51 protein-coding genes, 1 tRNA gene, 2 pseudogenes and 1 riboswitch (1 of these 55 running past the window's edge) are annotated in these 57,434 nt (G+C 63.8%); of the genes and pseudogenes, 26 read left to right on the top strand and 28 right to left on the bottom strand.

Annotated elements, in window-relative coordinates:
• The 3 genes and pseudogenes from metH to WJU21_RS14250 all read right to left on the bottom strand — a co-directional run.
• Positions 1-2,874: pseudogene (metH, locus tag WJU21_RS14260) on the bottom strand (methionine synthase); it reaches 824 nt to the left of the window's first position.
• Positions 2,871-3,782, bottom strand: a complete 912-nt coding sequence (gene metF, locus WJU21_RS14255; protein WP_346324452.1) for a methylenetetrahydrofolate reductase [NAD(P)H] — start codon at positions 3,780-3,782, stop codon at positions 2,871-2,873. The pseudogene metH and the gene metF overlap by 4 nt, the downstream one beginning before the upstream one ends.
• A 5-nt stretch (positions 3,783-3,787) precedes the next feature.
• Positions 3,788-4,756, bottom strand: coding sequence for a metalloregulator ArsR/SmtB family transcription factor (locus WJU21_RS14250; RefSeq protein WP_346324121.1), 969 nt, complete (start codon positions 4,754-4,756; stop codon positions 3,788-3,790).
• Positions 4,757-4,944: 188 nt separating this feature from the next.
• Between WJU21_RS14250 and WJU21_RS14245 the strand changes: the two genes are divergently transcribed.
• From WJU21_RS14245 to WJU21_RS14230, 4 genes are all read left to right on the top strand, one after another.
• The gene (locus WJU21_RS14245) at positions 4,945-5,808 is read left to right on the top strand and encodes a VacJ family lipoprotein (protein ID WP_346324120.1); all 864 of its coding nucleotides are present in this window, start codon (positions 4,945-4,947) and stop codon (positions 5,806-5,808) included.
• A gap of 77 nt (positions 5,809-5,885) precedes the next feature.
• Positions 5,886-6,770: a hypothetical protein gene (locus WJU21_RS14240; protein ID WP_346324119.1), complete on the top strand. Its 885-nt coding sequence runs from the start codon at positions 5,886-5,888 to the stop codon at positions 6,768-6,770.
• Complete coding sequence (locus WJU21_RS14235; RefSeq protein WP_346324118.1) at positions 6,767-7,669, top strand: hypothetical protein; 903 nt, start codon at positions 6,767-6,769, stop codon at positions 7,667-7,669. The genes WJU21_RS14240 and WJU21_RS14235 overlap by 4 nt, the downstream gene beginning before the upstream one ends.
• Positions 7,660-8,568 (top strand): hypothetical protein, encoded by a 909-nt coding sequence (locus WJU21_RS14230; RefSeq protein WP_346324117.1) that lies wholly within the window; start codon positions 7,660-7,662, stop codon positions 8,566-8,568. Before WJU21_RS14235 ends, WJU21_RS14230 begins: the two co-directional genes overlap by 10 nt.
• On the opposite strand, the gene WJU21_RS14225 is transcribed toward WJU21_RS14230, so the two are convergent.
• Together WJU21_RS14225 and ettA are read right to left on the bottom strand one after the other, a co-directional pair.
• Positions 8,565-9,014, bottom strand: coding sequence for an NUDIX domain-containing protein (locus tag WJU21_RS14225; protein WP_346324116.1), 450 nt, complete (start codon positions 9,012-9,014; stop codon positions 8,565-8,567). The two genes, WJU21_RS14230 and WJU21_RS14225, sit on opposite strands and share 4 nt — an antisense overlap.
• An 18-nt stretch (positions 9,015-9,032) precedes the next feature.
• Entirely contained in the window at positions 9,033-10,715 is a 1,683-nt protein-coding gene (ettA, locus tag WJU21_RS14220) for an energy-dependent translational throttle protein EttA (RefSeq protein WP_346324115.1), read from the bottom strand.
• 219 nt (positions 10,716-10,934) lie between these two features.
• Here ettA and WJU21_RS14215 point away from each other — a divergent pair, with 219 nt between their 5' ends.
• From WJU21_RS14215 to WJU21_RS14200, 4 genes are all read left to right on the top strand, one after another.
• Positions 10,935-12,713 (top strand): patatin-like phospholipase family protein, encoded by a 1,779-nt coding sequence (locus tag WJU21_RS14215; RefSeq protein ID WP_346324114.1) that lies wholly within the window; start codon positions 10,935-10,937, stop codon positions 12,711-12,713.
• Positions 12,714-12,840: 127 nt separating this feature from the next.
• Positions 12,841-13,401, top strand: a complete 561-nt coding sequence (locus tag WJU21_RS14210) for a TetR family transcriptional regulator (RefSeq protein ID WP_346324113.1) — start codon at positions 12,841-12,843, stop codon at positions 13,399-13,401.
• Positions 13,388-14,050: a hypothetical protein gene (locus WJU21_RS14205; protein WP_346324112.1), complete on the top strand. Its 663-nt coding sequence runs from the start codon at positions 13,388-13,390 to the stop codon at positions 14,048-14,050. The genes WJU21_RS14210 and WJU21_RS14205 overlap by 14 nt, the downstream gene beginning before the upstream one ends.
• Before the next feature lie 74 nt (positions 14,051-14,124).
• Positions 14,125-14,270: riboswitch (FMN riboswitch) on the top strand.
• Positions 14,271-14,350: 80 nt separating this feature from the next.
• Entirely contained in the window at positions 14,351-14,848 is a 498-nt protein-coding gene (locus WJU21_RS14200; protein ID WP_346324111.1) for a 6,7-dimethyl-8-ribityllumazine synthase, read from the top strand.
• 75 nt (positions 14,849-14,923) lie between these two features.
• Here WJU21_RS14200 and WJU21_RS14195 read toward each other — a convergent pair whose 3' ends face one another.
• Positions 14,924-15,835, bottom strand: coding sequence for an SDR family NAD(P)-dependent oxidoreductase (locus WJU21_RS14195; RefSeq protein WP_346324110.1), 912 nt, complete (start codon positions 15,833-15,835; stop codon positions 14,924-14,926).
• A gap of 246 nt (positions 15,836-16,081) precedes the next feature.
• Here WJU21_RS14195 and WJU21_RS14190 point away from each other — a divergent pair, with 246 nt between their 5' ends.
• From WJU21_RS14190 to WJU21_RS14175, 4 genes are all read left to right on the top strand, one after another.
• The gene (locus WJU21_RS14190; RefSeq protein ID WP_346324109.1) at positions 16,082-16,711 is read left to right on the top strand and encodes a glutathione S-transferase; all 630 of its coding nucleotides are present in this window, start codon (positions 16,082-16,084) and stop codon (positions 16,709-16,711) included.
• Positions 16,712-16,958: 247 nt separating this feature from the next.
• Positions 16,959-17,342 (top strand): hypothetical protein, encoded by a 384-nt coding sequence (locus tag WJU21_RS14185; protein ID WP_346324108.1) that lies wholly within the window; start codon positions 16,959-16,961, stop codon positions 17,340-17,342.
• Between the two features lie 14 nt (positions 17,343-17,356).
• The gene (locus tag WJU21_RS14180) at positions 17,357-18,256 is read left to right on the top strand and encodes a sulfotransferase domain-containing protein (protein ID WP_346324107.1); all 900 of its coding nucleotides are present in this window, start codon (positions 17,357-17,359) and stop codon (positions 18,254-18,256) included.
• Complete coding sequence (locus WJU21_RS14175; protein WP_346324106.1) at positions 18,253-18,762, top strand: glutathione S-transferase N-terminal domain-containing protein; 510 nt, start codon at positions 18,253-18,255, stop codon at positions 18,760-18,762. The genes WJU21_RS14180 and WJU21_RS14175 overlap by 4 nt, the downstream gene beginning before the upstream one ends.
• Before the next feature lie 508 nt (positions 18,763-19,270).
• On the opposite strand, the gene WJU21_RS14170 is transcribed toward WJU21_RS14175, so the two are convergent.
• Genes WJU21_RS14170 through WJU21_RS14160 form a run of 3 tightly spaced genes read right to left on the bottom strand, consistent with a single transcriptional unit; the run spans position 19,271 to position 20,632 of the window.
• Entirely contained in the window at positions 19,271-19,603 is a 333-nt protein-coding gene (locus WJU21_RS14170; RefSeq protein ID WP_346324105.1) for a type II toxin-antitoxin system HicB family antitoxin, read from the bottom strand.
• On the bottom strand, positions 19,600-19,854 hold the full coding sequence (locus WJU21_RS14165) for a type II toxin-antitoxin system HicA family toxin (protein ID WP_346324104.1): 255 nt from the start codon (positions 19,852-19,854) through the stop codon (positions 19,600-19,602). The genes WJU21_RS14170 and WJU21_RS14165 overlap by 4 nt, the downstream gene beginning before the upstream one ends.
• A 43-nt stretch (positions 19,855-19,897) precedes the next feature.
• Entirely contained in the window at positions 19,898-20,632 is a 735-nt protein-coding gene (locus WJU21_RS14160) for an SDR family oxidoreductase (RefSeq protein WP_346324103.1), read from the bottom strand.
• Positions 20,633-20,786: 154 nt separating this feature from the next.
• Here WJU21_RS14160 and WJU21_RS14155 point away from each other — a divergent pair, with 154 nt between their 5' ends.
• Complete coding sequence (locus tag WJU21_RS14155; RefSeq protein WP_346324102.1) at positions 20,787-21,299, top strand: hypothetical protein; 513 nt, start codon at positions 20,787-20,789, stop codon at positions 21,297-21,299.
• On the opposite strand, the gene WJU21_RS14150 is transcribed toward WJU21_RS14155, so the two are convergent.
• A complete protein-coding gene (locus tag WJU21_RS14150) occupies positions 21,296-21,505 on the bottom strand; it encodes a hypothetical protein (RefSeq protein WP_346324101.1) in 210 nt (69 codons plus the stop codon). The two genes, WJU21_RS14155 and WJU21_RS14150, sit on opposite strands and share 4 nt — an antisense overlap.
• 142 nt (positions 21,506-21,647) lie before the next feature.
• On the opposite strand from WJU21_RS14150, the gene WJU21_RS14145 reads away from it, so the two are divergent.
• Positions 21,648-22,916, top strand: coding sequence for a DUF445 domain-containing protein (locus tag WJU21_RS14145; protein ID WP_346324100.1), 1,269 nt, complete (start codon positions 21,648-21,650; stop codon positions 22,914-22,916).
• Between the two features lie 5 nt (positions 22,917-22,921).
• Here WJU21_RS14145 and WJU21_RS14140 read toward each other — a convergent pair whose 3' ends face one another.
• From WJU21_RS14140 to WJU21_RS14085, 12 genes are all read right to left on the bottom strand, one after another.
• On the bottom strand, positions 22,922-23,773 hold the full coding sequence (locus tag WJU21_RS14140; RefSeq protein ID WP_346324099.1) for a MipA/OmpV family protein: 852 nt from the start codon (positions 23,771-23,773) through the stop codon (positions 22,922-22,924).
• A gap of 5 nt (positions 23,774-23,778) precedes the next feature.
• Positions 23,779-23,934, bottom strand: a complete 156-nt coding sequence (locus WJU21_RS14135) for a DUF3309 family protein (protein ID WP_346324098.1) — start codon at positions 23,932-23,934, stop codon at positions 23,779-23,781.
• Between the two features lie 257 nt (positions 23,935-24,191).
• Positions 24,192-24,740, bottom strand: coding sequence for a nuclear transport factor 2 family protein (locus tag WJU21_RS14130; protein WP_346324097.1), 549 nt, complete (start codon positions 24,738-24,740; stop codon positions 24,192-24,194).
• A gap of 262 nt (positions 24,741-25,002) precedes the next feature.
• Positions 25,003-25,488: a VOC family protein gene (locus WJU21_RS14125; RefSeq protein WP_346324096.1), complete on the bottom strand. Its 486-nt coding sequence runs from the start codon at positions 25,486-25,488 to the stop codon at positions 25,003-25,005.
• On the bottom strand, positions 25,485-26,783 hold the full coding sequence (locus WJU21_RS14120; protein ID WP_346324095.1) for an aromatic ring-hydroxylating dioxygenase subunit alpha: 1,299 nt from the start codon (positions 26,781-26,783) through the stop codon (positions 25,485-25,487). The genes WJU21_RS14125 and WJU21_RS14120 overlap by 4 nt, the downstream gene beginning before the upstream one ends.
• Before the next feature lie 121 nt (positions 26,784-26,904).
• Complete coding sequence (locus WJU21_RS14115; RefSeq protein ID WP_346324094.1) at positions 26,905-28,077, bottom strand: enoyl-CoA hydratase/isomerase family protein; 1,173 nt, start codon at positions 28,075-28,077, stop codon at positions 26,905-26,907.
• Positions 28,078-28,420: 343 nt separating this feature from the next.
• Entirely contained in the window at positions 28,421-28,855 is a 435-nt protein-coding gene (locus WJU21_RS14110) for a hypothetical protein (protein WP_346324093.1), read from the bottom strand.
• Between the two features lie 175 nt (positions 28,856-29,030).
• Entirely contained in the window at positions 29,031-30,122 is a 1,092-nt protein-coding gene (locus WJU21_RS14105; protein WP_346324092.1) for a mechanosensitive ion channel domain-containing protein, read from the bottom strand.
• Between the two features lie 92 nt (positions 30,123-30,214).
• Positions 30,215-30,961, bottom strand: coding sequence for an SDR family oxidoreductase (locus WJU21_RS14100; protein ID WP_346324091.1), 747 nt, complete (start codon positions 30,959-30,961; stop codon positions 30,215-30,217).
• A gap of 67 nt (positions 30,962-31,028) precedes the next feature.
• Complete coding sequence (locus WJU21_RS14095) at positions 31,029-32,051, bottom strand: glycosyltransferase family 2 protein (protein ID WP_346324090.1); 1,023 nt, start codon at positions 32,049-32,051, stop codon at positions 31,029-31,031.
• A 132-nt stretch (positions 32,052-32,183) separates the two neighbouring features.
• Complete coding sequence (locus tag WJU21_RS14090; protein WP_346324089.1) at positions 32,184-33,128, bottom strand: hypothetical protein; 945 nt, start codon at positions 33,126-33,128, stop codon at positions 32,184-32,186.
• Positions 33,129-33,174: 46 nt separating this feature from the next.
• Positions 33,175-34,311, bottom strand: a complete 1,137-nt coding sequence (locus WJU21_RS14085; protein ID WP_346324088.1) for a glycosyltransferase family 2 protein — start codon at positions 34,309-34,311, stop codon at positions 33,175-33,177.
• 451 nt (positions 34,312-34,762) lie between these two features.
• Between WJU21_RS14085 and WJU21_RS14080 the strand changes: the two genes are divergently transcribed.
• Entirely contained in the window at positions 34,763-36,154 is a 1,392-nt protein-coding gene (locus WJU21_RS14080; RefSeq protein WP_346324087.1) for a nodulation protein NfeD, read from the top strand.
• 1 nt (position 36,155) lies between these two features.
• The gene (locus WJU21_RS14075) at positions 36,156-36,911 is read left to right on the top strand and encodes a slipin family protein (protein WP_346324086.1); all 756 of its coding nucleotides are present in this window, start codon (positions 36,156-36,158) and stop codon (positions 36,909-36,911) included.
• Between the two features lie 55 nt (positions 36,912-36,966).
• On the opposite strand, the gene WJU21_RS14070 is transcribed toward WJU21_RS14075, so the two are convergent.
• Together WJU21_RS14070 and WJU21_RS14065 are read right to left on the bottom strand one after the other, a co-directional pair.
• Positions 36,967-37,043 (bottom strand) — tRNA-Ile (locus WJU21_RS14070).
• Positions 37,044-37,152: 109 nt separating this feature from the next.
• Positions 37,153-39,570 (bottom strand): TonB-dependent receptor, encoded by a 2,418-nt coding sequence (locus WJU21_RS14065; RefSeq protein ID WP_346324085.1) that lies wholly within the window; start codon positions 39,568-39,570, stop codon positions 37,153-37,155.
• A gap of 476 nt (positions 39,571-40,046) precedes the next feature.
• On the opposite strand from WJU21_RS14065, the gene WJU21_RS14060 reads away from it, so the two are divergent.
• On the top strand, positions 40,047-41,117 hold the full coding sequence (locus WJU21_RS14060) for an LLM class F420-dependent oxidoreductase (protein WP_346324084.1): 1,071 nt from the start codon (positions 40,047-40,049) through the stop codon (positions 41,115-41,117).
• Between the two features lie 98 nt (positions 41,118-41,215).
• Positions 41,216-42,679 (top strand): TrkH family potassium uptake protein, encoded by a 1,464-nt coding sequence (locus WJU21_RS14055; RefSeq protein WP_346324083.1) that lies wholly within the window; start codon positions 41,216-41,218, stop codon positions 42,677-42,679.
• An 86-nt stretch (positions 42,680-42,765) separates the two neighbouring features.
• Here WJU21_RS14055 and rpoD read toward each other — a convergent pair whose 3' ends face one another.
• The 3 genes from rpoD to WJU21_RS14040 form a co-directional block, all read right to left on the bottom strand.
• Positions 42,766-44,781 (bottom strand): RNA polymerase sigma factor RpoD, encoded by a 2,016-nt coding sequence (rpoD, locus tag WJU21_RS14050; protein WP_346324082.1) that lies wholly within the window; start codon positions 44,779-44,781, stop codon positions 42,766-42,768.
• Positions 44,782-44,932: 151 nt separating this feature from the next.
• Complete coding sequence (gene dnaG / locus WJU21_RS14045) at positions 44,933-46,795, bottom strand: DNA primase (protein WP_346324081.1); 1,863 nt, start codon at positions 46,793-46,795, stop codon at positions 44,933-44,935.
• Between the two features lie 54 nt (positions 46,796-46,849).
• Positions 46,850-47,305: a GatB/YqeY domain-containing protein gene (locus WJU21_RS14040; protein ID WP_346324080.1), complete on the bottom strand. Its 456-nt coding sequence runs from the start codon at positions 47,303-47,305 to the stop codon at positions 46,850-46,852.
• A 250-nt stretch (positions 47,306-47,555) separates the two neighbouring features.
• On the opposite strand from WJU21_RS14040, the gene carA reads away from it, so the two are divergent.
• The 3 genes from carA (at position 47,556) to greA (ending at position 52,519) form a co-directional block, all read left to right on the top strand.
• Positions 47,556-48,731, top strand: coding sequence for a glutamine-hydrolyzing carbamoyl-phosphate synthase small subunit (gene carA, locus WJU21_RS14035; RefSeq protein WP_346324079.1), 1,176 nt, complete (start codon positions 47,556-47,558; stop codon positions 48,729-48,731).
• Positions 48,724-51,966 carry a carbamoyl-phosphate synthase large subunit gene (gene carB / locus WJU21_RS14030; RefSeq protein ID WP_346324078.1) on the top strand — a complete coding sequence of 1,081 codons (3,243 nt, stop codon included), beginning with the start codon at positions 48,724-48,726 and terminating at the stop codon, positions 51,964-51,966. The genes carA and carB overlap by 8 nt, the downstream gene beginning before the upstream one ends.
• 79 nt (positions 51,967-52,045) lie before the next feature.
• Positions 52,046-52,519 carry a transcription elongation factor GreA gene (gene greA, locus WJU21_RS14025; RefSeq protein WP_346324077.1) on the top strand — a complete coding sequence of 158 codons (474 nt, stop codon included), beginning with the start codon at positions 52,046-52,048 and terminating at the stop codon, positions 52,517-52,519.
• A 4-nt stretch (positions 52,520-52,523) separates the two neighbouring features.
• On the opposite strand, the gene WJU21_RS14020 is transcribed toward greA, so the two are convergent.
• Positions 52,524-53,006 carry an Lrp/AsnC family transcriptional regulator gene (locus WJU21_RS14020; protein WP_346324076.1) on the bottom strand — a complete coding sequence of 161 codons (483 nt, stop codon included), beginning with the start codon at positions 53,004-53,006 and terminating at the stop codon, positions 52,524-52,526.
• Between the two features lie 259 nt (positions 53,007-53,265).
• Between WJU21_RS14020 and WJU21_RS14015 the strand changes: the two genes are divergently transcribed.
• The 5 genes and pseudogenes from WJU21_RS14015 to WJU21_RS13995 form a co-directional block, all read left to right on the top strand.
• Positions 53,266-53,868, top strand: coding sequence for a peroxiredoxin (locus WJU21_RS14015; RefSeq protein ID WP_346324075.1), 603 nt, complete (start codon positions 53,266-53,268; stop codon positions 53,866-53,868).
• 179 nt (positions 53,869-54,047) lie between these two features.
• Complete coding sequence (gene trxB / locus WJU21_RS14010; protein WP_346324074.1) at positions 54,048-55,016, top strand: thioredoxin-disulfide reductase; 969 nt, start codon at positions 54,048-54,050, stop codon at positions 55,014-55,016.
• A gap of 60 nt (positions 55,017-55,076) precedes the next feature.
• Positions 55,077-55,964: a LysR family transcriptional regulator gene (locus WJU21_RS14005; RefSeq protein ID WP_346324073.1), complete on the top strand. Its 888-nt coding sequence runs from the start codon at positions 55,077-55,079 to the stop codon at positions 55,962-55,964.
• A 599-nt stretch (positions 55,965-56,563) separates the two neighbouring features.
• The gene (locus tag WJU21_RS14000) at positions 56,564-57,214 is read left to right on the top strand and encodes a helix-turn-helix domain-containing protein (protein WP_346324451.1); all 651 of its coding nucleotides are present in this window, start codon (positions 56,564-56,566) and stop codon (positions 57,212-57,214) included.
• A 122-nt stretch (positions 57,215-57,336) separates the two neighbouring features.
• Positions 57,337-57,434, top strand: a pseudogene (locus WJU21_RS13995) (3-ketoacyl-ACP reductase); the annotation flags it as partial.

Below are 57,434 nucleotides of genomic sequence, written 5' to 3'. Positions count from 1 at the left end.
CCCAGGTCCGGAAAAACGGCGTCCAGTCGATATACTGGGTGAGTTCGGCCAGGTCGTAATCGTCGAATGACTTCAGCCCGGTGAAGGTCGGCTTCTCCGGCCGGTGCGCCGTCCAGTCGGCCGGGTAGGCGTTGGCGCGCGCCTCGGCCAGCGAGAGAAGCCGGTCCGCCTTGGTGGAACTGGCGCGCTTGTCGCGGATGTCCTGATACTCGGTCGCGACGCCCGCCGCGAATTCGTCCTTCAGATGGTCGCTGATCAGGCTGCTCGCCACGCCGACGGCGCGCGAGGCATCGAGCACGTGGACGGTCGGGCCACTGTAATTGGGCGCGATCTTCACCGCGGTATGCACCCGCGATGTGGTGGCGCCGCCGATCAGCAGTGGCATATCGAAGCCCTGCCGGGTCATTTCCTTGGCGACATGGGCCATTTCCTCGAGCGACGGCGTGATCAGGCCGGATAGTCCGATCATGTCGACATTCTCGGCCCGCGCCGTCTCGAGAATCTTTGCGCTCGAAACCATGACGCCCAGGTCCAGCACCTCGAAATTGTTGCACTGGAGCACCACGCCGACGATGTTCTTGCCGATATCGTGCACGTCACCCTTTACGGTGGCCATCAGCACCTTGCCCTTGGCGCCGGCAACAGCGTCCTTCTCCGCCTCGATATAGGGCAGCAGATAGGCCACCGCCTGCTTCATCACACGGGCCGACTTCACCACCTGGGGCAGGAACATCTTGCCGGCGCCAAACAGGTCGCCGACCACGTTCATGCCGTCCATCAGCGGCCCTTCGATCACGTCGAGCGGCCGGGTTGTCATCCGCCGCGCTTCCTCGGTGTCTTCCTCGATCCAGGCGTTGATGCCGTTGACCAGCGAGTGGGTCAGCCGCTGGTTGACCGGCGCATCGCGCCACGACAGGTCGACCTCGGTCTTCTTGCCGCCCGCGCCCTTGAACTGCTCGGCGATCTCCAGCAACCGGTCGGTGGCGTCGTCCCGGCGGTTGAGGATCACATCCTCGACCCGCTCGCGCAGTTCAGCCGGAATGGCGTCGTAGACATCGAGCTGGCCGGCGTTGACGATGCCCATGTCCATGCCTGCCGGAATGGCGTGATAGAGGAACACCGAATGCATGGCCCGGCGCACCGCCTCGTTGCCGCGAAACGAGAATGACACGTTGGAGAGGCCGCCCGAAACATGGGCATAGGGCAGGTTGGCGCGGATCAGTCTTGCCGCCTCGAAGAACTCCAGGCAGAAGTTGTTGTGTTCTTCCATGCCGGTCGCCACGGCGAAGATGTTCGGGTCGAAGATGATATCCTCGGCCGGAAACCCAACCGTATCCACGAGGATGTCGTACGACCGCTTGCAGATATCGAATTTGCGGGCGGCGGTGTCGGCCTGGCCTTCCTCGTCGAACGCCATGACCACCACGGCGGCGCCGTAGCGGCGCACCTTGCGCGCGAAATCAATGAACGGCGCCTCGCCTTCCTTCAGGCTGATGGAATTGACGATGGGTTTGCCCTGGACGCATTTCAGGCCGGCCTCGATAACCGTCCATTTCGAGCTGTCGATCATCACCGGCACACGGCAGATGTCGGGTTCGGCGGCGATCAGGTTGAGGAACGTGACCATGGCCTGCTCGCTGTCGAGCATGCCTTCGTCCATGTTCACATCGATGATCTGGGCGCCGTTCTCGACCTGCTGGCGCGCCACGACGAGCGCCCCCTCGTAGTCTCCCGCGAGGATCAGCTTCTTGAAGGCGGCGGAGCCGGTGACGTTGGTCCGCTCGCCGATATTGATGAACCCGGCGATACTCATACGGCGGCAGTGAACGGCTCGAGGCCCGACAGTCGCAGCCGGTGATCCAGCTCCGGGATCGGCCGCGGCTTCACATCCGAAACCGCCTGGGCGATGGCGCGAATATGCGGCGGCGTGGTGCCGCAGCAGCCGCCGACAATGTTCAGAAGACCCGACTGGGCCCATTCCCGCAGGTGGTCACGCATCATTTCCGGTGTCTCGTCATATTCGCCCATCTCGTTGGGCAGGCCCGCATTGGGGTAGGCGCTGACCCGCGTGTCGGCGACCCGCGACAGGTCGGCGATATATTGCCGCATCTGGGCCGGGCCGAGCGCACAGTTCAGGCCGATGCTGAACGGCTTGGTGTGGCGCAGGGAATACCAGAACGCTTCCGTGGTCTGTCCGGACAGGGTGCGCCCCGAGGCGTCGGTGATGGTACCGGAGATCATGACCGGCAGGCTGATCCCCATCTCGCCGAACACCTCGTCGACGGCAAACAGCGCCGCCTTGGCGTTGAGCGTATCGAAGATGGTCTCGACCAGGATCATGTCGACGTCGCCCTCGATCAGCGCGCGCGCCTCTTCCTTGTAGGCAAGGCGCAGTTCGTCGAAATCCACATTGCGGAAGCCCGGGCGGTTCACGTCGGGCGACAGGCTGGCGGTGCGGTTGGTCGGCCCCATCGCCCCGGCGACAAAGCGCGGTTTGTCAGGCGTCCTGGCCGTCCAGGCGTCAGCCGCGCGGCGCGCGGCGCGGGCGCCCGCCAGATTCAGCTCGGCCGCAATCGCCTCCATGCCGTAATCGGCCTGGGCGATGGTGGTCGAGCTGAACGTGTTGGTTTCCACAATGTCGGCGCCCGCTTCCAGATAGGCGTCGTGGATCGCTTCGACGATCTGGGGCTGGGTGATGTTGATCAGGTCGTTATTGCCCTTCACATCGTGGGGCCAGTCCTTGAAGCGTTCGCCGCGATAGGCCGCCTCGTCCAGGCTGTAACCCTGGATCATGGTGCCGAAAGCGCCATCGATCACCAGGATGCGCTCGCGCGCGGCCTGCTCCAGCGCCTTCAGGCGTTGTTCGCGGTTCATTGTGCGGCCTCCTTCGGGCGCCGTCCGAGCAGATGGCAGATGCCTGCCGTCAGTTCCGCCCGGTTGAGCGTGTAGAAATGGAATTCGGTGACTCCGGCGGCGATGAGCTGGCGGCACTGCTCGGCCACGATGGCGCTCGCCACCATGCGCGTGGTCGCCGGGTCGTTGTCGAGTCCGTCGAAGTGACGGCCCAGCCAGTCCGGCACCACCGCGCCGCAACCGGCGCTGAACCGCCTGACCTGGGCAAAGTTGGTCACCGGCATGATCCCGGGCACGATCGGCGCCTTGACGCCCGCCGCCCGCGCCTTGTCGCGAAACCGCAGGAACGTGGCCGGATCGAAGAAATACTGGGTAATCACCCGGCTGGCGCCCGCATCGACCTTCCGGCGCAGATATTCCAGGTCGAACTGGGGGCTGGGCGCGGCCGGATGCACGTCCGGATAGCCGGCGACCGAGATATCGAAGTCGCCGACGCGCTTCAGGCCGGCCACAAGGTCGGCCGCATAGGCGTAGCCGTCTTCGCGGGGTATGTACCGAGACGTACCCTCGGCGGGATCGCCGCGCAGGGCGACGATGTGCCGTACGCCCTCGTCCCAGTACCGGCGGGCGATGTCGTCGATCTCGCCGCGCGAGGCGCCGATGCAGGTCAGGTGCGCGGCCGGCGTCAGGGCGGTTTCCTTGAGGATGCGCGCCACCGTGTTGTGGGTGCGCTCGCGGGTCGAGCCGCCGGCCCCATAGGTGACCGAAACAAAGTCCGGCGCCAGCGGCTCAAGCCGTTTGATGGCCGTCCACAGGGTCTCTTCCATCTTCTCGCTGTTCGGCGGGAAGAATTCGAACGACAGGCTCAGCGGACCCGGATCCCAGTCCAGGAGCGAAAACGCCGTCGCCTGATCGATGCTGGCGGCCATCGAACTCATGCCTTTTCCCCTACGATGTGCAACGGCACGGCACGGCGCCCCGCCTTGGCGGCGAGCCAGACGGTGACCGTGAGTTCGCCGCCCACGAGATGCCGGATGGAAACATCGCCAAAGCCCGCGGCCCGGCACATGCCGGCAACCTCGTCGTCGCAGAAGCCCAGGCGCCTGTGGGCATGGTCGGTGCGCAGATATTCGAGCGTGTGGGGCGCGAAATCGACGATGAGCAGGCGGCCGTCGGGCCGCAGCACGCGCGCTGCCTCATGGACCGCTGCCGCCGGTTCCTCGGCAAAGTGCAGCACCTGGTGGAACACCGCCACGTCGAAGTCGTCCGCGGCAAGGCCCAGATTGTACATGTCGCCCTGGCGAACCTGGCAATTCTGGATCTGCGCCTGCGCCAGGTTGGCGCGGGCGACGGCCAGCATCTCGCGGTTCATGTCCACCCCAAGGCCGCGCTCGATCTGCCCGGCAAAGATCGACAGCATGCGGCCCGTGCCGGTGCCGATGTCGAGCAGCTTCCCCACGGGCTCGCCGCCCAGCAAATCCAGCACCGCCTTCTCGACCTCGGCTTCGGGCATGTAGAGCGACCGGATGGTGTCCCATATCGCGGCATTATCGGTGAAATAGGCGGCGGCGGATTCGGCGCGCGCCGTCTTGACCTGCTCGAGGCGCTCCAGATCGCGCGCCAGCACCGGATCTTCCTCGACGATCAGGTCGACGATAGACCGGGTCAGGGCGCGGCCCATCTCGTTGTCGGCAACCCGGTAGAACGCCCAGGTGCCCTCCGAGAAACGCTCGACCAGCCCGGCTTCGGCCATCAGCTTGAGATGACGCGACACGCGCGGCTGCGACTGCCCGAGAATCTGGGTCAGTTCGGACACCGTCAGTTCGTTATATTCGAGCAGCGCCAGCAGCCGCAGCCTTGTCGGCTCGGCTGCCGCCTTCAACGCTGCCAGCAGGTCTTGCATGAGTGTCGGCCGTTTTCCCAGAGTGAACTCTGCATGCATATATAAAGATATCCTTATATAATCAACCGCGTTCTGCATATGGGTCAGCCGATATGGGAAGCTGTAGCATCCCCGGAACATGTTGGGATATGGTCGCGTTCGGCCGACATGCCGCAGCCAGTCAATCTTTCGCCGGAGAATCGGGCGCCGTGCCAAGTTCACGCCTCAAGACCCTCAGCCGCACTTGCAGAATCGTCTCGTTCGCGGCCGTCGCCGGGCTATTGCTGGCCGGCTGCGCCACCGTTCCTACCGATCCCGCCGCTCATGCCGAATACAAGCAGCTGAACGATCCGCTGGAGCCCACCAACCGGGCGATCTTTGCGGTCAACGAGGCCCTGGACAAAGTGCTGATCCGCCCTTTGGCCGAGGTCTATCACTTCATCCTGCCGAACTTCGTCGAGGAACGGATCACCGTATTCCTGCGCAATGTGGGCGAACCCCTGACCCTGGTGAACGACGTCCTGCAGGGTGAGGTGGACCGGGCCGGTGTCACGTTCGGCCGGTTCGTCACCAATTCCACCGTCGGCATCGGCGGCATCTTCGACGTGGCGACCGATCTGGACCTGCCGCGCCATAACGAGGACTTCGGCCAGACATTCGGCGCCTGGGGCATCGGCGAGGGTCCCTATCTGGTCTTGCCGCTTCTGGGGTCGTCGACGCTGCGTGATGGTGTCGGCACCGTTGCGGACACCTTCGCCGATCCGGTGACGATCGGCCTCGATCAGGCGAATGTCAGCGGTCTGGCCCTTGGCCGCATCGCCATCACCGGTCTCGATGCCCGTGCCCGCAACCTGGAGATGGTCGACCAGCTCCGGCGCGAATCCCTAGATTATTATGCCACGCTGCGCAGTGCCTACCGGCAGAACCGCCGGTCGGAGGTGCTCAATGGCGCGGCGCCCGACGAAGGCGAAAACGGCGTGCCGGGCTTCGAGGAATACGAGGATCTCGACGCGCCGGCTCAGACTGATCCAGAGTCGCCGGCTCCAGCGCCGCTGTCGCCCACCGGCCGCTGATCTTTACCGGTCTCGCGCTGCCTGCAATCCGTTGAGCGCCCCCGATTTCGGGTTCATACTCCCGCAAGGGGGCTGTCATGACGCCTGCACAGCACATCGAAGCCGATGGGTACTATGTGGCGCGCGATCTTCTATCGCGCGACGAAGTGGCGCGGCTACGCGCCGAGCTCTCCCGTCATTTTCCCTCGGGCGGCCAGCCGGAGCGGCTGGGACGGTATCAGGGCGGATTGCCCTGCGCCCTGCCGGGGCTGGCCTGGATATTTCACCATCCCGGCATCGTCACGATGTTTCGCGAGTTGCTGGGCACCCGTGAGGTGGTGTTCAGCGGCAACGGTCACGCCAACCTGAACCTGATCAGCAAGTGGCACCGCGACACCCAGGACAAGCGGGGCGGAGTGTTCGTCGGCGATTACTTCGCCCGTCCAGAGTGCCGGGTGTACCGCGCCGCCATCTATCTGCAGGATCACACTGACGGACTGGGGTTGCGGATCAGGCGGGGCTCACATCGTGTTCGCGACGCTACGGGTCTTCCTGCCGACACGCTGTTGACCCGCACGGGTGACGTGATCTTCTTCGACTACCGTACAGAGCATTCGGGCGTACTGCCCGACACGTTCGAGCGCGCCATGATTTTTGCCGCCCGCACGTGCGACACGCCTGCCTGGCTGGTGAACCTGAATGACTGGTACTGGAAGGTCACCGGCAAGCCGGACAAACTGGCCATATTCTTCGCCTTTGGCACCCCAGGTCCGGATTCCGAGGATTTCTGCCGGTTCGAGATGGGCATCAGGCGTGAACGGGTCGGGGCCGAGCACTGCACGCTGCCCGCACCGTTGCAGTCCGCGCTGAAAGACGCTGGCGTGCTGACCTACGAGGCCGCGCTTGAAACACGGATGGGCCCCCACGTCCTGGCGCAATTCGCGGCCACAGGCGTGCTGCCCGGGGACCGGGTCTGGTCATGACCGGCGCCGCCGGGGCTGACCCACGCCAGGAGATCGAGACGCATGGCTATTACGTCGCGCGCGGTGTCCTGACTGCCGCCGAGATCGACAGGCTGCGTACGGTGGCTGTGGAGCAGATGCACCCGCTAGCGCATGTCCAGCGGCTGGGTTACATCGTCAAGGGCGCCGTCGCCGCCATGCCGGACCTGGCCTGGCTGCTCCGTCATCCGGCATTGCTGGACTCCGCGAGACAATTGCTGGGAGACGGCCCCCTGGTGCTGTGCGACTGCGATTGCCAGCTTGACGTGGTCGGACGCTGGCACCGGGACGATCATGACCACAGGGGATCGTTCTTCAAGGGTGACCACCATGCCCGCGACGAGTGCAGGATCTACCGTGCGGCGCTCTATCTCCAGGACCACGCGGACAACGACTGGGGGCTGAAGGTGCGGCGAGGATCGCACCGGCAACGCCAGGACGACGGCCTGCCGGTCGACGACCTCCGTACGAGGGCTGGCGACATCATCTTTTTCGATTGCCGCACCAACCACATCGGCATCGTGCCCGACCCGGTCGAACGGATGCTTGTGGGCCTGGGCCGGCGCCTGCAATGGCCGGGCTGGATTCTCGGCCTGAAAAAGGCCTGGTGGCGGCTGACCGGCAAGCCGGCCAAGGCCGCCATCTTCTTCGCATTCGGCACGCCGCACCCCGACACAGAAGACTTCTGCCGCGCCGAAATCACCTTTCGCAGAATGCGTTGGGGCCACGAGAAATTCAGGATCGACGAAGATGTGGCCCATGCCTTCGACGCGGCCGGCGTGCTGACATTCGATGCCGCACTGAAGCGCCGCTTCGGCCCCGCCGTTCTCGACGACATGGCGGCAGGCAAGCCATTACCGGAGGAACGGCTGTGGACCTGACCGACGCCGCGAGCCCCCGCCGCCTGATCGAGACCAACGGCTACTGGATCGCACCGGGTGTGCTCTCGCGCGAGGAAACGGCAAATCTTCGCCGGACATTGCTGGCGCACTTCCGCAGAGGGGGCGTCCGGGAACGTCTCGGCCGGCACCAGCCCGGATCGGCGATCATGATCCCCGGCCTGCACTGGCTGTTGTGCCATCCAGGCATATTGTCTGCCATCCGCGGCCTGCTGGGTGACGGCCAACTCGTATTCTGCGGCAATTGCGACACCCATCTGAACATGCTGAGCCACTGGCACCGCGACATCAACGAGCATCTGGGCGGCTGTTTCCGCGGCGACTATCTGTCGCGACCCGATTGCCGGGTCTACCGCGCCGGCATCTATTTGCAGGACCACGACACCGATCATCTTGGCCTGAAGGTGCGGCGCGGCTCGCACCGCCAGCGAAACCCCGATGGACTGCCGGACGAAAGGCCGCGCACCCACGAGGGCGATGTGGCGTTCTTCGACATACGCGTGATCCATGCCGGCGTGCTGCCCGACCCGTTCGAGCATCTGCTGCTGGCCATAGGCCGGCGCCTTGGCTGGCCGCGCTGGGTCATTGCCATAAAAGATGCCTGGTGGCGCCTGACCGGCAAGCACCGGAAGCTCTCGACGTTTTTCACCTTCGGCATCGTGTCGTCCGATACGGAAGATTATTGCCGATTCGAGCTCGAGCTACTGCGCAAGCGCCTCGGCGCCCAGGCGGTCAGATTGCCCGCCGCGCTCCGGGCAGCGCTGAAATCCGCCGGGGTGCTCACCTACGAGGATGCCATTGTCCAGCATTACGGCGACGAGGCCATGAACGCCTTCGCCACCGGCGCGCCGTTGCCGCCCCGCATATGGGGACAGGTCTAGACCGGCGACGTCTGGTCCCAGCCCACGTCTGAATAGGCCTTGCCGGCCCGCGCCAGCGTCAGCGCCTGTCCGATATAGGGGATGACGTTCTCCGGCAGGCGGTCATAGGAGAACCACGACAGGTCATCGCATTTGTGCGGCTCGGCGTTCACCGGCTCGCCGCTCCAGCGGCGGCAGCGGAAGAACAGGCCCATACGCCCTTCCCCCACATTGCGGTGGACCGTGTGCACAAGGCGCAGGTCCTGCTCGCGCAAAACCATGCCCGCCTCCTCGCGCGCCTCGCGGATGATCCCCGCGACGGCGCTTTCGCCCGCTTCGAGATGGCCGGCGACCAGACCGTACCTGCCGTCCTCATAGCCGGTCTGGAAGCGCCGCAGCAACAGCACCTGTTCGCCGCGCTCCAGGATCAGATAGACCTCGGGGATCAGCTTGTACCTGTCGGCCATCGCTTGCCCCCGCGGTTTCTATGCCGCGAATTTCTTGAAGCGGATGCGGTGCGGCTGGTCGGCCTCGGCGCCCAGGCGGCGTTTGCGGTCAACCTCGTAATCCTGGTAGTTGCCCTCGAACCACACCACCTGGCTTTCGCCCTCATAGGCGATGATGTGGGTGCAGATTCGGTCGAGGAACCAGCGGTCATGGCTGATGATGATGGCGCAGCCGGCGAATTCCTCGAGCGCCTCCTCCAGCGCCCGGAGCGTGTCCACGTCCAGATCGTTGGTCGGCTCATCGAGCAGCAGCAGATTGTTGCCTTCCTTCAGCATCTTGGCCAGGTGCACGCGGTTACGCTCGCCGCCCGACAGGATGCCGACCTTCTTCTGCTGGTCGACGCCCTTGAAGTTGAACGCGCCGGTATAGGCGCGGCTCGGCACGTCGATCTTGCCCAGGTGCAGCACGTCGACGCCGCCGGAGATTTCTTCCCACACATTCTTGTTGGGATCGAGGGCGTCGCGCGACTGGTCCACATAGCCAAGCTTGACCGTCTCGCCGACCTTGAAGGTGCCGGTATCGGGCGTCTCCTGGCCGGTGATCATGCGAAACAGCGTGGTCTTGCCGGCGCCGTTGGGGCCGATGACGCCGACGATGGCGCCGGGCGGCATCAGGAAACTGAGATCGTCGATCAGCAGGTTCTCGCCATAACCCTTGGAAATGTTCTTGGCCTCGATCACCACGTTGCCGAGGCGCGGACCAGGCGGGATGACGATCTTGGCGGTGCCGGTGGTCTGGCGCTCGTTGGCCTTGTCCAGCAGTTCGTCATAGGCCTTGAGGCGGGCCTTCGACTTGGCCTGGCGTGCCTTGGGCGACTGGCGCACCCATTCCAGCTCCTCGGCGAGCTGGCGCTGGCGCGAGGCATCCTCGCGGCCTTCCTGCTCCAGGCGCTTGGCCTTCTGGGTCAGCCAGTTGGAATAATTGCCCTCGTACGGAATGCCCCGGCCGCGATCCAGCTCCAGAATCCAGCTGGTGACGTTGTCGAGGAAGTAGCGATCATGGGTGACCATCAGCACCGTGCCTGCATATTCGGCCAGGAAGTGCTCGAGCCACGCCACGCTCTCGGCGTCCAGATGGTTGGTCGGTTCGTCGAGCAGCAGCATGTCGGGCTTCTGCAGCAACAGCCGGGCCAGCGCCACGCGGCGCCGCTCGCCGCCCGAGAGGGTGGTGACGTCGGCGTCGCCCGCCGGACAGCGCAGCGCGTCCATGGCGATCTCGACCTGCCGGTCGATGTTCCAGCCGTCGACGGCGTCGATCTGCTCCTGCAACTCGCCCATCCGCTCATACAGCTTGGCCATGTCGTCATCCGACATGTCATCGCCCAGCTTGCCGGTGACCTCGTTGAACTCGTCGATCAGCGACTGGGTCGAGTGTACGCCGTCCATGACGTTGCCGAACACGTCCTTGGTGGGATCGAGATGCGGCTCCTGCTCCAGATAGCCGATCTGGATGCCATCGGCGGCCCACGCCTCGCCCTGAAAGTCGGTGTCGCGGCCCGCCATGATCTTCAGCAGAGTCGACTTGCCCGCGCCGTTGACACCCAGCACGCCGATCTTGGCGCCCGGCAGGAACTGCAGGGTGATGTCCTTGATGACCGTCTTGCCGCCCGGATAGGACTTTGACAGACCTTTCATGACGTAGACGTACTGGTACGAGGCCACGGAGAGACTCCTGTTGATTGGGTGGGCCGGTTTATAGCGGCAGCAAGGCCACTTCGTCGAGAGTGTCGGCGGACGATTGTATGTAGGCCGTCATGACCGGCCGACAAACCACGCTGAAATCGCTTGAAGCCCGAAATCTATTGTAGGAGCCTTTCCCTCGGGTGGGCGCGGCTGCATGTTTGCACCGCTGGGGGCCGGTTGTTCTGGAAAGGCAATATTATGCAAAAGCGCAAACCGGCGCCGGAGACGTTCGAGCTTGGGCTGGTCATGGCGGGTGCGGTCTCCGCCGGCGCCTACACCGCGGGCGTCCTGGACTTTCTCTTCGAAGCGCTCGGCGAATGGGAAGCCGCCAAGCTGGCGGCGCTCAATGGCGGCCCCGCCGTGCCCGACCACAAGGTCGTCATTCGCGCATCCTCGGGCGCCTCGGCGGGCGGTATCGCCAGTGCGCTGGTGGCCATGGTGCCGTTCACCGGTCATACCCCCGTGCGCTCGCCCCAGGACAAGGCGGCGATGGAGAAGAACCTCTTCTACAAGTGCTGGGTAACCGACATCGATCTTGCCGACATGCTGGGCACCAAGGACATCAGCAAGGATGGGCAGGTCTATTCGCTGCTCGACGGCACGTCCCTGGACATTGTCGCGGCCAATCTGGCGAAGGCCACGCGGAAGGCGATCGGCGGGCCGGATGTGCCGAAGCCGGGCTGGATCGCCAACCCGCTGCAGCTTTACCTCAGCATCGCCAACCTGCGCGGTGTCCCCTACCTGATCCAGATGGTTGCGGCCGACCCGGTGCGCGGTCATCGCGTGCTGACCCATGGCGACTATGCCCACTTTGCGGTCAGCGGCACGGGCAACGGCAAGCCCGAAGCCATACCCGTGGCGGCCAGCCCGGTGAACTTCCCCGGCACCCAGGGAAGTTCCCAGGACGGATGGGAGAGATTGCTGGAGGCCGCGCTGTCCACGTCGGCGTTCCCTGTCGGCCTGCCCGCGCGCCGCTTCCGGAACTCGCGCCAGCTTTACGACGCCAAGATCTGGGCCCGGCCTGGAGGCGCGCCGGATGACGGCACCCCGCCCACCGTGTCGCCGGACATGAAGCCCGCCGAACTGGAACCCGTTTACGATTTCTGGACCGTCGATGGCGGCGTCGTGAACAACGAACCGCTGGAATTTGCGCGCATCGCCCTGTCGGGCGCGCCGGACGAACGCAATCCCCGCGACCCGGTTTCCGCCGACCGGGCCCTCTTGATGATCGATCCATTTCCGGACGACGAAGGCCGCGCCCATGAGATGGGCTTTGCCGGCGAGAAGCCGGACATGTTCTCCACGGCGCTCAATCTGCTGGGAACCATGAAGCGCCAGGCGCGCTTCCGGCCCGACGAGATCATGCTGGCGCTGCACGAAAACGTGTACAGCCGGTTCCTGATCGCCCCGACGCGGGGCCGGATCCCGGAAGGCCAGACCCATATCGCCTCTGCCGGCCTGGGCGGCTTCGCCGGCTTCCTGAACGAATCCCTGCGCAGTCACGATTTTTTCCTCGGCCGGCGGAACTGCCAGCAATTCCTGCGCACCCACCTCGCCATCCACAAGGACAACCCGATCGTCCACCGCTGGACCGACGCGTTCGAGACCGCCGGCAACCTCACGGCGTTCCGGTCTCTGACCAAGCCCATGCCCAACGGCCCGTGGGTGGCGGACCAGGACTTCGTTCAGCTGATACCGCTCGTGGGCACCGCCGCCGAAGAGTGCAAGGCTCCGGCCTGGCCGCGCCTCGATTACAAGCGCGACGTGGAGGCGAAACTGAAGTCGAAAATCGCCAACCGGGCGGGCAAGGTGTCCAGCGGCACCGTCAAGGGACTGCTCAAGAACCTCGGCATGGGAGAGGGCGCCATCGGCGATCTCGTCGGATGGATCGCGAGAAGCAAGCTCAAGTCGCTGATCAAGGACAGGGCGCTGGAGGCGATCAAGAAGGACCTGGGCGACCGAGGCTTGCTGTCATAATCCGCCTCACCTTCCCATGCAGGCCTCCAGTCCGGGGTTTACGGCGGTCAAAGGACCAAATCCTGTTGCGCGCAGCGGACCGTAATACTACATATGGCTAAACAGACCTGTTTGCCTTAGGTGTGCCATGCCCAGTCCCAAGCGCGACCATCTCGTCGGCACCGCCGCCGCCCTGTTCCAGCGCGACGGCTTCCACGCCACCGGCATCGACACCATCCTGGCCCAGGCCGGCGTCGCCAAGATGACGCTCTACAATCACTTCAAGTCGAAGGACGAGTTGATCGTCGCCGCGCTGGAACTGGAGGGCGCCCGATACATCGCCTGGCTGCGCGAGCGCGCCGACAGCCTCGCCGAGGAGCCGGGCGAGCGCCTGCTCGCCATTTTCGACGCGCTGGAGGAATGGTTCGAGCAAGAGGCGTTCAACGGCTGCGTGTTCATGAAGGCAGCCAGCGAATACAGCGCGCAGAACAACCAGATCCATGCCGCCGCCGCCGCCCAGAAACGCGCCGTGTTCGACTACATGCTCGAAAACGCCCAGTCGGCCCGGCTGAAGGATCCGCGCAACCTGGCGCAGCAATTGCTGCTGCTGCACGAGGGCGCCATTGCCGTGGCCCACGAGTTCGGCGCCCCCATCGCCGCCCGCCAGGCCAAGCGCGCCGCTTCGGTGATCATCGATGACGCGGGCTGACGGCAAGGCAGCAAGGCAACCCATGCGAGTTGACCTACTGGAACTGCTTCAGAAACGCGCAGTCCACCATCCAACTTCCATTACGTCCTTCGAAGCCGCGGGGAACGGACTTCGCATCTCGGTAAAGGGCTACGCTTGGTGGTTGGGTAACGAGGACTATTACACCTCGCGAACCATGTCTCTCGTCTTCGAGGAGATCGGTGAGGGCTTCGTCTACCTACCCATCGCCTTCGACGATCGATCCGACGAAGCATTGGAAGATTTCGAGGTCACCCTGCTTGCCAATCACGCATGGGCTCATCCACCAATCTTCGCGATCTACGGCAATGCCCCTCTCCCGGACCCATTGGCTCTCCATGCCAAGGTCCATGACTATCTCAGGACGTCGAATGCATCCAAAGGTGCGTCCGACTTCCTCAACGCGTGCGACACATTGGCAGGGTTCGTACAGATCACCAGCCGTCGATCCTATCTCGCAGCCCAGGGACCGGAGGCCATACGGCAGATCGTATGCCAGGAGATGGAAGCGCAAGGCGTTTCCTTTGCGGTGCTCGACCAGAAGGCCTATCGAATGGCGCACCTGCTTGTTCGTCTCGACGGGGCTTTCTTCACCTGTGAGCGAGCGTTTGCCGAGTTCGATGAGGACTGATGTTGCTGGCGGAGCATTGCGCCCTTAGAACACCCAAGCTAAAAACAGTCTGTCGTGTCGGATGGTCCGGCACGGCACGTTCTCGGGGCGGGGTGAAAGTCCCCACCGGCGGTAAGCGCTTCGGCGCAAGCCCGCGAGCGCCTGGCACGTCTCGCCAGGGTCAGCAGATTCGGTGCAATTCCGAAGCCGACGGTCATAGTCCGGATGGAAGAGAACGGCGTCCAGAGCGGCGATGCGCGCAAGCGATCAGCCGTGCTGTGGCCCGTGCGCCCTGATTCTTGCTTTGCGAAAGGGAGCACCATGAATCAGAGCAACCAGAACACCACCACCGATACAGGCAGGATCGCCTTCATCCAGGCCTGCTGGCACCGCGACATCGTCGACCAGTGCCGAACCGCGTTCGTCCGCGAGATGGACAAGCGCGGCATTCCCGAAAGCGCCATGGACTTCTTCGAGGTTCCCGGCGTGTTCGAGATTCCGCTGCACGCCAAGATCCTGGCGGCATCGGGACGCTATGACGCCATCGTCGCCACCGGCCTTGTGGTCAATGGCGGCATATACGCCCACGAATATGTGTCGGATGCCGTGATCAGCGGGCTGATGCGGGTGCAACTCGATACCGACGTGCCGGTGCTGTCGGCCGTGCTGACGCCGCGGCATTTCCACGAACACGACGAGCATCACCGCTTCTTCCGCGATCACTTCGTGATCAAGGGTACGGAAGTGGCCGGCGCCTGCGCGCAGACGCTGGCCAACATGCGGCAGTTGAAGGCCGGCGACGCGAGGGCGGCGGCCTAGTTCAGCAAAGAACGGCCCGGCGCCGAGTCCCCGCGGCGCCGGGCCTGCCCTCGCTCCCTTGTTCCGTAAGGCCGATCAGCCTTTCACCGGCGCCTTGGCCAGCGTCTCCGCATTCTTCTTGCTCTGCTCGGTTGCATCGCGCATGGGCCTGGCGGTCGACATGTCGCCGATCTCGTCGATATGGGCGGCAACATCCTCGGCGGTGATGTTCATGCCGAAGTTGACGCCCTGGGTCTCGACCATGGCGGCGCGCGAGACGGTGCCCGCGCCGGCGCTGAGGATCATGCCGGTGGGCGCGTCCTCGCTGACCAGATACATGACTGCAGGCGACACCAGTTCGGGCGCGTACATGGCCGCGCGCTCGCCGGTGATCATGCTTTCGGTCATGCGGGTCAGCGCGAAGGGCGAGATGGTGTTGACGCGGATGTTGTCGCGCTCGCCTTCAAGCTTGGCCACGTTCATGAAGCCGTAAAGGCCGGCCTTGGCCGCGCCGTAATTGGTCTGGCCGAAATTGCCGTGCAGGCCGGTCACCGAGGTGGTGACGACGATGCGCCCATATTGCTGCTGGCGCATGATCGGCCAGACGGCGCGCGAGCAGATCACCGAGCCCATCAGATGCACGTCCAGCACCGCCCGGAAATCGGCGATGTCCATCTTGCCGAAGGTCTTGTCGCGCAGGATGCCGGCATTGTTGATCAGGATGTCGATGCGGCCCCAGCTGTCCATGATCTTCTGGACCATGTTGGCGACGCCGCCCTCGTCGGTGACGCTGCAGCCGTCGGACATGGCCTCGCCGCCCGCGGCCTTGATCTCGGCCACCACAGCATCCGCCGCCGCGCTCGATCCGCCGCTGCCGTCGATGGCGCCGCCGAGATCGTTGACCACGACCTTCGCGCCGCGGCGCGCCAGTTCCATGGCATGGGCCCTGCCCACGCCGCCGCCCGCACCCGTGACAATCGCGACCCGTCCGTCGAACCTGATGGCCATTATTTTTCCTCCGCCCGTGAATCCGCGGCCATTGTTACCACAGGGTTTCGTCGGTGGAAGTCACAAAGTGACCGCCATCGTCTCGGGCATCGTCGTGGACGTGCAGACGTCCCGCGCCATCAGCTGAGCCGAACTTTCGGATACCAGTCACGTGACCCCTCGCGAAACCGTTACCGCTGGCCCGGTCCGGCGCTTGCGCCTTCCGGCCGGTGCGCCTTAACGTGCGGCAAAGAACTGGAGGACACCATGCAGCTGTATGACTTCAAGATGGCGCCCAATGCGCGCCGCGTCCGGGTTTTCGTTGCCGAGAAGGGCCTCGACATCCCCCGGATCGAGGTTGACCTGGGCTCGAGGGCCCAGCTGAACGACGACTATCGCCGGATCAATCCCCTGGCCGAGGTACCGTCGCTGGTGCTGGACGACGGCACCATCATCACCGAGAGCACGGCCATCTGCCGCTATCTCGAAGAGGTCTATCCGGACCCGCCGCTGTGCGGCCGCAACCCGCTGGAGCGTGCTCTGGTGATGATGTGGGATCGCCGCGTCGAGCAGCACGGCTTTGCCGCCGTCGCCGAGGGCTTTCGCAACAGCAGCCCGTTCTTCAAGGATCGCAGCGTCACCGGTCCGGCCGATTTCGCCCAGATTCCCGAACTGGCCGAACGCGGCAAGGTGCGCTTCGCCAATTTCCTCGTGCTGCTGGAGCAGCGGCTGGGCGAGACCGAGTATGTGGCCGGCGAGCGCTACAGCATCGCCGACATCACCGCCATGGTCGCCATCGATTTCGCACGGACCATCAAGGCGCGCATCGGCGAGGATCAAGGCAATCTACAGCGCTGGTACGCGGCCGTCAGCGGCCGCCCAAGCGCGCAGGCGTAGCGGCTTTCGGCCGCCCGGCAGGATGTGCAGTTCTGCACCGGCGGTTTGATCGGTCGCACGCTGGAACGGGAGGTATTCCGATCCTACATCTCGTCCACACCGGGCGGTTGGGTTAGGCTGAGACGCTGCGACCGTGCCGGCTAACGTCCTTGCCCAGGGGGTATCAATGCTGTTTCACGCATCGTTTCCGTCACGGGATCCCGAGCGGGCGGCCCGTGTGCTTGCCGAACTCTGGAGGGGCCGGTCGATGCCCTTTCCAGTCTTTCCCGATTCGTTCATCGCCATCAAGGGCGACGACAAGGGAACAGCCGTGGAATTCTATCCATCCGGCCAGGTCCTGCTGCCCGGCGAGGGCGGCCCCCAGGTCGAGCGGCGGCACGCCGCAGCGCCGTCGGAGGCTCATCTGGCGATCGGCGTCGACCGGTCCGAGGCCGAGGTGCACGCCATCGGCCAGCGTGAAGGCTGGCGCACCGAAACCCACGACCGCGGTCCCTTCCACGTGATCGAATTGTGGGTTGATAATCTCTACATGCTCGAAATTCTGACGCCGGCGTTCCAGGCCGAGTATCTCGGCTTTGCCACCATCGAGAATTTCGAGAAGCTTTTCCTGTCACCCGCCAGCGCCGCCTGAAAGGTACCGCGCCCATGAACGATCCGACCTGGCCGCAAAAGACGCGCGAATTCCAGAACCATCACTTCGATTCGACGGTGTGGAACGATTTCAATTTTCGCGACGGCGACATCATCGTCGGCACCTACGGCAAATCGGGCACCACCTGGACGCAGCAGATCGTCGGCCAGCTGGTGTTCAACGGATCGGCGGACGTGGATGTGGGCGAGATGTCGCCCTGGGTCGATCTGCGGGTGCCGCCCAAGGAGGTCAAGCTGCCCGCGATCGAGGCGCAGACCCACCGGCGCTTCCTGAAGACCCATCTGCCGGTCGATGCATTGGTGTTCTCGCCACAGGCCAAATACATCTATATCGGCCGCGACGGCCGCGACGTGGTGTGGAGCATGTACAACCACCACGCCAACGCCAACCAGACCTGGTACGACATGCTGAATGACGCGCCGGGCCGGGTCGGGCCGCCGATCGAACGGCCGCCGGAATCAATCCGGCAATATTTCCTCGACTGGATGGACCGCGACGGCCACCCGTTCTGGCCGTTCTGGGGGAACATCCGGTCATGGTGGGAAATCCGCCATCTCCCCAACGTGCTGCTGATCCATTTCGACGACCTCAAGCGCGACATGCCCGGCGAGATCCGGCGCATGGCCGGCTTCCTCGATATCGCCATCGACGAGAACCATTTCCCCGCCATCGTCGAGCATTGCGGTTTCGACTACATGAAGGCGAACGCCGCCAAGTCGGCGCCGCTAGGCGGCGTGTTCTGGGACGGCGGCGCGGCCACCTTCATCAACAAGGGTGTCAACGGCCGCTGGCGCGACACCCTGACCGCCGAGGACAGCGCCCGCTACGAAGCCACGGCCCGCGAGCAGCTGGGCGAGGACTGCGCCCGCTGGCTGGCCACGGGCAAGTTGTGATCGACCTTCATACGGTCGCCACGCCCAACGGGCACAAGGTCTCCATCATGCTGGAGGAGACCGGCCTGCCCTACCGGGTGATCCCCTACAACCTGCTGGAGGCCGAAAGCTGGCGGCCTGGGCTGGAGGCGATCAACCCCAATGGCAAGCTGCCCGCCATCATCGACACGGAGACGGGCTGCACCGTGTTCGAATCCGGGGCGGTGCTGATCTATCTGGCGGAAAAGACCGGCATGCTGCTGCCCGCTGACCTGCAGGGCCGGCACCGCGCCCTGTCCTGGCTGATGTTCCAGATGGCCGGTATCGGCCCCCTCCACGGCCAGGCTCACCACTTCATCCGCTACGCACCGGTCGCCGACGCCTATCCGCTGGAGCGCTACACAAGGGAGGCCAGGCGCCTGCTGACGGTGATGGACACCCAGCTCGGCAAGACCGGATACCTGGCGGGCGACTACAGCATCGCCGACATCGCCTGCTGGCCATGGATCAGGGCGGCAAGGCGGTGATGAACGAGGCCGTCTACGCCCTGCCGCCTCTGTCGAAGACCGAGCTGCCGCCCGAGCAATGGCGCGCCCTGTTCGGCAATAGCGCGTTCGTCGGCAGGAAATAGAGCATGGTCTTATAAGCGGGTATGTCCGGTTCGACCCGTTGCGGGCAACGGCAGTTCTCGGCTGTAGCTTAAGAGGAATGCCACCGTCTTATGGAGCAATAATATGCTTAGCCGCTTCTTATTGGTTGTAACCATCGCCGCATCCTTGGGTGGATGCTTTTATGGTGATGAGAACGCTGGCATGTGGTCCACGCCAGATCAGATCAAGGCTGCCGCATCGCGTTGCGGACTGAGCAACTTCGAACCTACGAAGGCTGGAGACGGTTGGGCTGCCTACGTCAGCGCGTCGGTGCCCGATCATGCGGCCAAGGAGAATTGCATCTATGCAGATCTTGCGAGCCAAGGGCGCCTCACCACGCGTTAGTCAGCGTCCACTTTCCCATAGCAGCCGCTTAAAAAGAGCGCTACGCCGCGGCTTCCTTGATCGTCTCAACGATCCATTCATTCAGGCTTTTGCCCGCCGCCGCCGCTGCAATGACCGCCGCTGCATGGTCTTCGGGGTCGAGGCGGACGTTGAACTTGCCGGAAAATTTCCGGCCTGGTTCAATACCCTTTTCTCTGCACATCTCCAGATAAACAGCCAGCGATCTATGGCCTTCCTCGATCAGATCGCGGACGCTTTCGGCATAGAAGTCCGCACCGCCGTTCAGGCCGACAAACTCACCGCGCAGCATCTGAATATCCGGATCGAAGGTGATGACCGCCTTCTCCCCATAGATCTCGATCACGTTGTTCATGGCCTTACTCCATGTTCGTCCAGCCATTTCCGAATGCCGGCAACCGCGCCCTTATCCGTATCCGGTGAAGGATGCGGGCGATGAAAGACACGCACTTCGCCGAACAGGAATACGCCGATCCGCGAACCCTCCCGTTCGCTGACTTCCGCCCCGAGAGCCACAAACAGTGCCTCGATCTCGGTCCAACGGATCGAACCGGTCACAGGGCGGGCGAAGATTAGCTCCAGCGTGGCTCTATGGCGTCGCTTCATGTGGATTGGTACCATAAAACAGTACTACCATCAAGCCTGGATTCTAAGCCCAGCCGCCTGCGAACGGCATGATGTTGCCGGTGATGAAATCGCTGCGGTCCGAGCAGTAGAACGCCACCAGATGCGCCGCCTCCTGCGGCTTGCCCAGACGGCCCAGCGGGATGTTCTTCATCATCTTGGCGTAGGCGTCCTTGTTGGCGATCAGCTCGGGCGGGAAATAGTCCGGGTTCTCGATGTAGTTTGCGGCGATGGCGTTGACCTGGATGTTGTCCCGGCCCAGCTCGCGCGCCAGCGACTTGACGATGCCGTTGGCGCCCGCCCGCGCCGCGGCGTACATGGAGTAATTGGCCAGGCCGTTGAGCGCCGAGGCCGAGGTGAGGAACAGCAGCTTGCCCGACTTGCGCGCCTTCATGTGCGGCACCGCGGCAGCGGCCATCATGAACGGAAACACCATCAGCGCCTCGATGCCGTCGCGAAAGTCCTGCGGATCGGCGCTTTCGATGGGCGCACGGATCGCCGGATGCGCATCGTTGTTGATCAGCACGTCGAGATGGCCCAGCGCGGTGAGCGCCTCGGCCACGATGTCGGCCGGCGCCGTGCTGGCGATGGCGGTCAGGTAGGCGCGGCCGGCGACGAACGCCTCGGCCCGCGCACTGTCGGCGAATGTGGGATCCTGGCAGACGACCGACGCCCCCTCGGCGAGCAGGCTGTCGCAAATTTCCGGGCCGGCCCAGTGGCTGGCGAAGGTGACAAGGATTGTGCGGTTTTCGAGCAGCATGATCTTCCCCTTTCAGTCCGCGGCGATCTGACAACGGGTCGGTGGCGAGGTCCAGCGTAAACATGCGCGCGTGACGGCGCACCAGCCATGCTTGTCATTGCAATGGGTGCGGCGGCTGCCGCACAGTGGCGCGCGACAATCCCGGAGGAACATCATGAACGCGGCCGATATCGGTTTCCTGATCCTGCGCCTGAACATCGCCGCCGTGTTCCTGCTGGCTGCGGCGGTCCATTCCAGCCCGCGCGGCTGGCATGGCCTGATCGTCGACACCGGCATCCTGCTGCGCGGCACGCCGCTCGCCGGACCGGGCGCGGTGAAACTGATGGCCACGGTCGCGCTGATCGCCATGTATGCGGGCGCCTTGTCGGTGCTGATCGGTATCGAGCCGAGGGTCGGCGCGCTGTTGCTGGCGCCGATCTGCGCCGGCGGCTTCATCACCCATCTGCGCAACCGCGACGATGCCATGGCCATGGGCAACAAGATCAACGAATCCGCGCCGCCGGCGCTGCGCGACGCCATCGGCCATCTGGCGTTCACCGCGTTCATCGGCCACTTCGCGGCGGCGCTGCGCAACGTGGTGATGACGTCGTTGATGGTATTTCTGTTCCTGGCGGGCGCCGGCAACTGGATCGTCAGCGATCACCTGGGCGCGCTGCTGTTCCGCTAGAACTTGCGCTGCGGCATCCGCGACAGCAGCGCGGCGGCTTCTTTCAGGATCTGCTCCTGGAAATGCTTCTGCAACTCGGGCTTGGTCAGGGCATGGCCGCAATGCGGGCACTGGCTGCCGACCATCTCACCCAGAGTCGCGGGACGTTCCGGCGCCTGATAGGCCGTCTTGCCACAGGCAGGGCACGGAACGACGACTTCTTGCACGGGCGGTACCTCCAGGTTGTACGATCCTAACACTCCATGCGCCATTAAACCCCGCGTCCATTACCCAAGCCGGGACGGGACCTGATCGGATGGCGCAGCGTTACGTTAAAGTTACAGTGCTGAAAACCATGGGGGCCGGCCAGTGACCGCTCTAAATACCGAAACTACCGCCGGATGGGAAGAGGTTCAGCGTCGGGCACTGGGACGCTACCGCCTGGGCGCGGGCCTGTTGCTGCTGTTCATGGCGGCAGTTTACGGGGCCACCCTGTTCTGGCCGATCGATGGATTCTGGATCGGCCTGGCGCATAACGGCGCCGAAGCGGCCGTGGTCGGCGGGCTTGCCGACTGGTTTGCGGTGACCGCCCTGTTCCGCCACCCGCTGGGCATTCCCATACCGCACACCGCCATCTTGCCCGCCAACAAGGACAGGATCGGGGAGAATCTGGGCAATTTCGTCGCCCGGCACTTCCTGGAACCCGAGACCGTCGCCGCCAAGCTCCGGTCGGTTGACGTGGCGGGACGGGTCGGTCGCTGGATGAGCGATCCGGGCGTGGCGCGGACGATCGCCGACCGCGCGGTCTCGGCCGTGCCCCGGCTGATGGCGACGGTCAGCGATGCCGACATACGGGCGTTCTTTCACCGGGCGCTGAGTCGCCAGCTCGACAACGTCAATCTGCCGGCGGTGCTGGGGAACGTGCTCGCCCTGCTCCGCGACACCAACCAGCATCACGCGGTGCTGGATCAGGCGCTGGTCGTCGCCCGGCGCTATCTGGACGAGAACCAGGACGCGATCTACGAAACCGTCGATGCCCAGAGCAAATGGTGGATCCCGCGCAGCATCGACCGCAAGGTGGCGTCGGTCATCGTCGGCGGGGTCTCGGACCTGCTGGGCGACATGACCAACCGAGGGCACCCGGTGCGGCTGAAATTCGACCAGGCCGTCGAGGAGCTGATCGGAAATCTGCGCGGCAGGCCCGCGACACAGCGGCAGGTGCGCGACTTTGCCGAGCGCATCCTCAACAGTCCCGCGGCGCAGGACTATCTGGCCAGCCTGTGGCAGCACCTGCGCGTACAACTCGAGGACGGCGACGGGATTCACTCGCAATCGCTCCGCGCCACGGTCGCCGACGGCATCCGGTCGATCGGCCGGACGCTCGACGAGGCGCCGGATATGCGCGAGCGCCTGAACGCCTGGCTCGACGACGCGGTGCGCACCGGCATCGTGCCGTGGCGGCGCGAGATCGGTGCGTTCATTACCGAAGTGGTGCGGGGCTGGGACGCAAAAACCCTTACCGACCGCGCCGAACTGGCCATCGGCCGCGACCTGCAGTTCATCCGGGTGAACGGCACCATCGTCGGCGGCCTGGTGGGCTGCGTGCTCTATCTCGCCGCGGTCCTGGCGGCACGTTAGGCCGGCTAGAACCGGTACTGGCCGGCAATGGACCACATGAACTGATTGGGACTGCCGCGCTGCCTGACCAGCGGACTATCCGAGGCGTCGCTCATCAGCCGCGAATAGGCGACATAGCTGGCGAATTCCCAGTGCTTCCACTTGTTGAAGCGGACGCCGACACGGGCGGCCACGTCCTTGATGCCCGAGCCGGCATGGAACTCGGGCAATCCGCTGGCGATGCTCTGAGCCTCGGTGATGCCGAAGTTGCGGCCCATGAAGTTGCCGCTGGCCCAGGTGACCTGCGCGCCGCCCTCCAGGTTGAAGCCGCCGCCAAGCGGCATCTGGGATCCGGCATAGACCGCGGCGAGCAGGCCGTCATGCCCGCCAGCCACATCGCGGCCGACCTCGACGCCGACAACGGCCCAACCCGGCCGCCATTCGGCAAAGCCGCCCAACTCGAAAGAATCGCTTACATCGCCGAGACCGAGCAGATCGGGCGAGGCATCTTCGTCACGGCCAAAGCGATAGCGCGCCTGCAGGCCGGTCACGAAATTCTCGTTGTGGATCGCGAAGACCCGGAGGCGGGTGTTGTTGATCGACGCCAGATTCTTGTAGCGCACGGCAAATTTGGGCATGACCCGGGCCTTGTAGCGGTCCGAGCCCTCGAAGCGGGGCGCCACCGATGTTCCGACGCCCAGCTTGACCCGGAAGTCGCCGCTGACATCGGTCCAGAAATCGCCCACGTCTTCCAGCAGGTCGGACTGGCCGAAATCAAGGCCGAAGAATGTATTGTCCGCTTGCGCGGCCGGCGCAGAGAGCAATGTCGTCAAAAGCGCGGCAATGCCGGCGCCGGCTACGCGAAGGGGTCGTGTCACTGAATCTAAATCCGTCCGAGCAGCAGCAGTACGACGATGATCACCAGCACCAGACCGATGCCGCCAGTCGGAGCATAGCCCCAATTGCGGCTGTGAGGCCATGCCGGCAATGCGCCGATAAGCAGAAGAATCAGAATGATAAGCAGGATGGTACCGAGCATGTTTCGCTCCATTGGCCCGTATCGGCCTGTTTGATTTGGTTACGCTCGGTAACGTCCGGGCCGGCTGTTTGGTTTCATGGCACCACCGCAGCCGGGACCTTTGCGCCGCGCGGAAACGGCAGTAACCGCCGCGCGGTTATGCAGCCCTCTCCCGTTCGGAAGAAGGTTGGGACGCAGGGCCGCCGCAGCCGGATCAGCCCGGATACATGTCAATCGGTGCTCCTGCCCTCTCGCCGGGGGCAGGAGCCGAAAGCGGCCTAGCCCGTGACGTCCTGGCCCATGCGGCGGAACAGCTTGTTTTCCGGCGACCGCGGCCTGGCGGGCTCGAGTTCGGGATGCATCACCGACTCACCCGGCGGGAACTGATGGTCGATGTGCCAGTCCAGCTTGAAGATGCGGCTGGCGATCTTCCAGTGCTTGTCGCGGCGCTCCCACACATCGAAATAGCGGCCGCCGAAGACATTCGTCTTGCCTTCATAGCCGCGGCCGCCGGCGATGCCGTAGACCTCGGCGTAGGCCTTGTTCGGGCCGTCGAACTCGATGGCCGGCGCGGCGCAGAGATGGAAGGTGGTTTCGCCATGCGCTTCGATATCCATCAATACCGGCTTGTAGTCTTTCCAGACGCCGACGAAGAAACCGAAATCCACATGGGCGTCGTCGTAGAACACTTCGTCCATCAGGGTCGGGTCGAGCCATTCCTGGCCGCGGCCATAGCGGGTGATCTGCTGCAGGATCTCGTCCCTGGATTTCAGTCGTTCCACCTCGGCGCGCAGCGCCTTCAGCTCGGCAACAAGGTCGTCGCTCATACCCGTCTCCCCTTTTCAATAATGCATTCAGGCAAGGCGGCGCCCTGCCTGGAAGCCGTGACCCAATGATTAAGTCACAGGTGCAGGTAATGTAGCCGGGGACCGGCGGCAACCGCCAGTCCCCTTGGTAATCGGTCAGAACAGGAAAAAGAGCAGGATCAACACCGGAATCGGCACGCCCAGCAGCCACAACAATCCCCACTTCATCGCGTCCTCCATTGATCGTTGGCGAATGCCCAACGAGCCGGGAAGCAAGCGGTTCCTAGAGCGGGTTGATGGCGGCGCCTTCGCGGATTTCCATGATCTCGAAGACATTGCCGAAGAAGTCGCGGCCGTAGGTGGCCGAGAAGCCGACCCGTTCGCCCTTCTCGTTGGTCACCATGCGGTCCGGTGCGACGTGGAAGCTAAGCCCGGCTTCGGTGAGCCGGTCGTAGACCTTCTGGATGTCCTTCACCTGCATGCCGAAATGGGTGTAGCCATATTCGTTCACCGGCCGCTTGGGATCCTGCGGGCCCGGTTCCGGGCTGGTATACTGGAACACCTCGATGTAGCAGTTCGGCGCCCGGCACATGAACGCCCTCGCGGCCGAATTCTTCAGGCCGACAATGGCGTCGTTCCACTCGTTGCCGGCTTCCCAACCGCCGATCTCGGCATCCTCGAAACCGAGGATGTCCACATAGAATCGCCGCGCCAGCTCGATGTCCGGCACCGCGACAGCCACGTGGTGAATTCCGATGACGTCACTCATTTTCCGTTCTCCCCGTCGATATAGTCCATCAGCGTCTTGTGCATGTGGCGGATGCGGCGCTCCTGGTGGCTGATCCACAGCCCCTTGAACGCCGACGAATTGGTGCCCTTCTGGACGTGCGGCAGGTTCACCGAATCCTGGTCGAGCACCAGACCCAGCGACTTCTCGCCGTGCTTGAACTGGTCGTGGTCGGGCAGCGGCGGGCGCGGCTTGCCCTTGGGCACGTAATTATAGAACTGCACGTCGTAGTACATCTTGTTGGGATCTGTTTCGTGCGGCCGCTGGCGGAAGAACAGCATCCATTCCGCAAAGATGTTCATCGTGATGTTGGGGTAGATGTAATAGTGGTAGTCGTCCACGACCTGATCGTCGTTCAGGTCGGAATAATCCATCCCCAGCTTGTCCTGGTTCTCGCGCTTGAACTTGCTGACCGCGCGCCGGATTTCGGGCACCCGGCCATTCCATGGCGCCGGATCCATGCCGATGGACGTCATGTATTCGGCGACGATCTCCGGGACTTCTTCCGGAAGGTAGCCGAGCCGCGGGCTGCACGCCTGATAGGGGATCAGGTAACGGCTGTGCTTGTCGTACAGGTCGATCTGGATGTTCACGTCGTCGTTGTTGTAGAGCAGTTCCGGGTGGATGCACTGGACGTGATAGACCTCGTTGAACGCGTCAACCGATGCTTTCCAGTTGCAATCCCATTCGACGGTCCAGTTCGACGTCATGGCCATCTTGTCGAAATGGTAGGCGTCCAGGTGCTCGGGAATGATGCCCAGATAATCCAGCAGCGGTTCGGCGTCCGGGTTCAGGTTGAACCACACGAAACCGCCCCATGTATCGGTGTTGATGGTCTTGAGGCTGAGCTGATCCCTGGGGCAGCCCTGGGCAAAATCCTGCTCGTCGGGGACGCTGACCAACCGGCCGGTCAGGTCATACTCCCAGAAGTGATAGGCGCACTGCAGGGTGCGGGAATTGCCGGTCTTGTCGAACTTGACCTGGTTTCCCCGGTGGTTGCAGACGTTGTAGAAGGTGCGCGCCTTGCCGTCCTCGCCGCGCACGATCAGCAGCGATTCAGGGCCGATCTCGGTGGTGACGTAATCGCCGGTCTCGGGGATTTCCTCCTCGCGGCAGCCCATCAGCCACGTCTTGGTCCACATGCGCTCCCATTCGAGCTGCATGAACTCTTTCGACGTATAGCGGCTGGCCGGAATGATATCCGTGCCCAGATCAGGTTCCGGCGCTTTCGCGGCCGGCGTCCAGACGTCTTCCGTCACCCTGACAATCGCGTTCATCGCTCAGTCTCCCCGACTTCGATACTCCGTCATCGCTATTTGTATATCACAGTATAGGAAGGCCGTGCCTGACAAATCAGTCTGCACAATCCCTTGCTTGTCCGGTCCCGCGCCGGCCGCGTCACGCGCAGTCCTCCAGCCCGTCGATCAGACCCCAGGCCAGTGCTTCCTCGGCGGTCAGCCGGTGGCTGGAGAGGCCCAGGTAACAGGTGCGGTGACGGCCGATGCGGCGGCGCACGGTCACCGTGCCGCCGGCGCCCGGGATGAGGCCCATGCCCACCTCGGGCAAGCCCAGCCGCGCGCTGCGGTCGGCGGTAATGCTGCCGGCCGCGGCCGCGATCTCGATGCCCGCGCCAAGGCATGCGCCATGCAAACGCACGGAAACCCGGTCGGTGCAGCGGTGTACCAGCGACGACACGGACCGGGCGATACGGACGGCGTGCGCCAGTGCCTGGTCGGTGGCGCTGCCGAACTCGTCGAGGTCGCCGCCGCTGCAGAATGACGGCCCCTCGCCCTTCAGCAGGATGCGGCTGATCATCGGATCGGCCACCGCGGCCCGGAGCGCCTCGGCAAGCTGGTCACGCATGCGGGCATTCAGGCCGTTATGCGCCGCCGGCCGGTTGAGACTGATGCGCAGCAGCGCGCGCTCACGCTCGACGTCGACCAGGTGTTCCGGCTCCGCGCTGCGGCGGCGGGCGGGATTGGCGGCACGCCAGGCGTGAAATTCGCCGCCCGCGAGCAGGGTCGAATAGGCGAAGGATTCAAGTATCAGCCCCTCGTCGAACGACAGGCTGGCGCCCATGCGCAGCACCTGGGCGAACACCGAGGCGGCGAACGGTGTCGCTGCCGCGCGCGCACTGAGCCGGCCGATCTCGCGATCCAGGTCTTCGGGCGCGACGCGGACCCATTTCTTGCCGGTCGCCTCGCCCGTCGTCAGCAAGATGTCGAACAGGTCCGCGACTCCGCCGGGGACCGCGCCACCCCTGTCGACGCCGATCCGGACACCCGACCGCGGCGCCAGCGCGCAGGTCTCGCGCAGCGCGGCAATCGTGGCCTGATCCAGATCGATGACGGTCAATGGCAACTCGCCCACCGGCGAAAAGATCTCGCTCGCAGCGGGCTCGCCGGCGAGGGAGGCCGGGGCTTCGTCCTGTGCGTCCTCGCGCTGATCGGCTGATGGCGTCATGGTGTCCTGGGGCGCGGTTGCGAGCACTTGAGCCTCGGGTCCGGTGTGCTGCAGCTTGCCTTTGTCGGTGTAAGGAAGGCGGTCGGCGAAGCGGATCTCATGAGGCACTTTAGTAGACTGCGGCCGATGACGCACCCCGCGCGGCATGCCGGCAAGCACCTGCCGGGGGAACCACCAGCCTCATACCGCGTTACCGTACCGACATGCTCGTCCGAGGCCCGTTCACACCGGGCCCAGAATTTCGCCCAGCTCCCCTGCGGTACGGAAATTCAGGCCTTGCCGGGTATGTCCAGTTCCAGCGCCGGCAGGGGTCAACCTACCGGCTCCAGCCGGCGCCGGACCAAACTGCTCCCACAGCCATAGCCTCGCCCGTGCCTGAAGCACGACGATTCCGGGACCGCGCCATCTGGGCCATGAATCGGCGTTAATGCCCGACCGTCAGATAGCCGGTTTACTGGTTGCGGTAGGTACCGCCGGTGTAGCGGTATTTCTTGTCGTCGTTGATCATGAGGTCCAGCCAACCGCCCGTCCTGCTATCGAGGATCTCGGCGTTTTCCACGCCGGGCACGCTGAACAACACGTCATAGGCGCCGGTGGGTTTGGTCATCACGAACACACACGGACCGGCATTGCCGCAGATATAGGTATTCTTGACCTGCCCGAATATCTCCGGGGTTCCATCGCCATTGAGGTCGACCTTGAACGCGGCAATCGCTGTCGAACTGCCGGCCTCCTGCTGTGCCTCATCTATGGAATCAGCCCATGCCGTTCGCGATGCCTCGACGGCATCGGGTTCACTTCGGGCCGCAAAATCGACAGGCGCCGCAAGGGCCGGTACGGCGAACAGCACGGCACCCGCCAACGCTATACAGAGACGTGTCCTCATGATTCCTCCCCCGAGTCTCAATCGACGCAAAAAGTCTAGCACAGCTGCAAGGACATTTCCTGCCGATATGAATGTTTCATTGCACCGCCGGCGAAAAAAAATGTCCCCGCGAACGCCGGTCCGAGATGCAATTTCCAGGCTGCTGCTGGCCGCCCCGGACCGGAGGCGACCGACGTCAGCCGCCGGCAGGCGGAGGGCCATCGGCCGTCAGATCTACCCGGTGCCGCGGCAGCGCCTGCGGAAATTCGCGCTGCAGGAAGTCGATCATCTTCTCCCGCACCTCGCAGCGCAGGTCCCACGCCCTAGGCGACGTGCTGGCGCTGACCAGCGCGCGCAATTGCATTGCGTTTTCGGTCCCTTCGGTCACCTGCAGGTTGACCACCTGTCCGTCCCAGAGTTCGCTTTCCCTGGCGACCTTATCGAGCTTCTGCCTCACCCGTTCGACGGGGACGGTGTAATCCACATAGAGATAGACCGTGCCGATGATCGAGGCGGTCGTGCGCGTCCAGTTCTGGAACGGCTTCTCGATGAAGTAGCCCAGCGGCACCACCAGCCGCCGCCAATCCCACAGTTTGATGACCACGAAGGAGCTGTTGATCTCCTCGATCCAGCCCCACTCTCCTTCCACCACGACGGCATCATCGACGCGGATCGGCTGGGTGATGGCGATCTGGATACCGGCGATCAGGTTGCTCAGCACCGGGCGCGCCGCCAGGCCGAGGATCAACCCCGCCGCGCCCGCCGACGCCATCAGGCTGACGCCGAACTGGCGGGCGGTATCGAATGTCATCAGCATCAGCGCCAGGAAGACGACGACCACCAGGGTTTTCGCCGTCCGCTTCAGAATCCGCACCTGGGTGACCATCTTGCGCGCATGCAGATTGTCCGCAACGTCAAGGCGGTAGCGGCGCAGATAGAGATCCGCGCTCAGGTCGCACAGGATCAACAGCGTCCAGCCCAGCAGAAACAGCAACGCAAGGACGCCAACCCGGTCGATGAGCGTCTCCACCGCGGGTGACACCTCAAGGAACCGCGACAGGAGCGCCGCCACGAGGACGGGGATGCCCAATCTGACCACGCCGCGGGTACGTCGCAGTGCTTGCGCGGTGAAGATTTGTCCGGGGTGCCGGTCGATCCTGCGCAGCAGCGCGCCATGCAGGGCAAGAGCCGAGGCTGCAACCACAACGGCGACGGCGCTGGCGATCAGCCAGAACGGCACCCAGCCAAACCCTTGGCTGTCGGCGAGATTGTCGAACAGTTCCGGCATCGCCGCCCCTTTATCGCAGGATGGCCCGAACTGTTGGAATTAGCCCTCGATCCGGTGGCGGCAACCCGCGCCGGCACGGGGCAGGGTTTCGCTCAGGTGATACCGCCGTCGACAGCGATCACCGAACCGGTCGTGAACGACGAATGATCGCTGCCGAAATAGAGCGCGGCGGTGACGATCTCGTGCGGCCTGCCGATACGTCCGGCAGGGTTGGTGGCGTTCTTGTCCGCCTCCTCGCGCCACGACTTCGAGATGTCGGTCCAGAACGGGCCTGCCATGATGCAATTGACCCGCACCTTGGGCCCGTACTCCTGGGCGAATGCCTTGGTGATGGCGTTGAGTCCCGCCTTGGCGCCGGCATAGGGAGCGATGTCAGGGGTGGGCCTGATGGCCCCGATGCTGCTGATGTTGATGATCGAGCCTCCGCCAGCCTCGACCATGCGCGTCCCGATCAGCGACATCAGCCGGAACGGCCCTTTGAAATTGACCGCCAGTATCTTGTCGATCAGCGCCTCGCTGGTCTCCAGCGACGATGGTGCGACCGGCGAAATGCCGGCATTGTTGATCAGCACGTCGACCTTGCCGAAGGCCAGGTAGGCGGCGTCGACTAGCCGCTCCATGTCATCCCACTTGCTGACATTGCAGGCCTGGGCAAGCGCCTTGCGGCCCATGCCCTCGATCTCCCGGCAGGCCTTCTCGCAATCTTCCAGCTTGCGGCTGGCGACGATGATGTCGGCGCCCTGATTGGCGAAGGCCAGCGCCATGTCGCGGCCAAGGCCGCGGCTGCCGCCGGTGACCAGCACCACCTTGCCGGTCATATCGAAATAGTCGGTCGTCATCCGCTCTCCCCTGCCACTGCCGCGTGGTCACTCGATCCTGTTATCCTAGAACGGCTGGACGCAGCCGTCACGGCCAGTCGATGGCGCTCATCAGCCCCGCTTCAACCAGGGAAGCCGACCCCTCATATCGTCGTGATTCCTCCCAGACCGCCGAGAGGTCAGGTAGGGACTGAAGCAGCGGCAACGCCTCGCGATATGCCTTCGAGTCGTTGAAATAGGACCTTCGGTGCACGGCAGTCTCCGCCCGTTCGACGAGGTCTGACATCAGCTTGAAGTGCAGCAGGATACCTGTCGGGGATACGAAGTTCAGGTCAAAGGGGTGAACGGTATGCGAGTCGAATAGCGTGATGTCCTTGGACCAGCGTGCGAACGGCGTCTTTCCGAGTTCCACGTAGAACGTCCGGCCAGGACAACTGAACAAACGCTGCCTGGGGCCGCCGCGGAACTTGCGAATACGCGTCCTTGTCCCTGCAGCATCCTCGCCGATCGGTTCATAGCCGCGCCCGTCGAACAGCGGGCATATTTCGGTCAATCTCTGGTCCCGCGATGGTATGGCGGCGCGGAGCGGACCGGCCGGATACATGTCGAGCAGCATGGCCGGCAATGACCGCTGGCCGCCCGCCTCAAGGACGTGAACGAGATCGCCAAGGCCATGCCGTTCGCAGCCATCGTAAACCAGCAGTTCGTCGGCGTCGGCCATTACGCCCCAGTGATCGGCGTAGCGCCCTCGTGCAAGTCCCGACAGCCAGAACGCACCGCCGCGCGCCCGGGCGAACGGCGAACTGGTCGCGAACAGGTCCACATCCGGCTGGTCCGCCATAAAGTCAGCGGTCCCGTCCACCGAGCCGTTGTCCACGCACACAAATCGGTCCACGCCGAGGCTGCGATAGTGCCGCAGGAAATCGGGGAGCCGCATCATCTCGTCGCGGACCGCCAGAAAGCAAAGTATCTGGTGCGGTGACGTTGGCCTGGCCTTGATCGGGAGCAGGTCCCGTGCATGCTGGCGCGCCTGCCATCGCCGATAGAAGACGCGCAGCACGTCGGCTGACGAAGGGCACAGCCGCTCGACACGGGCTCTGACTCGCCTCATGGATCCCCCGCCCCTCCTGATGGGCCGTCGATTCTAGTGCGCTCCATGGCGCCGCGCCAGTGTCGGCACGGCGCCGCCGCTGGCATTACCGGCAGCGCAAGCCATTACCCGTCCAGCCAGCGCGCCGCCGCGTCAGCAGCCGGTAGCCCCGGCATAGTAGCGCTCGATTTCAGCCTTGCGCGCCGTGACCCTGGCGATTCTCTCCGTCACCTGCCGGACGAATGCCAGCGCGTGGCCGGCATCGACTATGGCGGCACTGGCCGCGCCCTGGGTCACCGGCGCCATGCGCTGGCGCATGGCCGGGGCCTGGATTGCGCTCCAGGCGGCGACCACCATGTCGGCATGGGCGATCTCGGGGGCGATTGCCGCCCGCATCTGCACCAGCAAGGGCTGATGCCTGGGCAGGTAGGTCCTAGCGAGCGCGATATGTTTCGGCACATAGGACAGGGCGAGGTTGCGCATGGCGAGCGGGTCGCGATCGGCAGCCTCGCCGTCGCAGATCGGTATCCTTTTCGTCTCAGCGGCCTGTTGCGCGGCCAGCTTCTCCTCGTCAGCCCGCCACTGCCGGTCGAGATCGGCCTGGGCGGCGGTCAATTCCTGCAGTTTCTGCCGCACGGCGGTGGCTTCCGGATAGGTCTGGATCTTTTCGATCTGGGTGCTGTCGCCGTCGCTCACCGCCGTGGCGCGGCCCACCTGCGGGTTCATCTCCTGCGCCAGCCGCTGGGCGACCGCCATTTTCTGGTCGAGCGGCATGGCCTCGAGCTCGGCCTGACCTTTGGGCGTCGCATAGTACTCCACCAGCGGCGTCATCTGCGGCGCCTGCGCCTGCTGGGCCGAAGGAGACTGGGCGCCGGGCAGGCGATGCTGCGCGTCGTCGAGAGCCTTCTGGGCGGCCTTCAGTGCCGTGCCTTCCACGGGACCGGCTTCGGCTGGCACCCACATGGCGGACGCGGCCTCCACCGTCGCCGGCAGCGCGGGCATTCGCTGGAGCAGATCCTGATAGGTTCCCGCCACAGCGGCCGAAACGGTGACGGAAATGGCCAGGACAAGCCCGGCGAAAACGACAAAACGCTTCATGGGTACCCCCTGGTGGTCATAAAATTTTGATTGCCTTGCGGCGCTGCTACTTCTTCTGTCTCCAGGTAAAAAGGCTGGTGGCCGCGTAATTCCAGACCGATCCGACCAGCACGCCGGCAAGTCCCGCGCCCCACCACACATAGTCGCGATCGAACAGCGCCGTCGCGACGCCCACATTGGCCACCGCGCCCAGCGAGCAGACGACGTAAAAACTGAACAGACCCTTGGTGATCCGCCATATCCCCTTGAGGCGGCGATCACGGTAGGTCAGCAAATTGTTGAGGAAGAAGTTGAAGGTCATGGCCGAAATGGTGGCGATGATGGTCGACGCCTGGAAGTCGGCGTTCAGACCCTTCAGCAGAAGGGTCAGCACGCCGAAATGCACGAAGACGCCAAGGCCGCCCACGATCAGGAACATCAGGAACCGGACGGGGATCAGGCGCCCGAACAGCTTGTCGGCCACCAGCATCAGATATTCCCACGTCACCAGGGCATCGAGCTTGCTCTCGCCGTGCTGGCGGGTGCGGAATTCATAGGGCAGCTCGCGCAGCCGCAGCGTGCTGGAATGGGAGGCGAAGATGTCGAGCAGGATCTTGTAGCCCTGGCCCGACAGGTTGCGCATCGCCCCAGCGAACGCCTCGCGGGTCAGCATGAAGAAGCCGCTCATCGGGTCGGTCAGCTCGGCGCGGATGATCAGTTTGGCAATACGGGTGGCGGTGCGGCTGATGAACTGGCGCGACGCGTCCCACTCGCCCATGCCGCCCCCTTCCACGTAACGCGATCCGACGACCACGTCCGCCTTGCCGCCACGCAGCACGGCCAGCATGTCGGGCAGCAATGTCTCGTCATGCTGCAGGTCGGCGTCGATCACCGCCAGATAGGGTGCCGAGCTGCTGAGCATGCCCTCGACCACGGCCGACGACAGGCCGCGGCGGCCAATCCGGTGGATGTAACGCACCGCCGGATCGCTGCGCGCCACCGATTGCAGCTCCTGCAGCGTGCCGTCCTGGCTGTCGTCGTCGACGAACACCACTTCATAGCTGTCGCCCTTGAGCGCCTTGGCGATCAGGCCGAGCAGCGGTCGGATATTGTCGCGTTCATTGAAGGTCGGCACCACGATGGTCAGCTCGGGCGGCGCGCGGACGGCCGGCGCCGACGCGACGGCCGCTGACAAATCATCCATAAAGCGCTCCGGCGAAAATCGTCACCATGCCAATACTTATGCGTGAGGCGCGCGCGAAACGAAAGCCAGTTCGGCATCTGTCCATGCCGGCAAGGAGGCTCGCCCGCATCCAAATATCGCGGCCGGCCGCCTTCTCGCCCGCCGGCGGCATGACCCGGTCAGTTTTTCCAGGCTGCCGTGCACGGGAAGAATTGGCCGCCTGGAAACCGGGCTCCGAACGCCGCCCACAAGGTCTGTTGCCATCGGTTGTCGGCGCACCTGTAGAACAGGCCAATTCAGCCTGGTCATTGCCCAGCAAAACCGGGGCAATCATCAGACATCGAAACCGGTCCATATAATGCTAGACTTCCGGCTTGGGACTGATGCGGCGTTGTAGAGCAACCGACAACCGCACTGTTCCATGATGGCAGCTGCGACTTGCTGCAACCGTCGAATTCGGGGAAGCGAATTAATGACAGTAGTGCTGTCTGGTCTCCGCCGGTTCATTGCCCCGCTGCTGATCGTGGCCGGCATGGCGGGGCTCGCCTTTGCTCAGGCACCGCAGCAACGCGTTCTGGTCCTCGACGTCCAGGAGGCAATCGGACCGGCTTCGGCCGAATATATCGAATCGGGACTTGAACGGGCAGCCCGGGAGAATGCCGCGCTGCTCGTGATCAGGATGGACACGCCGGGCGGGCTCGAGACGTCGATGCGCGACATCATCAGGGGCATTCTGGCGTCTCCGGTGCCGGTTGCCACCTTCGTCGCCCCTTCCGGGGCCAGGGCGGCCAGCGCCGGGACCTATATTCTCTATGCCAGCCACATAGCCGCCATGGCCCCGGGCACCAATCTGGGCGCGGCGACACCGGTCAATCTGCAGGGGCCGCCGACCGAACTTCCCGGCCGTGACCCGAAACCCTCGGACAAGGCAAAGGACGAGGAAAAAGATACCGAAAGCGCCAAGGGAAGCGCCTCCACCGCCAAGGCCGTGAACGATTCCGCCGCCTATATCGAAAGCCTGGCCGAACTCAGGGGGCGCAATGCCGAATGGGCCGTCAAGGCGGTCCGCGAGGCCGCGAGCCTGCCCGCCTCCAGGGCGCTGGAGTCCGGCGTCATCGACATGATCGCCCAGGATGTGCCGGCCCTGCTGCAAGCGCTGGAGGGCCGCTCGATAAAGATCATGGGTGAAGACAGGGTGCTGAAGCTGGCCAGACTGACGGTTGAATCGCTTGAGCCCAGCTGGCGCACCAAACTTCTGTCGGTCATCACCAATCCCAACATCGCACTGCTGCTGATGATGGTGGGGGTCTATGGCCTGATCCTGGAGTTCTATAATCCGGGCACGTTCATCGCCGGCACCATTGGGGGTATCTCGCTCCTGCTGGGCCTTTACGCGCTCAATGTTCTGCCGGTCAATTATGCCGGCGCCGCCCTTATCGCTCTGGGACTGACATTGATCGTCGCGGAAGCGTTCACGCCGTCCTTCGGCATGCTGGGCATCGGCGGGGGTGCGGCCTTCGTGGTCGGCGCCACGTTGCTCTTCGACACGGAATCGCCGGAATTCCAGGTTTCACCCGGATTCGTGATCACGACCACGGTGATCCTCGGCGGCCTGATGATCTTCCTGCTGGGACTGGCCCTGCGCGCCCACCGGCGGCCCATCGCGGCAGGCGAGGAAGCAGCGCCGGGCACGATCGTCGAGGTTATCGACTGGCGCGGACATACCGGGGCCGTGCTGTACAGGGGAGAGCGCTGGAAGGCGCAGGGTCCCGCCGAATTCAGACCCGGGCAGACCGTTCGCGTCAGCGGGCGAGACGGCCTCACGCTTACCGTCACGTCATCCGAACCTCAGAGGAGCACTTAGCATGGTCGACGTCGGCTTTCTCGGGGCAGGCATCCTGCTGGTCCTGCTGTTTCTCTTCTCGGCGATCAAGGTCCTCAAGGAATATCAGCGGGGCGTGGTGTTTACGCTGGGGCGGTTCACTGGGGTGAAGGGGCCCGGCCTGATCATCCTGATTCCGCTCGTGCAGACCATGCAGCGCGTGGACCTGCGCACCATCGTGCTCGATGTGCCGACCCAGGACGTCATTTCCCACGACAATGTCTCGGTCGCAGTGAATGCCGTCGTCTATTTTCGCGTGGTCGATCCGGAACGGGCGATCCTCCAGGTGGTCGAGTACATGTCCGCCACAAGCGAACTCGCGCAGACCACGCTGCGCTCGGTACTGGGCAAGCATGAACTGGACGAAATGCTGGCCGAGCGCGACAAGCTCAACAGGGACATCCAGGAGATTCTGGATACGCAGACCGATGCCTGGGGCATCAAGGTCTCGAACGTCGAGATCAAACACGTGGATCTGAACGAATCCATGGTGCGCGCCATCGGCAAGCAGGCCGAGGCAGAGCGGCTCCGCCGCGCGAAGATCATCAACGCCGAGGGCGAACAACAGGCGGCCGAGAAGCTCATCGAGGCCGCGAAGATACTGGGATCTGTCGAACAGGGGATGCAGCTTCGGTATCTGTCGGCGCTCCAGGAGATCGCCGGAGAGAAAGCCTCAACCCTGGTACTGCCCCTGCCCATTGAAGCATTCAGATATCTGACCGGGTCCAGATCGTCATGACCCCTTAGCGAAACCCGCCGACGTCCGGGCTCTCTGGCAGCAGCGTCAGACTGTGTGGTGGGCCCGGCAGGACTCGAACCTGCAACCAGACCGTTATGAGCGGCCGGCTCTAACCAATTGAGCTACAGGCCCCCGAGGCGAGGACGGCATCTGATAGCATCATTGCGCGCATTGCCAAAGCCCCTGAAACGGCGAATGCCGGGACCGGTCGGCGGCCCCGGCTTTCCATTCATTCAGACCGTCAGTAGCGCCAGGTGAACTGGAGCTCGACGGTGCGCCGGACGATCGGCGTGCCGTAGCGGTCCGCGACGAACCCGCGCTCGGTACCGGTGTTGCCGCCCGTGCCCGGCGTGTCGCCGGCCGACAGCAGCGCGTATTTGTTGGTCAGGTTCTTGCCGATGACGGCGAACTCCCAGTTGCGGTTCTCGTTGCCGAACCGGATCGCGGCATCGAACGTGGCATAGCCCTTCTGCTCGTCATACGGGTTGTTGAACCCGCCGAGACGGTGCTTGGACTTCCATTTCACGTTGGACGACAACCCGATCAGCAGGCCATTGCCGATCGGCGCCTCATAGTCGATGCCGAACGAGCCGGCCCATCTGGGCGCCAGCGCGCGGGTCTGGCCCGCCAGCTGCTGCTTGGGCACCTCGCCGGCGCTGATCGGCAGGTTGCAACCCTGGCTGGGCTTCTGGCCGGCATAGCAGGGCGCCACAAAGTCGGTGTATTTGGCGATGTTGTAGGCCAACGATCCGGTCAGCGTCAGGCCGGTAACCTGTTCGGGCACCCAGGTGAACTGCAGCTCGGCGCCATCCGTCTTGGCGCCGCCCGCATTCTCGGTGATGAACGCAAAGGTCGGCGAGTTGAAGAAGTCGATCTGCAGGTCCTTGAACTTGTAGTGATAGGCCTCGAGCTCGACGCTGAGGGTCCGGTCGAACAGCGAGGCCTTGATGCCGCCCTCGAAACCCTTGACGTGCTCGGGTGCGAAGACGAAATCGGGCAGCGAGGTCGAGGGGTCGTTGTTGACGATGGTGATCGTCGAATGGATGGCGCTGTTCGAGAAGCCGCCCGACTTGAACCCTTCCTTGTACGCCGCATAGAGGGTGAGGTCGTCGGTCGGCTCCCAGCGCAGCGTGGCCTCGGGCGAGGCGTCGTTGAACGACTGATCGGCCTCCAGCGTGTAGCCCTGGTAGAAGATGCCGGTGAAGAACGGGTTCACATAGGGCTGGATGAAGTAGGAATCCTTGGTCTCGTGCAGGTAGCGCACGCCGCCGGTAAGCTGCAGCTGGTCGGTGATGTCCCAGATCAGCTCGCCATAGACCGAGATCGTCTCGCCGGCGGTTTCGGAAATCTTGTCATAGGCGACGTACTGCCGGGTCGGATCGGTCACCGCCGAGTTGTCGGCGCCGGCGAAGATCACGTCCTGGGTGAAGTAGCGCTGGGTGTCCTGGTAATAGACGCCGAGCACCGCGTTGAGCGGGAAATCGAATTTGGTCACCGCCCGGACTTCGGTGGAGAAATTCTTGAAGGTGTTGTGCTCGCCGGCAAAGGTCGAGGTGGCGCCGCCGCCGTCGAAGTCGCCCACCCAGTTGGTGCGCTGGCGGTGGAAATTGAGGATCGCGGACAGGTCGATGGGGTCGAAGTCCATGTCGAACTTTCCGGTCACGCCATAGGACCGGTACTCTTCGCCCAGCTGGCTGCCGAACCAGTTCAGCAGCGGGTCGGTGGCCGCGATATCCGGGGGAATCGGGTTCTGTGCGCCGCGCCAGTCGGGGACGCACTCTGCCTCGGTATTGGGAATCGGCTTGTTGAAGCCGGGATTGTCCGGATCGGCCACGCTGGCGTGAGGCTGACCGTTCAGGGTCGGGCAGGCGAACAGCTCGGTGCCCTGGGTGGTCGAGATGCGGTAATCGGCAAAGCTGCCCTTGATGGTGTAGGTGAAACGGTCGCTGGGCGTGCCCTTCATGGTCAGGCGCGCATAGAACGATTCCTCGGCCGGGAACTTGTTCTCGGTCGGCGCACCGTTCGGATGCACCGTCTGCTGGAAGGTGGCCGCATCGGTGGTCACGTAATTCGTCGGCCCGGCGTTGTTCTCGATATAACCGCCCCACATCTTGGTGCCGCGCAGCGCCAGGCGGATGCCGAACTTGTCGGTCAGCGGCACGGAAATGGTGGATTCGGCCACCAGCCGCTGCTGCTCGATCTCATAGCCAACGCGGGCCATGGCCTCGAATTCGTTGCCCGGATCGTTGGTGGTGATCGCCAGCACGCCGGCGGTGGCGTTCTTGCCGAAATACAGCGCCTGCGGCCCCTTCAGCACGGCCACTTGGGAGACATCGAACAGCCCTTCGTCGATAACGCGGCCCTGCGGGTAGTAAACGCCGTCGAGGATGACCGCGACCGACTGCTCGATGCCGATACTCGTGGAATTGGACTGGATGCCGCGGATCGAGATGCTGGCGCCGCTGCCGGATCCGCCCCGGACGATGGTGAGCTGGGGTGCGACAGCCGCCACATCCTCGAGGCTCTTGAGCGCGAATCTCTCGATCTTCTCTTCGCCGATAGCGGTGATCGCCACCGGAATGTCACGCACTTCCTGCTGTTCGCCGCGCGCCTGGACCACGACCTGCTCGATCTGGGCATGGGCGGGCGCGGCGGACATGAGTGCCGCCCATAGGGGCGAACTGGCAAGCAGGAGATGTTTGAGACCTTGAACCGCGCGCGGCGCGGTGGAGCGCTGTTTCATTGGCTTTCCCTCCCCAGAGAACAATTACCAGCGACGGCTGTTTAATGAACAGCCAGCCATAACGTTACACGCGAACGGTTACCGCGTTAACTCTGAAAATCAGGAAGGGTCCAGTTTTCAAGCGTCGCCGTAGGACTGAGCGGCATCGCAGGCAATGAAATCAACGCATCTGCACACGGTGCAGGCCAGCGAGGCATCAACCCTCAGGCCACCGTCTCCCTGGGCTGCCTGATGGCCCAATGTTACACGCGACCGGCCCTGGTACCGCCCGTATTCCCGGTGATCAATCCTTGATGATTTTACCCGCCGGTAACACCAGTTGCGCGTCGACCGGCGAGACGCTAGCGTGCAGAATCAAGCGAAGCCCGCCAACGGATCAAGGGAGAGCGGCAATGAAGAACATCAAACTGGGGCTGATGATCGGCTATTCGGGGCAGCAGATGAGCCTGCCCATGGACAAGATCAAACTGGCGGAGGAACTGGGCTATGACTCGGTCTGGACCGCCGAGGCGTACGGTTCGGACGCGGTCACGCCGCTCGCCTACATCGCCGCCCACACCAAGCGCATTCGCCTGGGCACGGCGATCATGCAGATGGCCGCCCGGTCGCCGACCATGGCCGCCATGCAGGCCGCCACCGTCGACGCGCTGGCCGGCGGCAACCGCTTCATCGCCGGCATCGGCATGTCGGGCCCGCAGATCGTCGAGGGCTGGTACGGCCAGCCCTGGGGCAAGCCCTATCACTGGATGAAGGACTACATCACCATCATGCGCAAGGTGTTCGCGCGCGATGCACCCGTCACCCATGACGGCCAGCAATTGCCCTTGCCGCTGCCCGCCGACCGTCCCGGCGCCATGGGCATCGGCAAGCCGCTGAAGTCCATTCTGCACACCAACCCGAATATCCCGATCTGGACCGGCTCGGGCACCGAAACCATGGTGAAGCTCACCGCCCAATTGGCCGACGGCTGGCTGCCGCTTGGCTGGACTCCGCGCGGCATGGAACTGTATGGCGACTGGCTGAAAGAAGGCTTCGCCAAGGCCGGCAACGGCAAGAGCATGGACAATTTCGAGATTCAGGCCGGCGTGGGGGTGCACATCACCGACGACGTCAAGGCCGGCCTCGCCCTGCTGAAGCCGACCATTGCGCTCTATGCGGGCGGCATGGGCCACAAGGACAAGAACTTCCACAAGGACCGGATGGTGAAGTTCGGCTATGGCGACGCCGCCAACCGCATCCAGGAATTGTACCTGTCGGGACGCAAGGAAGAGGCTGCCGCAGCCGTGCCCGACGAATATGTCGACGAGCAGAACCTGATCGGCCCGGAAAAGCGCATCCGCCAGAACTGGGCGGCATGGGCGGATTCCGGCTGCACCGGCATCTCCATCGGCGCTCGCCAGACCGAGGCGATTCACCTGATGGCGGACATTGCCGGCAGCAAGGAAAACATCGCCGCCGAATAGGCTGGCCCGTGTTCAGCGACGAACGGCCCCGCTCCGGCGGGGCCGTTCCGATTCATGGCCTGCTTGATGCACCGGCCAAGGCAGCGTAAGGAACAGGCGTGATTGATCTGCGCCCCATCCTTCAGGTTATCGGCATGCTGCTCGGCATTCTGGCCGTGACCATGCTGATTCCGGCCGCCGTCGATCTCGCTTATGTCCATACCGAGAGCCTGGGTTTCGTGGGCTCGGCGGTGATCACCGGGTTCGCCGGCGCGCTGCTGTGGCTGGGCAACCGCGGCCACTCCCACTCGGAAATGTCACTGCGGCAGACCTTCCTGCTGACGGTGCTGACCTGGTTGGTGGTGAGCATCTTCGCCTCGCTGCCGATGATGTTCGGCCAGTCGCGCCTCAGCCCGGTCAACGCCCTGTTCGAGACCATGTCCGGCCTGACGACGACGGGCGCGACCGTGATTTCCGGCCTCGATTATATGCCGGCTGGGCTGCTGCTGTGGCGTGCGCTGCTGCACGCCATGGGCGGCGTCGGCATCATCATCGTCGCGCTGGCGCTGCTGCCCATGCTGCGGGTGGGCGGCATGCAGCTGTTCCGCACCGAATCGTCGGAAAAGGACAAGAAGCTGCTGCCCAGCACCGGCCAGCTCGCGCTGGCGATCACCGGTGTGTTCGCCGTTCTGGTCGGGCTGTGCTCGCTCGCCTATCTGATGGGCGGCATGTCGCTGCTCGACGCCATCTGCCACGCCCTGTCGACCGTGGCGACCGGCGGCTTTGCCAATTACGATTCATCCATCGCGGTGTTCGACAGCCTGTATCTCGAGACGGTCGCGGTGGTGTTCATGCTGGCGGGTTCGCTGCCCTTTACGGTCTATGTGGCGATCACCAGCCGCAAGTTCACCATGAAGTCGATTCCGTCTTTGTTCGACGACCAGATCCGCTGGTTCCTGATCTTCTGCGCCGCGGTGTCGCTGGTCATGAGCGCCTGGCTGTATTTCAGCACCCACCTGTCGCCGGGAAACGCGCTGCGCCACGGCACCTTCAACGTGATCTCGGCGATCACCACCACCGGCTTCGTATCCGCCGATTACCTGCAGTGGGGCGGCGGCGCGACCATGGTCTTCTTCGCGCTCTACTTCGTCGGCGGCTGCACCGGCTCGACCACCGGATCGGTGAAGATCTTCCGCTACCAGGTGCTGTTCCAGGCCATCCGCCGGATCCTGTTCCGCATGGTCAACCCGCACGGCGTGATGAGTCTCAGGCTGAACGGCACACTGGTCAGCGAGGAAACGCTGACCTCGGTGATCGCCTTCATGTTTTTGTTCTTCGTCACCATGTTCGTTCTGGCGGTGGGGTTGACGCTGACCGGCGTGAATTTCATGACCGCGCTCAGCGCGGGCGCGGCCATCGTCTCCAATGTGGGCCCCGGCCTGGGCGACATCGCCGGTCCGGCAAGCAATTATGCGGGCTTCTCAGACAGCGCCAAGCTGATGATGTGCGTCGGCATGCTGCTGGGCCGCCTGGAGCTGTTCACGGTCTTCGTGCTGTTTACCCGCAGCTTCTGGCGGGTCTGAGGCGGCCTCCCGCACCGTCCCTCTGCAGTCCCGCAACGGAAAACGGCTCCCGAGGGAGCCGTTCCATCACCCGATGACAGGGCGTATCAGGTATCCAGGAAGCTGCGCAGCTTGCGGCTGCGGCTGGGGTGCTTCAGCTTGCGCAGCGCCTTCGCCTCGATCTGCCGGATGCGTTCCCGGGTCACCGAGAACTGCTGTCCCACTTCCTCGAGGGTGTGGTCGGTGTTCATGCCGATGCCGAAACGCATGCGCAGCACCCGCTCCTCGCGCGGCGTCAGCGAGGCCAGCACCCGCGTCGTGGTCGAGCGCAGATTGTCCTGGATCGCGGCGTCTAGCGGCTGGACCGCATTCTTGTCCTCGATGAAGTCGCCCAGATGGCTGTCCTCCTCGTCGCCGATCGGCGTCTCGAGGCTGATCGGCTCCTTGGCGATCTTCAGCACCTTGCGCACTTTTTCGAGCGGCATGGAGAGCTTTTCGGCCAGTTCCTCGGGAGTCGGCTCGCGGCCGATCTCGTGCAGCATCTGGCGCGAGGTGCGCACCAGCTTGTTGATGGTCTCGATCATGTGGACCGGAATACGGATCGTCCGCGCCTGGTCGGCGATCGAGCGGGTAATCGCCTGGCGGATCCACCAGGTGGCATAGGTCGAGAACTTGTAGCCGCGGCGATACTCGAACTTGTCCACCGCCTTCATCAGGCCGATGTTGCCTTCCTGGATCAGGTCAAGGAACTGCAGGCCGCGGTTGGTGTATTTCTTGGCGATCGAGATCACCAGTCGAAGATTGGCCTCGACCATTTCCTTCTTGGCGACCCGGGCTTCCTTCTCGCCCTTCTGGACGGTCTGGACGACGCGCCGGTATTCGCTGATCGGCAGGCCGCTGTGCTGGCTGATCTCGGCGATCTCCTTGCGGATCGCCTCGGCCCGGACGGCTTCCCGCTCGGCAAAAGCCTTCCAGCCCTTGCCCGGCAGCTGTCCCACCTTCTGCAGCCAGTCCGGGTCCAGTTCGTGACCCTGGTATTGCTGCAGGAACTCCGTGCGATTGACCTTGTTGCTCTCGGCAAGGCGCAGCAGCTGCCCCTGCAGACCGAGCAACCGGCGATTGTAGTTGTAGAGCTCTTCGACCAGCGTCTCGACGCGGGAATTGTTGAGATGGACGATGTTGACCAGCGCGATGATCTCGGCCTTGAGCGTCCGGTATTTCTTGTCCTGGGCCGGTGAGAAGGTGCCCTGGCGGAGCTGCACATCGAGGCGCGCTTGCTGAAGCTTCTCCAGCTTCTTGTAGGTGGCCGAGATCTGCTCGAATTTCTCGATCACCTCGGGCTTCAGCCGCTCTTCCATTACCGAAAGCGATACGGCGGCCTCGTCGGCGTTCTCTTCATCGTCGTCGGCACCCGGAGCGCCGGCCGGCGCGGGCCCCTCCTCTTCTGCCTCGTCCTCTTCATCGTTCTCGTCGCTCGAGGCTTCGGTGCCTGCGGGCGGGGCGTCCTCGCCGGCCATTTCGGCCGGCAGCGAGTCATTGGCACCAGGACCGGCGCCATAGGTGGCATCCAGGTCGATGATGTCGCGCAGCAGCAGCTGCTGGTTGATCAGCTGGTCATGCCAGTCGGTGATGGCGGCGAATGTCAGCGGGCTTTCGCACAGGCCGTCGATCATGGCATTGCGGCCGGCTTCGATACGCTTGGCGATGGCGATCTCGCCCTGACGGGACAACAGCTCGACGCTGCCCATCTCGCGCAGATACATGCGCACCGGGTCGTCGGTGCGATCGACCTCGACTTCCTTGGTGCGCGGGCCGCTCAGTTCGTCGTCTTCGGCCCCCGCAGGCGCGTCTCCCGTTTCCTCGGAATCTTCGGCCGCTTCCTCGTTCTCGATGACGTTGATGCCCATCTCGGACATGATCGCCATGATGTCCTCGATCTGCTCCGAGGACAGCTGATCCTGCGGCAGCACCCGGTTCAGTTCGTCATAGGTGACATACCCCCGCTCCTTTGCGGCGGCGATCATCTTCTTGACCGCTTCCGCGGACGAATCGACGAGCGGGCTGTCGCCCGACTCCTCGGTCTCGTCGCGCTCTTTCACCGACTCGGATGCGTCCTTCGCCATGAACGTCTCTGCTCCTCTAAGGCTTGCAGTACGCGGATAAACATCCGGCGATGCAGCCTGAACTTCGTGTCTCGAACTAAGCCGCCAGAACGCTTGTGGCGCCTGGCTGTTTCCTCGTTGTTTTTCGCCGCCGGCTTGATCCGGCGACCGTCTACTGGTCCATTCCGGACAAACTTTCCATCAGCGCCTCGATCTGTGCGCGAATATCTCGCGCCCGGTGAGTCGCTCGCTCCGCTTCAACGCTATCGTCAGACATCGCATCAACCTCAGCCGCTTCCAGCTCGTGCTGCAAAAGCTGCAGCTGGCTGGCCCGAAGCAGCGCGCGCAAGCCCTGTTCGGCGGAGTCGGCAGTTGCATCGGGCCTAGCGAACGAGTCGCCTACCAACCCTTTATCCCCCTCCAAACGTTGCACGGCCATGCCGAAACCTTCCCCGTACAGGTGGTTCCGGATGGTTGAACTTTCAAGTTTGTCATCAGAATGATGGCAGCTTGCGGCAATTCGTATGATTGCGGCACGCAACTTGTCAAGCTCGACACTGTCCATATCGACCGCCATGAGCTCTTCGTGATGGACCTCGATCAGACCCGGATGGTTCAGCATCGTCAACAGAATAAGCCGCTCCCGGCGATGGTTGGTAAAGCCCGCGCCCCGTGCCAGAGGCGTCGCCAGCAGCTCCCGGCTCACCGGCGGCTGGAAGTCCCGCCGGCCCTTGCCCTTGCCCCGGAATTCTTGCCGCTCGAACCGGCGCGGCGCCCACAGGGCCTGGGTCCTGACGTCGAACTCGTCACGGTAGAAACCGCGCACATCGGTGTCGGTGATCCCGCCCAACAGCTCGCGCAGCCGCGCCTTGAAGCCTGCCCTGCGCTCGGGCGTGTCGACCGGCTGGCGCGCCAGTTCCACATCCCAGAGCACGTCGATCAGCGGCCGCGCCCGGTCCAACACGTCGCGCATGGCGCCGACGCCCTGGTTCCTGATCAGCGTATCGGGATCCTCGCCCTTGGGCAGGGTCGCGAATCGCAGGGATTGCCCCGCCTTGAGCAGCGGCAGTGCCTTGAGCAACGCCCGCTCGGCGGCCCTGAGCCCAGCGGAATCGCCGTCAAAACAGAAGATGGGCTCGGCGGCCATGCGCCACAACAGCGCCAGCTGGTCCTCGGTCACCGCCGTTCCCAGCGGCGCCACCGCCTCTTTCAGTCCGGCCTGGGCCAGGGCGATGACGTCCATATAGCCTTCAGCGACCACGACGCGGTCGGCGCTGCGGGCCGCCGGACGGGCCAGGGCGTGATTGTAGAGCAGCTTGCCCTTGTGAAAGAGCGCGGTTTCCGGCGAGTTGAGATACTTGGCCGGGGCATCGCCCAGCGCCCTGCCGCCAAAACCGACGATTCGCGCCTGGGGATCGGTGATCGGAAACATCACCCGGTCGCGAAAACGGTCGAAGGAGGCGCCGCCGTCCTCGGGCCGGATCAGCATGCCGGTGTCGACCAGCAATTGCTCGTCGATCTTGCGCGCCAGCATGGCATCCTTGAACGTCGTCCGCGCCTCGGGCGCGAAACCCAGCCGGAAGGTCTTGATGGTCTCGGCGGTGAGTCCGCGCTGCTGCAGGTAATCCCGCGCGCCGCGCCCGATCCCGGCCGCGAGCTGGGACTGATACCAGGCGGCCGCGATCTCCATGACCTCGTGCTGGCTCTTGCGCCTGTCATCCTGAGCGCGGTCGCCCTCCGACCATACGGGGAGCGCCATGCCGGCCTCGCCCGCCAGCCGCTCGACCGCCTCGGGAAAGCCCAGCCCCTCGGTGTTCATCACGAAGTCGATGACGTTGCCGTGCGCGCCGCAGCCGAAGCAATGATAGAACCCTTTCTCGTCGTTGACGGTGAAGGACGGGGTTTTCTCGTTGTGAAACGGGCACAGACCGCCGGATTCTCGTCCCTTGCGCACCAGTTTCACCTGCCGGCCGACGACGTCGGTCAGCCGGACCCTGAGGCGCAGCTCGTCGAGAAATTCCGGGGTGAAGCGCATGCCGTCACTCTATCGTGTCCACCGCCGCGCCGAAACGCGGATCGGCTGCGCAGGTCAGGACAGCCGGGCCTTGGCGGCGGCCGAGGCCTTGCCGAAATCCATGGTGCCCGGATAACGCTCGCGCAGCGCCGCCATGACCTTTCCCATGTCCTTCAGTCCGACCGCGCCGAGCTTGGCGACCATGGCATCAACGGCGGCGTCGATCTCGGAATCGGCCATCTGCTTGGGCAGGAAGCCTTCGATGACGACGATCTCGTCGCGCTCCTGATCGGCCAGTTCCATGCGCCCGCCCTTCTCGAAGGTCTCGATCGATTCCCGGCGCTGGCGCACCATTTTCTGCAGCAATTGCAGAATTTCATCGTCGCCCACCAGATCGCGGCTGCCGTTTTCCCGCCCGGCGATGTCACGATCCTTGATCGCGGCCAGGATCAGGCGCAGCGTGCTGGTCCGCCGCTTGTCCTGCCCCCGCATGGCGTCCTTGAGTGCCTCCGTGAGCTGTTCACGCAGCATGTTGCACCTCGTTTGTTGGCTGGTACCGATGGGGAGTCGTCCCCAACCTATGCAAGTTGGCACCCTCATAAGTGACTCTATAATATGCAAGTCAGGATGGCAAACTAGGCCTTCTACATTAAGCCGTTGAAAAGGCTTGCATTTTTCAGCCAGCGTTTCACTTGACCCACCTGCTGGCAGCGCTTATGGTCCCGAAAATTTGCGCGATGCCGCCACGTTGCCGCTCGCGCAGGCCCAGCCGGAGACCTGAATGCCCGACCACGTCACTTTACCGGACGCGCCGCCCCATCGCGGGATCACTGGCGCTCTGGTGCTTCACGACGGCACTGTTTATTGGGGTTATGGCGCGGGAGCTTCTGGTAGCGCGGTGGGCGAAGTGTGCTTCAACACCGCCATGACAGGCTACCAGGAAATCCTTACCGATCCTTCCTACGCCGCCCAGATCATCACCTTCACCTTCCCGCACATCGGCAATGTCGGCGCCAATTTCGACGATGTCGAGGCCAAGAACGCGGCCGCACGCGGCCTGGTGATGCGCGAGCGGATCACCGAGCCGTCCAATTTCCGCGCCGTCAGCCACCTCAATGACTGGCTGGCCAGCCACAACCTGATCGCCATCACCGGGGTCGACACCAGGCGACTCACGCGCCGGATCAGGATGGGCGGACCGCCCAATGGCGTGATCTGCCATGCGCCCGACGGCAAATTCGACCTGCCCGCGCTGTTCGAGCAGGCCCGGTCGTGGCCCGGCATCGAAGGCATGGACCTCGCGCGGGATGTCAGTTGCACCCAGACCTATGGCTGGGACCAGACCCGCTGGTCGCTGGAGAACGGCTATGGCCGGCAGGACAGCCCGATCGCGCATATCGTCGCCGTCGATTACGGCCTCAAGAACAACATAGCCCGGTCACTGGCGACCGAAGGCGCGCGGGTCACCGTGGTGCCTGCCAACGCCACGGCCAGGGAAATCATGTCCCACAAGCCCGACGGCGTGTTCCTGTCGAACGGGCCGGGCGATCCCGCCGCCACCGGCGAGTACGCCGTGCCTGTCATCCGCGACCTGATCGGCAGTGGACTGCCGGTGTTCGGCATCTGCCTTGGGCACCAGATGCTGGCGCTGGCCGCCGGCGGCAAGACCCTGAAGATGCATCAGGGCCATCGCGGCGCGAACCATCCGGTCAAGGACCTGCGCAGCGGCAAGGTCGAGATCACCTCCATGAACCACGGCTTCACCGTCGATGCCGACAGCCTTCCCGACACGGTCGAGGTCACGCATGTATCGCTGTTCGACGGCACCGTCTGCGGCCTCGCCATCAAGGGCAAGCAGGTGTTCTCGGTCCAGCATCACCCCGAGGCGTCGCCCGGCCCCCAGGACAGTCATTACCTGTTCACACAATTCATGGACATGGTGACCAAGCGTGCCTAAGCGGACAGATATCAAGAGCATCCTGATCATCGGCGCCGGCCCCATCATCATCGGGCAGGCCTGCGAGTTCGACTATTCGGGCACGCAGGCGTGCCGCGCGCTGCGGGAGGAGGGCTACAGGATCATCCTGGTGAACTCCAATCCGGCCACCATCATGACCGATCCGGATGTCGCCGACGCCACCTATATCGAGCCGATCACGCCCGAGATGGTGCGCAAGATCATCGAACTGGAGCGGCCCGACGCGATCCTGCCCACCATGGGCGGCCAGACCGCGCTGAACACGGCGCTGGCGCTCGACGAGAACGGCACCCTGGCCGAATTCGGCGTCCAGCTCATTGGTGCGTCCAAGGACGCCATCGCCAAGGCCGAAGATCGCCTGCAGTTCCGCGACGCCATGGAGCGCATCGGCCTGAGTTGCCCGACCAGCCGCATGGTCACGTCCCTGTCCGATGCGCTGGACGCCCTGCCCGTGGTCGGCCTTCCGGCGATCATCCGTCCCAGCTTCACCATGGGCGGCACCGGCGGCGGCATCGCCTACAACCGCGAGGAATTCGAGACCATCGTCCGCCAGGGACTGGACGCCTCGCCGACGACCGAGGTGCTGATCGAGGAATCGGTGCTGGGCTGGAAGGAATTCGAGATGGAGGTGGTCCGCGACAAGGCGGACAACTGCATCATCGTCTGCTCGATCGAAAACATCGACCCGATGGGTGTGCATACCGGCGATTCCATTACCGTCGCGCCCGCACTGACCCTGACGGACAAGGAATACCAGATCATGCGCAACGCCTCGATCGCGGTGCTGCGCGAGATCGGCGTGGAGACCGGCGGATCGAACGTCCAGTTCGCGATCAATCCGAAGGACGGTCGCATGATCGTCATCGAGATGAACCCGCGCGTGTCGCGGTCGTCAGCTTTGGCGTCGAAGGCCACCGGTTTCCCCATCGCCAAGGTCGCCGCCCGGCTGGCGGTCGGCTACACCCTCGACGAACTGAGCAACGACATCACCGGCGTTACGCCCGCCTCGTTCGAGCCGACCATCGACTACGTGGTCACCAAGGTGCCGCGTTTCGCGTTCGAGAAGTTCCCGAACAGCGAAGCCACCCTGACCACATCGATGAAATCGGTCGGCGAAGCCATGGCGATCGGGCGCTCGTTCGCTGAAAGCCTGCAAAAGGCGCTTTATTCGCTGGAAACCGGCCTGACCGGCCTCTCCGAGATCGAAGTGCCCGGCTACGACCCGGACGATGCGGACAAGGAGGCCGTGCTGGCCGCCCTGTCCAAGCCCACGCCGGAGCGCATCCTCTATATCGGCCAGGCGTTCCGTGAAGGGCTGAGCCTCGAGCGGATTCAGGAAGTCACGGCCTATGATCCGTGGTTCCTGGCCCAGATCGAGGAGATCGTCCGCGCCGAGAACCAGCTCCGGGAAAGCCGCCTGCCGGCCGATCCGCAGGAAATGGCCTATTACAAGTCGCTGGGTTTCTCCGACGCCCGGATCGCCGAACTCTGCGGCATCGCCACCGAGGATGTGTTCGAGCAGCGGCAGGACCTTGGCGTGCATCCGGGCTTCCGACGGATCGACACCTGCGGCGCCGAATTCGAGGCGCGCACACCTTACATGTACTCGTCCTACGAGCCCGGTTTCGGCGGCGGCGAATGCGAATCCAACCCCAGCGACCGCGAGAAGGTGATCATTCTGGGCGGCGGTCCGAACCGTATCGGCCAGGGCATCGAATTCGACTATTGCTGTGTCCACGCCGTCTACGCGCTCAACGATGCCGGGTACGAGACCATCATGGTCAACTGCAACCCGGAGACCGTGTCCACGGATTACGACACCTCTGACCGCCTGTACTTCGAACCGCTGAGCGAAGAGCACGTGCTGGAACTGATTCGCAAGGAACAGTCCAACGGCACCGTGAAGGGCGTCATCGTCCAGTTCGGCGGCCAGACGCCTCTGAAGCTGGCAGGAGCCCTCGAAGCCGCCGGCGTGCCGATCCTGGGCACGTCACCCGACGCCATCGACCTGGCCGAGGACCGGCAGCGTTTTCAGGTCCTGTTGCAGGAACTGGGACTGAAGCAGCCGCCGAACGGCATCGCCACCTCGCTGGAGGAGGCCAAGGAAGTAGCGGCCGAGATCGGCTATCCGGTCGTCATCCGCCCGTCCTACGTTCTGGGCGGCCGCGGCATGCAGATCGTCGGCGACGTCCAGGGCCTCGAGCGCTACATGACCGAGGCGGTCCGCGTCTCCGGCGACAGTCCGGTGCTGATCGACTTCTACCTGCGCAATGCCATCGAAGTCGACGTGGACGCCATCGCCGACCGCGACAGCGTATTCGTCGCCGGCATCATGGAGCACATCGAGGAGGCGGGCGTGCATTCGGGCGACAGCGCCTGCTCGCTGCCGCCCTATTCGCTGCCCGCCCCCATCATCGCCGACATCAAGCGCCAGACCCACGCTCTGGCCCGCGGCCTCAATGTGGTCGGCCTGATGAATGTGCAGTTCGCCGTACAGGGCGACACCATCTTCGTGCTCGAGGTGAATCCGCGCGCCAGCCGCACCGTACCCTTCGTCGCCAAGGCGATCGGCGTGCCGCTCGCCAAGGTGGCCGCTCGGGTGATGGCCGGCGAGAGCCTGGCCAGCTTCGACCTGATGGAACACAGCATCAAGCATGTTGCCGTCAAGGAAGCCGTCTTCCCGTTCGCCCGCTTCCCCGGGGTGGATACGCTGCTGGGTCCGGAAATGCGCTCGACGGGCGAGGTGATGGGACTCGACTGGACGTTCGGCAAGGCTTTCGCCAAGTCGCAGCTTGCCGGCGGCACCAAGGTGCCGATGTCCGGTACCGTCTTCATATCGTTGAAGGACGGCGACAAGGAGGCGATCGTCGGGCCGGTCAGGAAGCTGATCGCCATGGGCTTCCAGATCATCGCCACCAAGGGTACGGCCAGCTTCCTTGCCGAGCAGGGGGTGAAGGTGAACCGGGTCAACAAGGTCCTCGAGGGCCGTCCGCACATCGTCGACGCCATCAAGAACGGCGAGATCCAGCTGGTGTTCAACACCACCGAGGGCGCCCAGGCGATCAACGACAGCTTTTCGATCCGGCGCACCGCGCTCACCGAGAAGGTTCCCTACTACACCACCCTGGCGGGCGCGGTGGCATCGGTTCTCGCCATTGAGAGCATGAAGTCAGGCAGCCTTGAAGTGGCCAGTCTGCAATCCTATTCTAAGTGATCCTGAAGTCGTCGCACCGGGCGGAATAGCCGTCCGGTCGTGACGGCTTTGCGGCACGAAGGGTTTTAAAGGAACGGCGATGGAAAAGATTCCGATGACGGCAAAAGGCCTCGATCGTATCGAGGGCGACTTGCGCCGTTACAAGCTTGACGAGCGTCCGGCGGTGATCCGTGCGATCTCCGAGGCGCGCGAGCATGGCGATCTGTCGGAGAACGCCGAATACCATGCCGCCAAGGAACGCCAGGCCTTCATCGAAGGCCAGATCCTGGAGTTGGAAGACATGATCTCGCGCGCCGAGGTCATCGACGTGTCCAAACTGTCAGGCAAGACCGTGAAATTCGGCGCGACGGTCACGATGGTCGATATCGAGACCGACGAGGAGCGCACCTATCAGATCGTCGGCGAAGTGGAAGCCGACATCAAATCGGGCTTCCTCTCGATCAATTCGCCGCTCGCCCGCGCCCTGATCGGCAAGTCCGAAGGCGAAGAGGTGGATTTTGCCGCGCCCGGCGGCCACCGCGCCTACGAGATTCTCAAGGTGAAGTTCATCTGAGGCCTCAGCCTCCCCGTTTTTCCGGCAACCCGAACGGCACGCCCGGCTCGCTCTTGGCGCTGCGGATGGTCAGCGCTGTCTTGACGCTGGCCACGTTGGGCGCCGGCGTCAGCCGTGAGGTCAGGAAGGTCTGAAACTCGTTGAGGTCGCGGGCGACGATCTTCAGCATGAAGTCGATCTCGCCGTTGAGCATGTGGCACTCGCGCACCATCGGCCAGCCCCGCACCAGGTCTTCGAAGGACTTCAGGTCAGCCTCGGCCTGCGAATGCAGCCCCACCATGGCGAACACCGTAAGACCGAACCCCAACTCGGCGGCATTGAGCTGGGCGTGATAGCCCTCGATATAGCCGTTTTCCTCGAGGGCACGGACACGGCGCAGGCAAGGCGGCGCCGAAATGCCCACCTGCCGCGATAATTCCACATTGGTCATGCGGCCGTTCTCCTGCAACAGCCTGAGAATCTTGCGATCGATGTCATCGAGCTTCATGAGATACGGTCCATGAAAGGAAGTGCGCGAACGCCGCCGCGGTTCGGAAATTAAATTACAAATCTCGGGAACAATAGCAAAGGATATCGTCATAAGATTTCCGAAAACGTCACGCCGATCCGAAGTCCCCGACAGCCCCGCACGCCACGCATATCAGCCCGCCGGACTTTTTGCGAACGAATCTCAAAACCCTCTTGCATGATTTATAATTATTCTAAATATCACTTTTATCACATGTTAAAAAAGGAGTTACCTAAGCATGACGAGTCTTGTTGGTCGTCAGGCCCCCGATTTCACCGCGGCAGCCGTGATGCCGGACGGCGACATCCAGGAGTCCTTCAACCTCACGCGCTATCTCGATGGAAGCTACGGGATCCTGTTCTTCTACCCGCTGGACTTCACCTTCGTGTGTCCCTCCGAGATTCTCGCCTACAGCAACCGGTCCGACACGCTCGCCGGGCTGGACGCCAAGCTGGTGTCGGTGAGCGTCGATTCCCAGTACAGCCACTACGCCTGGCGCAACACGCCGGTGAATGAAGGCGGGCTGGGGCCGGTGAAGTTTCCGATGGTCGCCGACATCACCAAGCAGATTGCCCGCGACTATGGCGTGCTGATCGACGATTCGGTCGCGCTGCGCGGCACCTTCCTCATCGATCGCCGGGGCATCGTGCGCCAGGCCATCGTCAATGACCTGCCCCTGGGCAGGAATGCCGACGAGGCGGTGCGCATTGTCGAGGCCCTGCGCTTCCACGAAGAACATGGCGAAGTGTGTCCGGCCGGCTGGCAGAAGGGCGACGCCGGCATGACTCCGGACAAGCAGGGCGTGGCCGACTATCTCGCCCGGCACGGCGAGGCCCTTTGACGCGCCGGAGCGCCCGGCTGGGCGGCGAAGCGGTTCCGCTTCGCCGCGATCCGGGTTAAATACTTTCTTCACAACCGTGTTCTGCGATTCCCTCAAGTCCAGAACCGTTCTAGAGTGCACTTGCGAACAAAGGCGCCGGACTTATCTGAGGAAACCGGCAGCCGCCAGCGGAGAGAAGCATGGCAGAACGCATCGACACCAAGGTGCTGATCATCGGATCGGGACCCGCAGGTTATACTGCGGCGATCTACGCCGCCCGTGCGGCACTCAATCCCGTCATGGTGCAGGGCATCCAGCCCGGCGGCCAGCTGACCATCACCACCGACGTAGAAAACTACCCCGGATTCGCCGACGTCATCCAGGGTCCATGGCTGATGGACCAGATGCGCGCCCAGGCCGAACATGTGGGCACGACCCTGATTTCCGATGTCATCGTATCGGTCGACCTGTCCAAGCGTCCCTTCGTCGCTGTCGGCGACAGCGGCACGGAATATGTCGGCGAGACCCTGATCATCTCGACCGGCGCACAGGCGCGCTGGCTCGGCCTTCCGGGCGAGCAGAAATTCCAGGGCTTCGGCGTGTCGGCCTGCGCCACCTGTGACGGCTTCTTCTACCGCGGCAAGGAAGTGATCGTGATCGGCGGCGGCAACACGGCCGTCGAGGAGGCGCTGTTCCTGACCAATTTCGCCACCAAGGTGACGCTCATCCATCGCCGCGACGAGTTGCGCGCGGAAAAGGTGCTGCAGCATCGGCTGTTCAACCACGACAAGATCGAGGTGATCTGGGACAGCGTCGTCGAGGACATTATCGGCGGCACCGATCCCGTGGGCGTGACCGGCGTGCGCATCCACAACGTCAAGACCGGGAAGGTGTCCGAGGTGCCTGCACATGGCGTCTTCATCGCCATCGGCCACACGCCGTCGACCGAGTTGTTCGTCGGCCAGTTGCCGCTCGACGACGGCGGCTACATCGTGAAGAATCCGGACAGCACGTCGACCGCGGTTCCCGGCGTATTTGCGGCGGGCGACGTGACCGACAAAGTCTACCGTCAGGCGGTGACGGCTGCGGGCATGGGCTGCATGGCCGCGCTCGAGGCCGAGAAATTCATCGCCGCCCACGAAGTGCATGAGAAGCAGGCGGCGGAGTAACATCGTCGTGCCGGAGTGACGGGATTGCTTCGGCGCGGCGTATCATCGGGGGAAAGCCCAATGGACTGGGACAAGCTGCGGACGTTCTACTCGGTCGCCAAGGCGGGCAGCTTCACGCACGCCAGCGACGAGCTTAATCTCAGCCAGTCGGCGATCAGCCGACAGATTTCCGGGCTCGAGGAGAGCCTCAGCTTTTCGCTGTTCCACCGCCATCCCCGCGGCCTGATCCTCACCGAACAGGGTGAGACGCTGTTCGAGACGGTCAGCGAAGTTTTCGTGAAACTCGAGCGGACCGAAGCCATCCTGCGCGATAGCCGGACGGCGGCCCGTGGACGCCTCAACGTCACCACCACGGTCGGCTTCGGCTCGACGTGGCTGGTGCCGCATCTGCGCGAATTCCGGGAGGCCTATCCCGACATCGGCATCAACCTGTTACTGTCGGATTCCGAGATCGATATCGCCATGCGCGAATCGGACGCGGCCATCCGCTTTCACCCGCCCCACCAGCCCGATCTGATCCAGCGCCAGCTGATGACGGTGCACTACCATATCTACGCCTCGCCCGAATATGTGGCGGCCCACGGCGCGCCGACCTCGACGGCAGACCTGGACAACCATGCCATCATCTCCTATGGCCCCGAGGCCCCGAGGCCGCTGCAGGATCTGAACTGGATCATCCATGCGGGCGCCGGCGACCGGGTGCGCGAGCCGGTGCTGGCGGTGAACAACATCTACGGCATTCTCAAGGCGGTCGAGAGCGGCCTGGGCCTCGCGGCCCTGCCCGACTACATCGCCGTGCCCGGGACCAATCTGGTGCAGGTGCTGCCGGATCTCGAGGGACCGACCTTCAAGGTCTACTTCGTCTATCCCGAGGAACTGCGCAACGTGACTCGAATCACGGTGTTCCGCGACTTCCTGGTGGACCACGTCCGCAGCGCGAAATTCTGACGGCCAGCGAAAACCGACCGGCCCCCTCTTGACGACCGGCTGTCCAGCCTCCATTTAATTCCATCCTCAAGGACGGTTTTCATGCGCCCGGGTGATGGCGCGCGCTCGCCGTACCGGATAGCCAATCGATTGAAAAGTCTGGCCTATCCGTCGCACTGCACTGCACAATTCGCAAAAATCCCTACATATCTGTCTGTAAGTTACTGGTTTAAAATGGCTTACTGATTTGTTATGCGCTGAATGCATAACAGATTTGACGTCATCTCTGTGGACTGCGCTGCGCCGCACAACTAAATTCTGTCTTGTCACCACGAAGCAACGGTTCAGCGTGGTGACCCGAAAGCCTCCTCATATTGAGGTTTTCGTGGGAGCTGGCTCTATTTCCTCCCCGTTTCTAGAGCCCTCCCATTCATCGTCTCCCCAAGACGTGAAGTCTTCCCTATACTGCCGGGCTCGCAAGAGCCCGGCATTCTTTTTTGGACCGGTGCCGCCGGTGGATGTTCATTCACCCTCGACTTGCGCTATCCCGTTCGCCATCCTCCAACAACACCCGGTGAACAGAACCACGATTTTTCAGGGCCACTGAAGGGAGACCAGCCATACTGAAGCGGCTGACTGAACGGCAACTGCGGCGCCGCTCGAACATTCTCTCGGTTGCGCGCCAGCTGATCGCCGAAAAGGGCTATTCCGGGGTCACCATGCGCGAGCTCGCAGAGAAAAGCGGCGTGGCGTACAAGAGCCTGTACGACCTCTACGGCAGCAAGGACAACCTGCTTGGCAAGGCCATCGAGGAACGCCTTCGCCTGGTCTTCGAATCCATCAACCGCGCGGTAACCAGCACAGGCTTCCAGCGCCTGATGGACATCATCGAGCGCACGTCGGCCCACACGCTGGAGATTCCCAACCTGGCGCGGGCACTGGAGCCAATCCTGGCCGGCGATCCCGCCAAGTTCTCGATCGGCGAGAACATGCAGAAGTTTCACCGCGAGGCGCTGCTGGACATCAAGCGCGACGGCGACCTGATCGACACCGCCAATGTCGACTACCTGCTCCACGACGTGATGCTCGCCTCGGGCGCTGTACGCCTTTACTGGGCCAACGACGTCATTGCCGACGAGGATCTGGCCAAGGCGCAGAAATACTCGGCGGCCAAGGCGATCTATCCATTCCTGAGCGGTCCCAGCCGCGACATGGCCTTCCGGCTGATCCAGGAAATTCACCCGCAACTGGCGCGCCGCCGCCGGAACTGAAGATGAGTATATCGCGGTATAATCTATTGCGGTTCGCAGCACGTCACGCGTAGAGTCCCTGCGCGTTCCGGCCGGCGGCGGGAAAGCGCCGGCCTCACCATTCACAAAACGGGAATACGGACATGGATCTGGGTTTAAAGGGCAAGAATGCCATCGTGACGGGCTCGACGAAGGGCATTGGTCGCCGGGTAGTTGATCTTCTGGCGTCGGAAGGCGTCAA

Source organism: Emcibacter sp. SYSU 3D8 (assembly GCF_039655875.1).
In the GTDB taxonomy this organism is placed as follows: Bacteria; Pseudomonadota; Alphaproteobacteria; order SMXS01; family SMXS01; genus RI-34.
Note: the sequence above shows the minus strand (reverse complement) of the source record. Positions and strands in the feature narration are given on the sequence as shown.

Bases quoted from the DNA above. Each gene is read 5' to 3' on its own strand.
- metF (WP_346324452.1), bottom strand. From the start codon at position 3,782: ATGGCCGCCAGCATCGATCAGGCGACGGCGTTTTCGCTCCTGGACTGG.
- WJU21_RS14250 (WP_346324121.1), bottom strand. From the start codon at position 4,756: ATGCAAGACCTGCTGGCAGCGTTGAAGGCGGCAGCCGAGCCGACAAGG.
- WJU21_RS14240 (WP_346324119.1), top strand. From the start codon at position 5,886: ATGACGCCTGCACAGCACATCGAAGCCGATGGGTACTATGTGGCGCGC.
- WJU21_RS14235 (WP_346324118.1), top strand. From the start codon at position 6,767: ATGACCGGCGCCGCCGGGGCTGACCCACGCCAGGAGATCGAGACGCAT.
- WJU21_RS14225 (WP_346324116.1), bottom strand. From the start codon at position 9,014: ATGGCCGACAGGTACAAGCTGATCCCCGAGGTCTATCTGATCCTGGAG.
- WJU21_RS14215 (WP_346324114.1), top strand. From the start codon at position 10,935: ATGCAAAAGCGCAAACCGGCGCCGGAGACGTTCGAGCTTGGGCTGGTC.
- WJU21_RS14210 (WP_346324113.1), top strand. From the start codon at position 12,841: ATGCCCAGTCCCAAGCGCGACCATCTCGTCGGCACCGCCGCCGCCCTG.
- WJU21_RS14205 (WP_346324112.1), top strand. From the start codon at position 13,388: ATGACGCGGGCTGACGGCAAGGCAGCAAGGCAACCCATGCGAGTTGAC.
- WJU21_RS14200 (WP_346324111.1), top strand. From the start codon at position 14,351: ATGAATCAGAGCAACCAGAACACCACCACCGATACAGGCAGGATCGCC.
- WJU21_RS14195 (WP_346324110.1), bottom strand. From the start codon at position 15,835: ATGGCCATCAGGTTCGACGGACGGGTCGCGATTGTCACGGGTGCGGGC.
- WJU21_RS14190 (WP_346324109.1), top strand. From the start codon at position 16,082: ATGCAGCTGTATGACTTCAAGATGGCGCCCAATGCGCGCCGCGTCCGG.
- WJU21_RS14185 (WP_346324108.1), top strand. From the start codon at position 16,959: ATGCCCTTTCCAGTCTTTCCCGATTCGTTCATCGCCATCAAGGGCGAC.
- WJU21_RS14180 (WP_346324107.1), top strand. From the start codon at position 17,357: ATGAACGATCCGACCTGGCCGCAAAAGACGCGCGAATTCCAGAACCAT.
- WJU21_RS14170 (WP_346324105.1), bottom strand. From the start codon at position 19,603: ATGAACAACGTGATCGAGATCTATGGGGAGAAGGCGGTCATCACCTTC.
- WJU21_RS14165 (WP_346324104.1), bottom strand. From the start codon at position 19,854: ATGAAGCGACGCCATAGAGCCACGCTGGAGCTAATCTTCGCCCGCCCT.
- WJU21_RS14160 (WP_346324103.1), bottom strand. From the start codon at position 20,632: ATGCTGCTCGAAAACCGCACAATCCTTGTCACCTTCGCCAGCCACTGG.
- WJU21_RS14155 (WP_346324102.1), top strand. From the start codon at position 20,787: ATGAACGCGGCCGATATCGGTTTCCTGATCCTGCGCCTGAACATCGCC.
- WJU21_RS14135 (WP_346324098.1), bottom strand. From the start codon at position 23,934: ATGCTCGGTACCATCCTGCTTATCATTCTGATTCTTCTGCTTATCGGC.
- WJU21_RS14130 (WP_346324097.1), bottom strand. From the start codon at position 24,740: ATGAGCGACGACCTTGTTGCCGAGCTGAAGGCGCTGCGCGCCGAGGTG.
- WJU21_RS14125 (WP_346324096.1), bottom strand. From the start codon at position 25,488: ATGAGTGACGTCATCGGAATTCACCACGTGGCTGTCGCGGTGCCGGAC.
- WJU21_RS14120 (WP_346324095.1), bottom strand. From the start codon at position 26,783: ATGAACGCGATTGTCAGGGTGACGGAAGACGTCTGGACGCCGGCCGCG.
- WJU21_RS14110 (WP_346324093.1), bottom strand. From the start codon at position 28,855: ATGAGGACACGTCTCTGTATAGCGTTGGCGGGTGCCGTGCTGTTCGCC.
- WJU21_RS14105 (WP_346324092.1), bottom strand. From the start codon at position 30,122: ATGCCGGAACTGTTCGACAATCTCGCCGACAGCCAAGGGTTTGGCTGG.
- WJU21_RS14100 (WP_346324091.1), bottom strand. From the start codon at position 30,961: ATGACGACCGACTATTTCGATATGACCGGCAAGGTGGTGCTGGTCACC.
- WJU21_RS14095 (WP_346324090.1), bottom strand. From the start codon at position 32,051: ATGAGGCGAGTCAGAGCCCGTGTCGAGCGGCTGTGCCCTTCGTCAGCC.
- WJU21_RS14090 (WP_346324089.1), bottom strand. From the start codon at position 33,128: ATGAAGCGTTTTGTCGTTTTCGCCGGGCTTGTCCTGGCCATTTCCGTC.
- WJU21_RS14085 (WP_346324088.1), bottom strand. From the start codon at position 34,311: ATGGATGATTTGTCAGCGGCCGTCGCGTCGGCGCCGGCCGTCCGCGCG.
- WJU21_RS14080 (WP_346324087.1), top strand. From the start codon at position 34,763: ATGACAGTAGTGCTGTCTGGTCTCCGCCGGTTCATTGCCCCGCTGCTG.
- WJU21_RS14075 (WP_346324086.1), top strand. From the start codon at position 36,156: ATGGTCGACGTCGGCTTTCTCGGGGCAGGCATCCTGCTGGTCCTGCTG.
- WJU21_RS14065 (WP_346324085.1), bottom strand. From the start codon at position 39,570: ATGTCCGCCGCGCCCGCCCATGCCCAGATCGAGCAGGTCGTGGTCCAG.
- WJU21_RS14060 (WP_346324084.1), top strand. From the start codon at position 40,047: ATGAAGAACATCAAACTGGGGCTGATGATCGGCTATTCGGGGCAGCAG.
- rpoD (WP_346324082.1), bottom strand. From the start codon at position 44,781: ATGGCGAAGGACGCATCCGAGTCGGTGAAAGAGCGCGACGAGACCGAG.
- dnaG (WP_346324081.1), bottom strand. From the start codon at position 46,795: ATGCGCTTCACCCCGGAATTTCTCGACGAGCTGCGCCTCAGGGTCCGG.
- WJU21_RS14040 (WP_346324080.1), bottom strand. From the start codon at position 47,305: ATGCTGCGTGAACAGCTCACGGAGGCACTCAAGGACGCCATGCGGGGG.
- carA (WP_346324079.1), top strand. From the start codon at position 47,556: ATGCCCGACCACGTCACTTTACCGGACGCGCCGCCCCATCGCGGGATC.
- greA (WP_346324077.1), top strand. From the start codon at position 52,046: ATGGAAAAGATTCCGATGACGGCAAAAGGCCTCGATCGTATCGAGGGC.
- WJU21_RS14020 (WP_346324076.1), bottom strand. From the start codon at position 53,006: ATGAAGCTCGATGACATCGATCGCAAGATTCTCAGGCTGTTGCAGGAG.
- WJU21_RS14015 (WP_346324075.1), top strand. From the start codon at position 53,266: ATGACGAGTCTTGTTGGTCGTCAGGCCCCCGATTTCACCGCGGCAGCC.
- trxB (WP_346324074.1), top strand. From the start codon at position 54,048: ATGGCAGAACGCATCGACACCAAGGTGCTGATCATCGGATCGGGACCC.
- WJU21_RS14005 (WP_346324073.1), top strand. From the start codon at position 55,077: ATGGACTGGGACAAGCTGCGGACGTTCTACTCGGTCGCCAAGGCGGGC.